Source organism: Streptomyces sp. Y2F8-2 (assembly GCF_014905555.1).
Lineage (GTDB): Bacteria > Actinomycetota > Actinomycetes > Streptomycetales > Streptomycetaceae > Streptomyces > Streptomyces cynarae.
Window position 1 is genome coordinate 56214 of the sequence record NZ_BNGS01000004.1, and the last position, 57671, is coordinate 113884.

General features: G+C 69.2%; 45 protein-coding genes and 2 pseudogenes (2 of these 47 cut by a window edge). 22 read left to right on the plus strand and 25 right to left on the minus strand.

The window, feature by feature from the left end; translation table 11 throughout:
* Together mptB and SY2F82_RS39695 are read left to right on the plus strand one after the other, a co-directional pair.
* Positions 1-555, plus strand: partial view of a polyprenol phosphomannose-dependent alpha 1,6 mannosyltransferase MptB gene (gene mptB / locus SY2F82_RS14680; protein WP_200419507.1) — the end only. The gene continues 834 nt to the left of window position 1, outside the view; only the last 555 of its 1389 coding nucleotides appear in the window; its start codon lies beyond the left edge, outside the window; the stop codon is at positions 553-555.
* Positions 552-1922 (plus strand): glycosyltransferase 87 family protein, encoded by a 1371-nt coding sequence (locus SY2F82_RS39695; protein WP_308437767.1) that lies wholly within the window; start codon positions 552-554, stop codon positions 1920-1922. The genes mptB and SY2F82_RS39695 overlap by 4 nt, the downstream gene beginning before the upstream one ends.
* A 35-nt stretch (positions 1923-1957) precedes the next feature.
* Here the strand turns inward: SY2F82_RS39695 and SY2F82_RS14685 are convergent.
* From SY2F82_RS14685 to SY2F82_RS14700, 4 genes and pseudogenes are all read right to left on the minus strand, one after another.
* Positions 1958-2830, minus strand: a pseudogene (locus SY2F82_RS14685) (D-alanyl-D-alanine carboxypeptidase family protein); the annotation flags it as partial.
* A gap of 108 nt (positions 2831-2938) precedes the next feature.
* Positions 2939-4075, minus strand: a complete 1137-nt coding sequence (gene rho, locus SY2F82_RS14690; RefSeq protein ID WP_200419509.1) for a transcription termination factor Rho — start codon at positions 4073-4075, stop codon at positions 2939-2941.
* A 294-nt stretch (positions 4076-4369) separates the two neighbouring features.
* Positions 4370-5032, minus strand: a complete 663-nt coding sequence (locus SY2F82_RS14695) for a protein-L-isoaspartate(D-aspartate) O-methyltransferase (RefSeq protein ID WP_200419510.1) — start codon at positions 5030-5032, stop codon at positions 4370-4372.
* 107 nt (positions 5033-5139) lie between these two features.
* Positions 5140-6723 (minus strand): alpha-amylase family glycosyl hydrolase, encoded by a 1584-nt coding sequence (locus SY2F82_RS14700; RefSeq protein WP_200419511.1) that lies wholly within the window; start codon positions 6721-6723, stop codon positions 5140-5142.
* A gap of 126 nt (positions 6724-6849) precedes the next feature.
* Here SY2F82_RS14700 and SY2F82_RS14705 point away from each other — a divergent pair, with 126 nt between their 5' ends.
* The gene (locus SY2F82_RS14705; RefSeq protein WP_200419512.1) at positions 6850-7587 is read left to right on the plus strand and encodes a class I SAM-dependent methyltransferase; all 738 of its coding nucleotides are present in this window, start codon (positions 6850-6852) and stop codon (positions 7585-7587) included.
* A gap of 39 nt (positions 7588-7626) precedes the next feature.
* On the opposite strand, the gene SY2F82_RS14710 is transcribed toward SY2F82_RS14705, so the two are convergent.
* Entirely contained in the window at positions 7627-8592 is a 966-nt protein-coding gene (locus SY2F82_RS14710; RefSeq protein ID WP_200419513.1) for an acetylxylan esterase, read from the minus strand.
* A gap of 88 nt (positions 8593-8680) precedes the next feature.
* Positions 8681-9265: a hypothetical protein gene (locus SY2F82_RS14715; protein WP_200419514.1), complete on the minus strand. Its 585-nt coding sequence runs from the start codon at positions 9263-9265 to the stop codon at positions 8681-8683.
* A gap of 414 nt (positions 9266-9679) precedes the next feature.
* Between SY2F82_RS14715 and SY2F82_RS14720 the strand changes: the two genes are divergently transcribed.
* Together SY2F82_RS14720 and SY2F82_RS14725 are read left to right on the plus strand one after the other, a co-directional pair.
* Positions 9680-10606: an NADP-dependent oxidoreductase gene (locus SY2F82_RS14720; protein WP_200419515.1), complete on the plus strand. Its 927-nt coding sequence runs from the start codon at positions 9680-9682 to the stop codon at positions 10604-10606.
* The gene (locus SY2F82_RS14725) at positions 10603-11313 is read left to right on the plus strand and encodes a GNAT family N-acetyltransferase (RefSeq protein WP_200419516.1); all 711 of its coding nucleotides are present in this window, start codon (positions 10603-10605) and stop codon (positions 11311-11313) included. Before SY2F82_RS14720 ends, SY2F82_RS14725 begins: the two co-directional genes overlap by 4 nt.
* A gap of 51 nt (positions 11314-11364) precedes the next feature.
* On the opposite strand, the gene SY2F82_RS14730 is transcribed toward SY2F82_RS14725, so the two are convergent.
* Complete coding sequence (locus tag SY2F82_RS14730) at positions 11365-11784, minus strand: MarR family winged helix-turn-helix transcriptional regulator (RefSeq protein ID WP_200420014.1); 420 nt, start codon at positions 11782-11784, stop codon at positions 11365-11367.
* A gap of 328 nt (positions 11785-12112) precedes the next feature.
* Between SY2F82_RS14730 and SY2F82_RS14735 the strand changes: the two genes are divergently transcribed.
* A complete protein-coding gene (locus tag SY2F82_RS14735; RefSeq protein ID WP_200419517.1) occupies positions 12113-12889 on the plus strand; it encodes a putative protein N(5)-glutamine methyltransferase in 777 nt (258 codons plus the stop codon).
* Here the strand turns inward: SY2F82_RS14735 and SY2F82_RS14740 are convergent.
* The gene (locus SY2F82_RS14740) at positions 12886-13716 is read right to left on the minus strand and encodes an alpha/beta fold hydrolase (RefSeq protein ID WP_200419518.1); all 831 of its coding nucleotides are present in this window, start codon (positions 13714-13716) and stop codon (positions 12886-12888) included. The genes SY2F82_RS14735 and SY2F82_RS14740 overlap by 4 nt on opposite strands.
* Before the next feature lie 109 nt (positions 13717-13825).
* Here SY2F82_RS14740 and SY2F82_RS14745 point away from each other — a divergent pair, with 109 nt between their 5' ends.
* The 3 genes from SY2F82_RS14745 (at position 13826) to SY2F82_RS14755 (ending at position 16962) form a co-directional block, all read left to right on the plus strand.
* Entirely contained in the window at positions 13826-14248 is a 423-nt protein-coding gene (locus SY2F82_RS14745; protein WP_374707167.1) for a MarR family winged helix-turn-helix transcriptional regulator, read from the plus strand.
* Positions 14249-14371: 123 nt separating this feature from the next.
* On the plus strand, positions 14372-16387 hold the full coding sequence (locus SY2F82_RS14750; protein ID WP_200419520.1) for an FAD-dependent oxidoreductase: 2016 nt from the start codon (positions 14372-14374) through the stop codon (positions 16385-16387).
* 29 nt (positions 16388-16416) lie between these two features.
* A complete protein-coding gene (locus SY2F82_RS14755; RefSeq protein WP_200419521.1) occupies positions 16417-16962 on the plus strand; it encodes a PadR family transcriptional regulator in 546 nt (181 codons plus the stop codon).
* 245 nt (positions 16963-17207) lie between these two features.
* Here SY2F82_RS14755 and SY2F82_RS14760 read toward each other — a convergent pair whose 3' ends face one another.
* The 3 genes from SY2F82_RS14760 to dhaK all read right to left on the minus strand — a co-directional run bounded on the left by SY2F82_RS14760 (position 17208) and on the right by dhaK (position 19280).
* The gene (locus SY2F82_RS14760; protein WP_374707168.1) at positions 17208-17603 is read right to left on the minus strand and encodes a PTS-dependent dihydroxyacetone kinase phosphotransferase subunit DhaM; all 396 of its coding nucleotides are present in this window, start codon (positions 17601-17603) and stop codon (positions 17208-17210) included.
* Between the two features lie 13 nt (positions 17604-17616).
* Complete coding sequence (dhaL, locus tag SY2F82_RS14765; RefSeq protein WP_200419523.1) at positions 17617-18216, minus strand: dihydroxyacetone kinase subunit DhaL; 600 nt, start codon at positions 18214-18216, stop codon at positions 17617-17619.
* Positions 18217-18287: 71 nt separating this feature from the next.
* Complete coding sequence (dhaK, locus tag SY2F82_RS14770) at positions 18288-19280, minus strand: dihydroxyacetone kinase subunit DhaK (RefSeq protein WP_200419524.1); 993 nt, start codon at positions 19278-19280, stop codon at positions 18288-18290.
* 340 nt (positions 19281-19620) lie between these two features.
* Here dhaK and SY2F82_RS14775 point away from each other — a divergent pair, with 340 nt between their 5' ends.
* A complete protein-coding gene (locus SY2F82_RS14775) occupies positions 19621-21258 on the plus strand; it encodes an APC family permease (RefSeq protein WP_200419525.1) in 1638 nt (545 codons plus the stop codon).
* A 104-nt stretch (positions 21259-21362) separates the two neighbouring features.
* Here SY2F82_RS14775 and SY2F82_RS14780 read toward each other — a convergent pair whose 3' ends face one another.
* The 6 genes from SY2F82_RS14780 to SY2F82_RS14805 form a co-directional block, all read right to left on the minus strand.
* Positions 21363-22994, minus strand: a complete 1632-nt coding sequence (locus tag SY2F82_RS14780) for a glycoside hydrolase family 43 protein (RefSeq protein WP_200419526.1) — start codon at positions 22992-22994, stop codon at positions 21363-21365.
* Positions 22991-23905 carry a carbohydrate ABC transporter permease gene (locus tag SY2F82_RS14785; RefSeq protein ID WP_200419527.1) on the minus strand — a complete coding sequence of 305 codons (915 nt, stop codon included), beginning with the start codon at positions 23903-23905 and terminating at the stop codon, positions 22991-22993. Before SY2F82_RS14785 ends, SY2F82_RS14780 begins: the two co-directional genes overlap by 4 nt.
* A complete protein-coding gene (locus SY2F82_RS14790; RefSeq protein WP_200419528.1) occupies positions 23905-24789 on the minus strand; it encodes a carbohydrate ABC transporter permease in 885 nt (294 codons plus the stop codon). The genes SY2F82_RS14785 and SY2F82_RS14790 overlap by 1 nt, the downstream gene beginning before the upstream one ends.
* 10 nt (positions 24790-24799) lie before the next feature.
* Positions 24800-26140 (minus strand): ABC transporter substrate-binding protein, encoded by a 1341-nt coding sequence (locus SY2F82_RS14795; protein WP_200419529.1) that lies wholly within the window; start codon positions 26138-26140, stop codon positions 24800-24802.
* Between the two features lie 379 nt (positions 26141-26519).
* Positions 26520-27608 (minus strand): LacI family DNA-binding transcriptional regulator, encoded by a 1089-nt coding sequence (locus tag SY2F82_RS14800; protein WP_200419530.1) that lies wholly within the window; start codon positions 27606-27608, stop codon positions 26520-26522.
* A 120-nt stretch (positions 27609-27728) separates the two neighbouring features.
* Entirely contained in the window at positions 27729-28742 is a 1014-nt protein-coding gene (locus SY2F82_RS14805; RefSeq protein WP_200419531.1) for a hydroxyacid dehydrogenase, read from the minus strand.
* A 623-nt stretch (positions 28743-29365) separates the two neighbouring features.
* On the opposite strand from SY2F82_RS14805, the gene SY2F82_RS14810 reads away from it, so the two are divergent.
* The 7 genes from SY2F82_RS14810 (at position 29366) to SY2F82_RS14840 (ending at position 40523) form a co-directional block, all read left to right on the plus strand.
* Positions 29366-30721, plus strand: coding sequence for an extracellular solute-binding protein (locus SY2F82_RS14810; RefSeq protein ID WP_200419532.1), 1356 nt, complete (start codon positions 29366-29368; stop codon positions 30719-30721).
* A complete protein-coding gene (locus tag SY2F82_RS14815; protein WP_200419533.1) occupies positions 30718-31713 on the plus strand; it encodes a carbohydrate ABC transporter permease in 996 nt (331 codons plus the stop codon). The genes SY2F82_RS14810 and SY2F82_RS14815 overlap by 4 nt, the downstream gene beginning before the upstream one ends.
* Positions 31710-32534 carry a carbohydrate ABC transporter permease gene (locus SY2F82_RS14820; RefSeq protein WP_200419534.1) on the plus strand — a complete coding sequence of 275 codons (825 nt, stop codon included), beginning with the start codon at positions 31710-31712 and terminating at the stop codon, positions 32532-32534. Before SY2F82_RS14815 ends, SY2F82_RS14820 begins: the two co-directional genes overlap by 4 nt.
* 55 nt (positions 32535-32589) lie before the next feature.
* Positions 32590-34374, plus strand: coding sequence for an Ig domain-containing protein (locus SY2F82_RS14825; protein ID WP_200419535.1), 1785 nt, complete (start codon positions 32590-32592; stop codon positions 34372-34374).
* Positions 34375-34413: 39 nt separating this feature from the next.
* On the plus strand, positions 34414-37743 hold the full coding sequence (locus SY2F82_RS14830) for an alginate lyase family protein (protein ID WP_200420015.1): 3330 nt from the start codon (positions 34414-34416) through the stop codon (positions 37741-37743).
* 27 nt (positions 37744-37770) lie between these two features.
* Positions 37771-39027: an alginate lyase family protein gene (locus SY2F82_RS14835; protein WP_200419536.1), complete on the plus strand. Its 1257-nt coding sequence runs from the start codon at positions 37771-37773 to the stop codon at positions 39025-39027.
* Positions 39028-39167: 140 nt separating this feature from the next.
* Complete coding sequence (locus tag SY2F82_RS14840; RefSeq protein ID WP_200419537.1) at positions 39168-40523, plus strand: NAD(P)/FAD-dependent oxidoreductase; 1356 nt, start codon at positions 39168-39170, stop codon at positions 40521-40523.
* A gap of 58 nt (positions 40524-40581) precedes the next feature.
* On the opposite strand, the gene SY2F82_RS14845 is transcribed toward SY2F82_RS14840, so the two are convergent.
* Together SY2F82_RS14845 and SY2F82_RS14850 are read right to left on the minus strand one after the other, a co-directional pair.
* On the minus strand, positions 40582-40932 hold the full coding sequence (locus SY2F82_RS14845; protein WP_200419538.1) for a hypothetical protein: 351 nt from the start codon (positions 40930-40932) through the stop codon (positions 40582-40584).
* 45 nt (positions 40933-40977) lie between these two features.
* Positions 40978-41382, minus strand: a complete 405-nt coding sequence (locus SY2F82_RS14850) for a ChaB family protein (protein ID WP_200419539.1) — start codon at positions 41380-41382, stop codon at positions 40978-40980.
* A 122-nt stretch (positions 41383-41504) separates the two neighbouring features.
* Here SY2F82_RS14850 and SY2F82_RS14855 point away from each other — a divergent pair, with 122 nt between their 5' ends.
* The 3 genes from SY2F82_RS14855 (at position 41505) to SY2F82_RS14865 (ending at position 44279) form a co-directional block, all read left to right on the plus strand.
* On the plus strand, positions 41505-41891 hold the full coding sequence (locus SY2F82_RS14855; protein WP_200419540.1) for a ferredoxin: 387 nt from the start codon (positions 41505-41507) through the stop codon (positions 41889-41891).
* Between the two features lie 128 nt (positions 41892-42019).
* Positions 42020-43198 carry an acyl-CoA dehydrogenase family protein gene (locus SY2F82_RS14860; RefSeq protein WP_200419541.1) on the plus strand — a complete coding sequence of 393 codons (1179 nt, stop codon included), beginning with the start codon at positions 42020-42022 and terminating at the stop codon, positions 43196-43198.
* A 223-nt stretch (positions 43199-43421) separates the two neighbouring features.
* The gene (locus SY2F82_RS14865) at positions 43422-44279 is read left to right on the plus strand and encodes a hypothetical protein (RefSeq protein ID WP_200419542.1); all 858 of its coding nucleotides are present in this window, start codon (positions 43422-43424) and stop codon (positions 44277-44279) included.
* Between the two features lie 510 nt (positions 44280-44789).
* Here SY2F82_RS14865 and SY2F82_RS14870 read toward each other — a convergent pair.
* The 3 genes from SY2F82_RS14870 to SY2F82_RS14880 form a co-directional block, all read right to left on the minus strand.
* Positions 44790-45719, minus strand: a complete 930-nt coding sequence (locus tag SY2F82_RS14870) for a hypothetical protein (protein WP_200419543.1) — start codon at positions 45717-45719, stop codon at positions 44790-44792.
* 541 nt (positions 45720-46260) lie between these two features.
* Positions 46261-47898: an ATP-dependent helicase gene (locus tag SY2F82_RS14875; RefSeq protein ID WP_200419544.1), complete on the minus strand. Its 1638-nt coding sequence runs from the start codon at positions 47896-47898 to the stop codon at positions 46261-46263.
* Positions 47886-49889, minus strand: a complete 2004-nt coding sequence (locus SY2F82_RS14880; protein WP_200419545.1) for an ATP-dependent endonuclease — start codon at positions 49887-49889, stop codon at positions 47886-47888. Before SY2F82_RS14880 ends, SY2F82_RS14875 begins: the two co-directional genes overlap by 13 nt.
* Positions 49890-50214: 325 nt before the next feature.
* Between SY2F82_RS14880 and SY2F82_RS14885 the strand changes: the two genes are divergently transcribed.
* A complete protein-coding gene (locus tag SY2F82_RS14885) occupies positions 50215-54003 on the plus strand; it encodes a hypothetical protein (RefSeq protein WP_200419546.1) in 3789 nt (1262 codons plus the stop codon).
* Between the two features lie 689 nt (positions 54004-54692).
* Here SY2F82_RS14885 and SY2F82_RS38830 read toward each other — a convergent pair.
* The gene (locus tag SY2F82_RS38830) at positions 54693-55190 is read right to left on the minus strand and encodes a hypothetical protein (RefSeq protein ID WP_236041467.1); all 498 of its coding nucleotides are present in this window, start codon (positions 55188-55190) and stop codon (positions 54693-54695) included.
* A 325-nt stretch (positions 55191-55515) separates the two neighbouring features.
* Complete coding sequence (locus SY2F82_RS14895; RefSeq protein ID WP_200419547.1) at positions 55516-56214, minus strand: type 1 glutamine amidotransferase domain-containing protein; 699 nt, start codon at positions 56212-56214, stop codon at positions 55516-55518.
* 210 nt (positions 56215-56424) lie between these two features.
* Between SY2F82_RS14895 and SY2F82_RS14900 the strand changes: the two are divergent.
* Positions 56425-56965, plus strand: a pseudogene (locus SY2F82_RS14900) (YbhB/YbcL family Raf kinase inhibitor-like protein).
* 63 nt (positions 56966-57028) lie between these two features.
* On the opposite strand, the gene SY2F82_RS14905 reads toward SY2F82_RS14900, so the two are convergent.
* Positions 57029-57671: the 3' portion of an alpha/beta fold hydrolase gene (locus SY2F82_RS14905; protein WP_200419548.1), read on the minus strand. 182 nt of this gene lie beyond the right edge of the window; only the last 643 of its 825 coding nucleotides appear in the window; its start codon lies off the right edge, out of view; its stop codon occupies positions 57029-57031.

The following is a 57671-nucleotide window of genomic DNA, read 5'->3' on the forward strand; positions in this document are numbered from 1 at the left end:
ACGACCACGGTGGTCGCGTTCGCCACCACCGCCGCGGCCACCGCCGTCGCCGGCACCGGGTACGGCTGGATAGCGGCCCTGAAGACACCCGTCTCCCCGCACAACTGGTCACCCACCAGCGTCCTCGGCCGGGTCACGGGCCGGATGCTCGACGGTCTCGGCAGCGACCTCGCGCCTCTCGCCGAACCGGCCTGGCACGCGGTCGGGGTCGCCGCGACCGCCATCACCGTGCTGGTCATCTGGGTGAAGCTGCGGCCCGCCCCGGTCTACGCGCTCGGGCTGAGCCTCGCCGTCGTCGCCGTCCTCGGCCCGGCCATCCGCCCCTGGTACGCCCTGTGGGGACTGTTCCTCATCGCCGCCGCGGCCCCCAGCACCTCGGTACGCCACCGGGTGGCCGCCGCCACCGCCGTCCTCGCGCTCGCCGTGCTGCCGAGCGGCGGCCCGCCCGACCTCGCCCAGGTGATGCTGGCCGTCTCCGGCGGCCTGCTCGCCGTGGTCGTGCTGTGGCAGGCGCACCAGGCGGCCCAAACAGCCGTGCTGGGACGGACCGCGTGAGACCGCCGCGCACCGAGAAGGGACGGCTCGCCCTCGTCCTCGGCCTCGCCGCCGCCGTGACCGTCTTCACCGCCACCGTGCCGCTGCTGCGCGGCTGGTTCGACCTGCGCGTCTACTACGGGGCCGTGGACGCCTGGATGCACCACGGGGGTCACCTCTACGACTACCGGGTGCCGGGCACGACGTACGGCTTCACCTATCCGCCGTTCGCCGCGCTGTGCATGCTGCCGATGGCGTTCGTCGGCCTGCACACGGCGATCGCGCTCGCCCTGCTGTTCAACCTGGCGGCCCTCGCCGCCGTGGTGGGGATCCTCATCGGCCGGGAGCTGGGCCGCCACGGCTGGTTCGGCTGGGGCCTGGCCGCCTGCGCGCTGGCCCTGTTCGAACCCGTCCGGGACACCTTCAGCTTCGGGCAGGTCAACCTCCTGCTGCTGGCACTCGTGCTCGCCGACGCCTGGCTGCTGTCCACCGGGCGCGGGCGCTGGGCGGGGGCCGGTATCGGGCTCGCGGCGGCCGTCAAGCTCACCCCGGCGGTGTTCATCGCGCTGCTGCTGCTCGCCCGCAGATGGCGGGCCGCCGCCGTCGCCACCGCCGTCGCCGGGGCCGCCACCCTGGTCGCGGTGTGGGCGGCGCCGGGCGCCTCCCGCTTCTACTGGACCAGCGCCGTCTGGGACACCACCCGCATCGGCCGCCTCGACTACGTCTCCAACCAGTCCCTGCAGGGCGTCCTCGCCCGGCTCGAGGCGCCGGACGACCCGAGCCGGGCCACGTGGGCGCTGGCCGTCGTCGTGGTCCTCGCGGTGTGGGCGTGGCGCACGCACCGGGCGCTGCGCGCCGGGGACTGGTGGGCCGCCTTCGCCCTCACCGGGCTCATCGCCTGCCTGGTCTCCCCGATCACCTGGGTGCACCACCTGGTATGGCTGCTGCCGTCGTTCGCGGTGCTGGCGCACGCACGCCGGCTGCGGACCGCGGCCGCCCTGTACGCGGTGCTGTGCACCAGCGTGGTGTGGCTGTGGTTCGACGACGCGTCCGGGATCGACGGCTTCCTCGGCAGCAACACCTACACATGGATCACCCTCGGCCTGCTGTTCGGGCTGCCGGTCGGTCAGTCCCGCTCCCGCCGTCTGCCCAGCAGCCGCAGCGCCAGCGCGACCGCCGCGCCCGTGCCCAGACCGACGGCGCCCGCCAGCGTCCCCGCCTCCGGCCAGTCGGACGGGTCTTCGTCCTCCTTGCGAGGGGCCGTCGTCGGCAGCGCGGTGGGACCGGAGCGCGCCACGCCGGAGCCCTCGGGCAGCAGCGAGCCGACCGGCGCGACCCGCCCGGCGGCGTCGAAGCCCCAGTCGAGCAGCGAGCGGGCCTCCTCGTAGACCGTGAGCCCGCCACCCTCCTGAGGGTTCATCACCGTCACCACGAGGGTGCGCCCGCCGTGGCGGGCCGCAGCGACGAGGGTGTTGCCCGCGTTGCTGGTGTAGCCGTTCTTGATGCCGATCAGCCCCGGGTAGCGTTCGACGCCGTCGGCGCCGGTCAGCAGCCGGTTGGTGTTGCGGATCCCGTACGACGCGCCGTCGCCGGGGAACGTCGACTCCGCCAGGGAGCAGTACCGGGCGAAGTCCGGATTGTGCAGCCCGGCCCTCCCGAACACCGCGAGGTCGTATGCCGACGACACCTGCCCGGGAGCGTCGTAGCCGTCCGGCGAGACCACCTGGGTGTCGAAGGCGCCCAGTTGCCGGGCCTTTGCCTGCATCCGTCGGACCGTGGTCTCCACGCCGCCGTTGAGCGCGGCCAGCACATGCACCGCGTCGTTGCCGGAGTGCAGGAAGACCCCCTTCCACAGGTCGCTCACCCGGTAGGTGAGGCCCTCCTTGATCCCGACGAGGCTGCTGCCGGGCCCGACGCCCGCCAGCTCTCGCTCCCTGACGGTGTGCCGGGTGCCCGCGGGCAGAGCCGGCAGCACGGTGAGCGCGAACAGGGTCTTGAGGGTGCTCGCGGGCGGCAGCGGACGGTGCGCGTCGTGCGCGGCGAGCACGTCACCGGTGTCGGCGTCGGCCACCAGCCACGAGAGCGCCGACACATACGGCACCTCGGGGGCTCCCGTGCGTGGCCGCACCTGAGTGCCGGGCCCGTACAGGAGCGGCGACTGCGACGAGGCGGGCCCGGGAGCGCCGGAGCCGGTGCCCGTCAGAGCGGCGGCGGGCAGCGGCGCGAGGGCCGACATGCCGACCGCTCCGAGAGCGCAGCAGGAGAGGAGGGCGCGAGAGGAGAATCCGATGCTCATACCGGACACCGTAGGAACGGTGAGCACGCGTCCGCCCGGTCGGCGTGGGCCGAGTGGGGGGATCGTGCACCCGGATGCCTGACGCCGGAGCGTGTCCGGCCGGACGGATCAGCCGGCCGGAAGTGTGGGCTGGACCTGGCGCAGGAACGCCGCGTTGTCGGGCGTCGCTCGCAACCGCTCCAGCAGGGTCTCCACGGCGGGCTGCCCCTGTGACTGCAGGGCGCGCCGCAGTCCTCTTACGGCCGCCAACTCGCTCCGGGCAAGCAGGAGTTCCTCGCGCCGGGTGCCGGACGCGGCGACGTCGACGGACGGGTGGATGCGGCGGGCGGCCAAGGCGCGGTCCAGGCGCAGCTCCATGTTGCCGGTGCTCTTCAGCTCCTCGAAGAAGAACTCGTCGGCCCGGGAGCCGGTCTCGACCAGGGCGGTGGCCAGGATGGTGAGTGAGCCGCCCTCCTCGGCCAGACGGGCGGCGCCGAAGAAGCGCTTCGGACCGTGCAGGGCGGACGCGTCGACGCCGCCGCTGAGAGTGCGGCCACCGGAGGAGGCCGCGTTGTTGTGGGCCCGGCACAGCCGGGTCAGAGAGTCCAGCAGGACGACGACGTCCTGACCCTGCTCGACCAGTCGCTTGGCGCGCTCGACGACCATGTCCGCGAGCGCGATGTGCTGCTTCGGCGTGCGGTCGAACGTGGAGGCGTACACCTCACCCCGCACCGAGCGCCGCATGTCGGTGACCTCCTCGGGCCGCTCGTCGAGCAGTACCACCATCAGATGGCACTCGGGGTGGTTGCCGGCGACGGCCGCGGCGATCTGCTGGAGCAGGACGGTCTTGCCGGTCTTGGGCGGGGCGACTATCAGCCCGCGCTGGCCCTTGCCGACGGGTGAGAGGAGGTCCATCACGCGTCCGCCCAGGCCCGACGCCGGGTGCTCGAGCCGCAGCCGCTCGCGCGGGTGCAGCGGGGTGAGGTCGGGGAAGTGCGGACGGCCGCGTAGTTCCTCCGGGGGCCGGCCGTTGACCAGCTCGACCTCGGTGAGGGAGCGCCCGGTACGGGTGCCGGTGAGGCTGTCGCCCTTGCGCAGCCCGTGACGGCGGATCAGTGCGGGGGGAACGGGGAGGTCGGCGGGTGAGGAGAGGCAGTTTTCGGCACGCAGATGCCCCTTCCCGCCGGCGTCGATGTCGAGGACTCCGGTGACGGTCTGAGGCGTTCGCTCCTGCTGGATCGGGGGGTGTTCGAGTGTGGTGGTCATGGACGGCCTTTCAGGAACGGGAGGAAGGGGGAAGGGAAGGGGAGAGGGGCCGGGAGGCGGCAGGATCACGCCTCGCAACGGCGAGGAACGGCACCTCGGGTACGCCGTACGGCGCACTGCCTGACGAGGTGGTGTCGGAAAGCCGATGCGCCGGTCGAAAACGACGGGCGGAACGGCGAACGGGGAGAAACAGGCACCGGCGCCCCGGACGGGGCGTACACAAGTGCTCACCGCACTGTAGCACTCGGCGGTTCCACCGGGGAGAACACGGACGGGACGCGATCTGTTCCGCGCTCAGGTGACGTCCGTGTCGTCCTGCGGAAAGCCGTACCGTCCGAGCAGCCGGACGAAGCAGGCCGCGGTCACGATCCGCCACTGCTCCAGCCCGGACGCGGTGCGCACGAAGCACACCACCTGTTCGTGGCCGCCCGGCCCGACCGGCTGCACGAGACGGCCGGAGGGCCGTAGCTGCGCGACCAGCGGCTCGGGCACCTCCGGGAACGCGGCCGAGACGATCACCGCGTCGTACGGGGCGCGGTCGGGCAGACCGCCGCTGCCGTCACCGACCCGCAACTCCACGTTCCGCACCCCCTGCCCGGCCAGGTTGCCGCGCGCCTGCCGGGCGATGTCCGGCCGCATCTCGACGCTGACCACGTCACCGGCCATCCGGGCGAGCAGCGCGGTCTGGAAGCCGAGTCCGGTGCCGACCTCGAGGACGTGCTCGCTTCCGCTCAGCTCAAGGCTCTCGATCATCGCGGCGGTCAGCGACGGCTGTGTGGTGACCTGCCCCTGCCCGATCGGAACGGGTGTGTCCCGGTAGGCGGCGGCCGCCTGAGCGGCGGGGACGAACCGGGCCCGGGGCGTCGTCCGCACGGCCTCCAGCAGCCGCTCGTCCCTGATCCCGGCGGATCGGAGAGCCCGCACGAGATCTTCGGGGCTGCCGGGTACGGAGTGCACGGGGGCTCACCTCACCCTCACTGCCAGCGTATACCTGCGCTCCGGACCCGATGCGCTGTTCCCGGCTCTGCGAGGCCCATCGCCGGGCGCGTGGGCGCCCGGCTCGCCTACCCGCCGAGTTCGAAGATGCCGTAGCCGAATCCCCGGGCCGTGATCGTCCCGCCCGCCGACTCCACCCCCGACACCTCCAGCGCACGACCGGTGGCGGAGTACCCGTAACTCGCCTCGCTTCTGCGCGGGTTGACGACCACGAGAAAGCGGTCGCCCCGGACGTACACGAACGGGTATCCGGTGTGCAGCACCTCCACCGCACCGCGCGGGCCGAACTCCGGTGTGGTCCTGCGCAGGGCGATCAGCCGGCGTACGAGATGCAGCAGCGAGGCTTCGTCGGCGCGCTGCGCGGCCACCGTCGGGCGGTCGGGGGAGGGGTCCGGAGGCAGGTAGAGGCGGTCCTCGGGCGCCGTGGAGAAGCCGGCGTTCGGGCCCTCGTCCCACTGCATCGGGGTGCGGGAGCCCGCCCGGTTGTAGCGGGGGCCGAGGACGCTGCCCTCCTTGTCGGGCAGGCCGGCGACGTAGCGCATGCCGATCTCGTCGCCGTAGTAGATCGCCGGCAGTGTCGGCCAGGTCAGCTGGAACGCGAAGGCCGCCGGGAGCTGCTCGGCCGTGCGCGGGCCGCAGTTCAGCCGGGAGAAGTCGTGGTTGGCGGTCGGCAGGGAGACGAAGCCGGAGCCCGCCAGCGCGGTCGTCGCCTTGTCGTACGCCTCCACGAACGGGCGCGCGGAGCCCCTGCCGCTCGGGTCGAAGAAGCAGTCCAGAGGGTCCCAGGCCGCGTTCACCGTGCCCTCGCCGTTGCTCCACAGGGACCGCAGCGGCAGACCGTTCGTGGGGCCGCCGAAGTGCAGGAAGAAGTCCGTGTGGAAGCCCGCCGGGACGGACACCTCCGGATCGCCCCACTCCGACAGCAGCACCGCCTCCGGGTGCGCCCGGTCCAGCCAGTGGCGCAACTCGGTCCAGATCGCGGCCGTCTCCGTCTTGTCCGGGTCGTCCTTGACGAGGGACGCGGCCATGTCGACGCGGAAACCGGAGATGCCGAACCGCAGCCAGTGGTCCATGATCTCGCGCAGTGCGGCGCGGTTGGCGCGCGGGCCCTCCGCGTCGACCGGCTGCCGCCAGGGCTCGGCCGGATTCTCCCGCGCGTAGCCGAAGTTGAGGGCGGGCTGGCTGTCGAAGAAGTTCGGCAGATAGGAGCCGGGGCGGGTGCCGGGGGAGGGGACGAAGCCCTCGGGACGGCCCTCGGGGGCCCAGATGTAGCGGTGGTCGTCCGGGTCGTCGGCCGAGGCCCGGAACCACGGGTGCGCGTCGGAGGTGTGTCCGGCGACGAGGTCGAGGAGGATGCGGATGCCGCGGCGGCCCGCCTCGTCGACGAGCGCGGCGAGATCGTCGGCGGAGCCGTAGCGGGGCGCGACCGTCAGGTAGTCCGCGACGTCGTACCCGGCGTCGCGGAACGGGGAGACGAAACAGGGGTTGAGCCACACGGTGTTCACGCCCAGCCACGCGAGGTGGTCCAGGCGCTCGGTGATCCCTTGGAAGTCACCGATGCCGTCGCCGTTCGAGTCGGCGAACGACTGCGGGTAGATCTGGTAGAAGACGGCGTCGGCCAGCCAGGCGGGGGCAGGACGGAACGAAGTCATGCACACGACCCTAGGTGAGCCGCGGGCGGCTCCGCAGGCATCGTCGGCCGTTGACCGAAGATGACGCGGATCGAACGGTCGTGGATGAGCCCCTCCTCGGGGCGGCGCTGTCCTAAGCTGATGCCGATGTTCTCCCCGCACGGTCCCACCCTCCGCGAGCTGACCGTCCAGGCGCTGTCGTCGGTCGAGCGCGGCTACGACCTGCTCGCGCCCAAGTTCGACCACACGCCCTTCCGGACTCCGGACGCCGTCCTCGACGCCGTCCAAGGGGAGCTGAAGGGGATGGGGCCCTTCGTGCACGGGCTCGACCTGTGCTGCGGTACGGGTGCGGGGACGGAGGTGCTGCGCACCGTCTGCCGCGAGAGCGTCACCGGCGTCGACTTCAGCGCGGCCATGCTGGCCGTCGCACGCGCACGCGCACGCGCACGGGTACGGTCCGACGGGCCGCCGCACGTCGCGTGGGTGCGCGGTGACGCCCGCGCCCTGCCGTTCGGCCCCGTCTTCGACCTGGCCGTGAGCTTCGGCGCGTTCGGCCACTTCCTGCCGCGCGAGCTGCCCGGCCTGTTCGCCGAGGTGCACTCCGTGCTGCGACCCGGCGGACGGTTCGTGTTCCCCGTCGGCGCCCCGCCGTCCCCGTCCTCGCCCTGGTACTGGGCGCTGCTCGGCTTCGACGCCGCGATGCGGGTGCGCAACGCCCTGTGGCGGCCGCCGTTCGTCATGTACTACCGGACGTTCCGCTTCGGTGACGTCCGGCGCGAGCTGACCCGCGCCGGATTCACCGTGGAGCACCGGGCACTGACGGCCTTCGGCCACCGGCCCGACGGCAGCCCGCGCTGCCGGCTGATCGTGGCCGCCCGGACCTGACCGGACCCGCGCGGGCCTCGGCCGGGCCTCCCCGGTTCGTCAGAAACGCGCCGGCAGCCAGCGCAGCTTGACCCCCTGCTGGTGGGCGCCGCCGCCCTCGTGGTCGTTGAAGTCGTAGACCTCGATCGTCTTCTCCTCGTGCGCCCACGCGTTGAACGTGGCGAACACCGTCGACGGCGGACACGTCTGGTCCTCCAGCGCCGCCGAGAACAGCGCGGGCGCCCGGCCGCGCGCGGCGAAGTGCACGCCGTCGAAGTACGACAGGGTCCGCATCACCTGCTCGGTACGGCCGCGGTGCGTCTTGAGGTAGCTGCCGATCTCCCGGTACGGGTGGCGGTCGGTGAGCGTCGTCGCGCGCGGGAAGTCGCACAGGAACGGCACGTCCGGCGCGACGGCCACCAGGTCCGGTACGAGACCGCCGACCGCGATCGTGATGCCGCCGCCCTGGCTGCCGCCGACGGCCGCGGTCCGGGAGGCGTCGGTCAGCGGATGCGCGCGGGCCGCCTCCACGGCGCGCACGCCGTCCGTGAACACCCGCCGGTAGTAGTAGCTTTCGGGGTCCTCGATCCCGCGCGTCATGAACCCGGGGAAGGACGGCGCGCTGCCCACCGGGTCCGGAGTCTCACCGCCGCCCCATCCGCTGCCCTGGCCCCGCGTGTCCATCACGAAGTGCGCGAAACCCGCCGACGCCCACAGCAGATGTTCGTGCGGAAGGGCGCGTCCACCGCCGTAGCCGACGAACTCCACGACCGTCGGCAGCGGACCCTCCACCGAGACCGGCACCGTCAGCCAGCCCTTCACCGGGTGCCCGCCGAACCCGGCGAACGTCACGTCGTACACCTGGACCGTCCTCAGTCCCGTCTCGACGGGTTCGAAACGGGCGTCCAGGTCGTGCTCGCGGGCATCCTGGAGCGTCTTCGTCCAGAACGCGTCGAAGTCCGCGGGTTCGACGGACGCGCTGCGGTACTCGCGGAGTTCGTCCAGCGGCAGGTCGAACAGGGCCATGGAGGACCACCTTTGGCGTCGGGTGATCACACCGTACGGTGGCCGTCACGGACCCGCCAGACCTTCATCGGCCTCCCTGTGAGCGCGGTCAGGCCGTCCGCCGCCCCCACTCGGGCCCGGTGCGGGCCCACTCGGCCTCCCATTCCGCCATGCGGTGCCGGTCGGCGACCCGCCTGGTCACGGCGCGGGCCAGGAGTACCGTCCCGGCCATGCCGCCCGCGGCCCACACACCGGCCGTCAGGGCGTGCTGCCACACCGCGCCGTCACTCGGTGGCGGGGCGACCCCGCGATCCCTGGAGTCCAGCCACACCGGGACCCGGTCGCCGCTGCGCGAACCCGCCGGGACCTCGGCGATCGTGGTCAGCGCGCCCCTGCCCGGCTCGCTCCAGCGCACCTTCGCCGGGTACAGGGGCTGCTTCCCGCCCTGAGTCGCGGGCGCGGCGGCCGGGGCGTCCTCGGCGAGCACCGCGGCCACCTGGTGGCGTTCGGCGCGCTGGGCCACCTGCGTGGCGCGCCCCTGCTCGTACGCCCGCCAGCCCACGGCCGTGCCGACGAGCGGCGCCCCGACGCACAGCAGCACGGCGACGATCAGCGCCGTCCACGCCTCGACGACATCGCAACGGCGGCGCAGCGGACTGCGCTTCCAGCGCCAGCCGCGCACCCGGGTTCGCATCTCGACCTCCTTGCCGCCATGCCCCGCCGACGGGTCGGTGCGAGGCGGGCGTCGCCACTCGGCGCACGGCCCGGGGTACCCCCGGGTCCGCGACGGGGCGTCCCCGACGGGACGTGTCCGACACGAAGCGCTTGTGAAGCGGCTTTTTGTGCCCATTCTCCCTCTCGGGCGGGGTTCCCGGACCCGTGGCCACGAAACCTTGGTCCGCCGCCGCGGCGGCACCCCGCTCCCGGTGTGCCGGGACGCTCGCCGGGGCCGGTCGTTGCAGGAGGCCGGGGCCGGTCATTGCAGGCGTATGAACTCTCCCGGCGCCCGGGAATAGCCGCCCCGTGATCTTCCTTGCGCTGTAGTGGCCGGGACCGGTGGCTCCTGCGACGGGTGGTCCGGTGACAGCGAAGGAGAGTGAGGCAGGACATGCCCAAGGCGTACGCGTACACCCGCTACGGCGGCCCCGAGACGGAGACGTACATCGACGCGGACCGGCCGGGCCCCGGCCCCGGACAGCTCCTCGTCGCGGTGCGCGCGGCGGGCGTCAACCCCGTCGACTGGAAGCTGCGCTCGGGCTTCCGGCGCCCCGGCGACACCGGCACGCCAGAGTTCCCGCTGGTGTTCGGCAGCGAGGCCGCCGGGATCGTCGAGGAGATCGGCGAGGGCGTGACCGGTTTCGCCGTCGGGGACGCGGTCTTCGGCAACACCGTGGCCGGCGGATACGCCGAATACGCGCTGCTGCCCGCGTCGGTGACCGCGCACGTCCCGGGCGGCCTGTCCCTCAGGGACGCAGCGGTCCTGCCGGTCGCCGCGGCCACCGCCTACGACGGCATCCGGCAGCTCGGCCTGCCCGCCGGTGCGACCCTGCTGGTCACCGGCGCGGGCGGGGGAGTCGGCGTCGCGGCCGTGCAGATCGCCCGTGCCTTCGGTCTGCGCGTCGTCGGCACGGCGAGCGAGGGCAAGAAGGACTTCGTCGAGCAGCTCGGCGCCGTCCACGTCGCTTCGGGCACGGATCTCGCCGCGCGGGTGCGGGCGGCCGCACCGGACGGCGTGGACGGCGTCTACGACCTGGTCGGCGGCGACGTGCTGGAGGAGACGGCGACCCTGCTGACCGACCGCTCGAAGCTGATCACCGCAGGGGCCGCCCCGGAGGACGTCGAGCGGCTGGGCGGCGCTCGGGTGGAGCGCGCCCGTACCGCCGCGGTGCTCGACGAGGTGGCGCGGCTGGTGGTGGCCGGCGACCTGAACCCGTATGTCACGCGGACCTTCCCGCTCGAACAGGCCGGGGAGGCCCTGCGCCTGGTGGAGGACGGGCACGCCCGCGGCAAGGTCGTGATCGAGGTCGCCGCATGAGCGACCACGTGCTCGACAACCCGGCGCTCGCCTCGCTGACCGGCCCGCACGCCCACTTCGCGCAGCGCCGGGGCCGCGTCCTGCGTTACCCCGTCGACGTGTCGCCCTGGGTGGGCCTGCCGGAGGATCCGGACGCCGACGACTGGGCCGACCTCGCGGCGCTGGCGGGCCCCGGTGCGGAGGCCCCGCTCCCCGGCTTCCGAGGAGAGGTCCCGGACGGCTGGGAGATCACCTTCGCCCTCGACGGCGTGCAACTCGTCGACGACGGGATCGCCGCCGCGCCCGACCCGGAGGCCGTACGCCTCACTGCGGCCGACGTGCCCGAGATGCTGGACCTGGTGGCGCGCACGCGGCCCGGCCCGTTCCTGCCGCGCACCATCGAACTGGGCACCTACCTGGGCATCCGCCGGGGCGGAGCCCTGGTCGCCATGGCGGGCGAACGGCTGCACCCGCCCGGCTGGACCGAGATCAGCGCCGTGTGCACCGATCCGGCGTTCCGCGGTCAGGGCCTGGCCACCCGGCTGGTCCTGGCGGTCGCGCACGTCGTCCGCGAGCGTGGCGAGACCCCGTTCCTGCACACCGGCGCGGGCAACACGGGCGCCATCCGTCTCTACGAGTCCCTGGGCTTCCGCCTGCGCCGCACGACGAAGTTCCTGTCGGCACGGGTCCCCGAGCGGCTGGGGGACGAGCAGGTGGTGGGGATCTGACGGCAGGACCAAGGGGCTCGCCGCAGGCGGGCCCCTTCCCGTCGCTCGCCGTCAGCCGTCAGCCGGGGCGGGCGGTCCGACCGGTGGGGCGACGGCCGCTGCGTTGTAGCGCAGCAGGTAGGCCGCGAAGCGTTCCAGGTCCTGCTCCGGCCAGCCCGCGAGCCGCTCCCGGAACGCCTCCCGGCGGCTCTCCGTGACCTGGGCGAGGATCCGCGTGCCCGCCCGGGTCAGCTGCAGCACCTGGACCCGGTGGTCGTCCGGATCCTGCCGCCGCTCGATCAGCCCGGCCCGCTCCAGCGCGGCCACCTGCCGGCTCACCGTGGACTTGTCCAGGGCGTAGTGCGCGGCCAGGTCGGTCGCCCGGCAGCCGCCGCTCTCCTCCAGGTGCCCGAGCAGCGTGTACGAGACCAGGGACAGCTCCGGGTGCATACGGCCGGCCGAGGCCCGGGCGCGCCGGGCGAACACCGTCATCTCGCGCTGAATGGTCTCGACGGCGGCTTCCGCCGCGGACCCGGCGGTGGCGCCCTCACTCTGCACGGGACCTCCCTCGTCGCTCAGTTGTAGAATACAACTTGAGCCGGCGCGGACGTCTTCGCGGCCGACGGGGGCTTCCGCGCACATCCCTCCTGCTAGGGTGTCCGTCCTGGCCGCGGACCGTCCCGGCCGGTGTGGCCGAGGAGGTGAGTCCCATTACCGCTGTGTCGGCTCGGGTGCTCTCCCACCTCAGGACGGCGCGGACCACCGCCGCCGGCTGACCGCGAGTGCGCCCTTCGGTCCACCGGAAGGCTTTCTCGGCTCCATGCCACCACTGTCACGTTCCCACGTCGTCTCCGCGCTGCGTTCCGCCGGCTGTGTCTTCGCCGAGGACGAGGCGGAGTTGATCCTGTCCACCGCCCGCACCCTCGACGAGGCCGCCCGCATGGTCGACCTGCGCGTCGCCGGGCTTCCCCTGGAACACGTCCTGGGCTGGGCCGAGTTCCACGGACTGCGCATCGCGATGGAGCCGGGCGTCTTCGTGCCCCGCCGCCGCACCGAGTTCCTCGTCGAACAGGCCCTCGCCGTCTCTCGCGGTGCCCGTCTCGTCGTGGACCTGTGCTGCGGCTCGGGGGCGGTCGGCGCGGCGCTGGCGGCCGGGCTCGACCGGCCCGAACTCCACGCCGCCGACATCGACCCGGCCGCCGTACGGTGCGCCCGCCGCAACGTCGCCGCGTACGGCGGCCGGGTCCATGAGGGCGACCTGTTCGCCGCCCTCCCGGACGAACTGCGCGGCCGTGTCGACGTCCTGACCGCCAACGTCCCCTACGTCCCCACGGACGAAGTCGCGCTGCTGCCGTCGGAGGCCCGCGACCACGAGCCCCTGAGCGCCCTGGACGGCGGCTACGACGGCCTGGAGGTGCTGCGCCGGGTCACCGCCGAGGCGTCCGCGTGGCTGGCACCCGGCGGCCGTCTGCTCGTCGAGACGAGCGAACGCCAAGTCCCCTCCGCGATCGAGGCGTTCACCCACGGCGGCCTCGACGTCCGGCTCGCCGTCTCGGAGGAGCTGTACGCCAACGTGCTGATCGGCACCACGCGCTAACGACTCACCTCGAGTGAGCGCAGGAAGTCCCCGACGATCGCGTTGAAGGCATCGGGCCGCTCCATGTTGGGGTAGTGCCCGGTGCCCTCCACGACCGTGGCCCGGCCGTGCGCGACGGTGCGGACCAGACGCTCGGCCATGCCGATGTGGTCGGGCGAGTCGACGCCGCCGTTGACGGCCAGCACGGGTACCTCGATCGTCGCGGCGCGGGCCCAGGTGTCGGTGACGGGGACCCGGTGGTCCGGCTCGTCGCGGGTGTGCTTGCCGATCGTCGACCGGGCCATCTCCCGTACACGCCGGTCGACTTCGGGGTCGACGTCCTCGACCGTGCGCTGCGGACCGTAGGTGAACTGTGCGAACGCGTCCAGGAAGGCGTCGATGTCGCCGACGCCGAGCGCGTGCCAGTACGCGGCGTTGAGGGCCTGCGTCCACGGGTCCCGGAATTCCGGCTCACTCGTGCCGACGCCGCTGACGACGAGGGCGCGGACGAGGTCGGGATGCTCCAGAGCGGTGTCCACGGCGACCGCTCCGCCCATCGACAGCCCGACCAGGACGGCGGGACCGGTGTCGAGGTGGCGCAGCAGCGCGGCGAGGTCGTCGGTGGGGCGGAACGGCCGGGTCGCGTTGGAGGACGCCCCGTGGCCGCGTGCGTCCGGGGCGATCACCCGGTGAGTGCGGGCGAACACGGGGATCTGGTCGTCCCACATGTGGTGGTCGACGAAGCCGCCGTGCAGCAGCACCAGTGGCGGCCCCGCGCCCTCGTCGCGATAGGCCAGCGGGCCGTCCTCGGTCTCGAACGTCTTCAGTGTCTCCATGCTCTCCGTCATGACAACCAAGGTGTCATTTTCTCGCATACTTGACAACCGGGGTGTCATAATCGCGAGTGTGACCGACCAGAACGCGCCACTCGCTCCGGATGTCCTCGCCCCCCGTCTCATGGAGGTCTTCGCCCTCGTGGGCCCGCTGTACCGGCGGGTGCAACGCAAGGTCGAACAGGCCGAGGCGATCGAGGGCGTCTCCGTCGGTGTGCGCGCCGTTCTCGCCCTGCTGTGCGGGAACGGGCCCATGACCGTCCCGCAGATGGGGCGCGCCCAGGCGCTCAGCAGGCAGTTCGTGCAGCGGATGGTCAACGAGGCGGCGGCGCGCGGGTTGGTGGAGAGCATGCCGAACCCCGCCCACAAGCGCTCCCCGCTGTTCCGGCTCACGGACGAGGGCCGAGCGGTGATCGACGCCGTCACCGCCCGCGAGTACACCCTGCTGCGGCAGGTGCGCGGCGACCTGACCGAGGCCGATCTGCAGGCGTGTCTGCGTGTGCTGACCCGGATGCTCGACCTCTTCGACGACGTCGACGTGGACTGAGGGCCGGCTCAGGGCTGCCACCGGAAACCGCCGGGAACTGCCCATGCCAGTTTGTGCAACTAGTTGCACAAACTGGCCGCCGTCGTCTACAACAGACCCACGACACGCCGCACGGAGGGCCCCATGAGCCGCTACCCGCACCTGCTGACCCCGCTCGACCTGGGCTTCACCACGCTGCCCAACCGCGTGCTCATGGGCTCGATGCACGTGGGCCTGGAGGAGGCCGAGCGCGGCTTCGAGCGCATGGCCGCGTTCTACGCCGAGCGGGCGCGCGGGGGAGTGGGGCTCATCGTCACCGGCGGTATCGCCCCCAACGAGGCCGGACGCCCGTACGAGGGCGGCGCCAAGCTCACCACCGACGCGGAGGCCGAACAGCACCGCGTCATCACCGACGCCGTGCACCGCGAGGGCGGGCGGATCGCGATGCAGATCCTCCACTTCGGCCGCTACGCCTACCACCGCGACCTCGTCGCGCCCAGCGCCCTCCAGGCGCCGATCAGCCCGTTCGTCCCGCACGCCCTCACGGACGCAGAGGTCGACCAGACCATCGACGACTACGCACGCGCCGCCCGCCTGGCCCGGCAGGCCGGGTACGACGGCGTGGAGATCATGGGCTCCGAGGGCTACCTCATCAACGAGTTCATCGCGGCGGGGACCAACCGGCGCACCGACCGCTGGGGCGGCTCGTACGAGAACCGGATGCGTTTCCCGGTGGAGATCGTGCGCCGCGTGCGCGAGGCGGTCGGCGAGGACTTCATCGTCGTCTACCGGCTCTCCATGCTGGACCTCGTCCCCGGCGGCTCGTCCCTGGAGGAGGTCGTCACCCTCGCCAAGGCGGTCGAGGCCGCCGGAGCCACGATCATCAACACGGGCATCGGCTGGCACGAGGCCCGCATCCCCACCATCGCCACCTCCGTGCCGCGCGGCGCGTACGCCTGGGTGACCAAGAAGGTCATGGGGGCCGTCTCGGTGCCGCTGGTGACGACCAACCGCATCAACACCCCCGAGCTGGCCGAGCAGTTGATCGCCGAGGGATACGCCGACATGGTGTCCCTGGCCCGCCCGATGCTCGCCGACCCGGACTTCGTCGCCAAGGCCGCGGCCGGGCGGCCCGAGACCATCAACACCTGCATCGGCTGCAACCAGGCCTGCCTCGACCACACCTTCAGCGGGCAGATCACCTCCTGCCTGGTCAACCCGCGCGCCTGCCACGAGACCGAACTCGTCCTCGCCCCGACCCGGCTGCGCAAGCGCGTCGCCGTCGTCGGCGCCGGTCCCGCCGGACTGGCCTGTGCCGTCTCCGCCGCCGAGCGCGGCCACGACGTCACGCTCTACGAGGCGGCGGGTGAGATCGGAGGCCAGCTCAACGTGGCCCGCAAGGTGCCGGGCAAGCAGGAGTTCGACGAGACCCTGCGCTACTTCCGCACCCAGCTCGACCTGCACGGCGTGGACGTCCGGTTGAACACCGTCGTCGCCGCAGATGACCTGTCCGGATACGACGAGATCGTCGCGGCGACGGGCGTCACCCCCCGCACCCCCGACATCCCCGGCGCCGACCACCCCCGCGTCCTCGGCTACCTCGACGTGCTGCGGGACGGCGCGCCCGTCGGCGACCGCGTGGCGATCCTCGGCGCGGGCGGCATCGGGTTCGACGTCGCCGAGTACCTCACCGACAGCGGTGACAAGGCGAGCGAGGACCCGGCGACGTACTTCCGCCACTGGGGCGTCGACATGGACTACCGCGCCCCCGGCGGCCTCGCCGCCCCCGAGCGGCCCGCCCCGCCGCGCACCGTCCACCTCCTCCAGCGCAAGACCTCCAAGGTCGGCGCCGGGCTCGGCAAGACCACCGGCTGGATCCACCGCACCGAGCTGAAGCACCGGGGCGTGACCATGGTGCCGGGCGTCGGATACGACCGGATCGACGACGCCGGGCTGCACATCACCGTGGACGGGGAGAGCCGCGTCCTGGAGGTCGACACGATCGTCCTGTGCACCGGGCAGGAGCCGCGCCGCGACCTGTACGAGGAGCTTCTCGCCGCGGGCCGCACCCCGCACCTCATCGGCGGCGCCGACGTGGCGGCCGAGCTGGATGCCAAGCGTGCGATCAAGCAGGGCACGGAGCTGGCAGCGGCACTGTAGGAGCCGGAGCCGGTCCTTAGGATGAGGCCATGTCCCTCCCGCACGCGATCCTGACCGCCCTGCTGGAGAAGCCGTCGTCGGGGCTCGAACTGACCCGTCGGTTCGACCGCTCGATCGGCTACTTCTGGTCGGCCACCCACCAGCAGATCTACCGCGAGCTGGGACGCCTCGAGAGCGACGGCCTCATCCGCGCCCTGCCCGCCGAGCAGCCGGCCCGCGGGCAGAAGAAGTCGTACGAGGTCCTGCCGGCCGGCCGCGTCGAACTCGCCCGCTGGACGGCCGCCTCCCAGGACCCCAAGCCGCACCGGGACGTGCTCCTGCTGCGGCTGCGCGCCGCCGCCGTCGTCGGCACCGAGGGGATGGAGGCGGACCTGCGCCGCCATCTCGACCTGCACCGGCGTCAGTTGGCCGAGTACCGCGAGATCGAGGAACGCGACTTCGGGCCCGGCCGTGACTCGGTGCGGGACCGCCTCCAGCACCTCGTGCTGCGGGCCGGCATCGACCTGGAGACCTTCTGGATCCAGTGGCTCACCCACGCCCTGGAGGAGTTCCAGGAGCTGCCCGCACCCGAATAGCGGATCCGCCCGCACCCGGACAGCCCAACCGGGCCCCGCGGACGGGGGCGGTGTTGGCCCGGGCGCGTCCGGGCTACGTATGCTGGTGCCCCATGCGGCGTGAACTCGCTTGCCTTCCAGGGCAGTTCGTGCCGACGGCGCGGTCCGCTGTCGTCGCTGATCCCGCGCCGGCGAACGCGGCCGAGGGCCGGGGCCCCGATCCGCCCCAGCCCTCGGCTGCACCATCCCGACGCTTCGGGTGCCCGTCACTCCTTCCGGTAGGAGTACGCCTCCCCGGCCGCCGCCTCCACCGCCGCCAGGTCCGCGCCCGTCGACGCCGTGACCATCGCGGCGACCGCGCCCTCGACGAACGGGGCGTCGACGGCCCGGGTGTTCGGCGGGAGCTCGTCGCCCTCCGCGAGCAGCGCCTTCACGGTGAGGACCGCGCTGCCCAGGTCCATCAGGATCGCGACTCCCGCACCCCGGTCGACGGAGGCCGCCGCGGCGGACACCAGCTCGGAACTCGTACCGAACCCGCCGTCCACCGTGCCGCCCGCCGCGGCGATGGGCGCGGTGGCCCCGCCGCCCGACAGCGCCTTCGCCAGCGTCGCCACCGACTCGGCGACCGCCGGGCTGTGCGAGACGAGCACGATCCCGACCATCTTCTCCGTGCCGTCACTCACCGGAGGCCTCCACGAGCGCGGCGATCAGCAGGGCGGAGGAGGTGGCGCCGGGATCCTGGTGCCCGATGCTGCGCTCACCCAGATAGCTCGCCCGGCCCTTGCGGGCCTGCAAAGGGGTCGTCGCCACGGCACCCTCCTCGGCGGCGGCCGCCGCCGCCCGGAAGGAGGTGGCGAGCGCGTCCACCGCGGGTACCAGGGCGTCGATCATGGTCTTGTCGCCGGGCGCGGCCCCGCCGAGCGTCATCACCGCGTCCACACCCGCCCGTACGGCGTCCGTCAGCTGTTGCTCGGTCACCTCGGTGGCGTCCCCGAGGGCCTTGCCGGTGCGGCGCAGCAGCGTCCCGTACAGCGGGCCGGAGGCACCGCCGACCGTCGAGATCAACTGACGGCCCGCGAGCTGGAGAATCGCACCGGGCGTGTCCGGCGCCTCCTTCTCCAGCGTGGCCGTGACCGCGCGGAAGCCGCGCTGCAGGTTGCTGCCGTGGTCGGCGTCGCCGATCGGCGAGTCGAGCGCGGTCAGCCGCTCGGCCTCGCGGTCGACGGACGCGGCGGCCGCCGTCATCCAACGGCGGAAGAAGTCGGCGTCGAGCACTGCATCTCCTTGCCTGATACGAACGTTGACCTCACCCGTCTGCCCCGCGAGCGTCCCGGGGGACAGGTCGCTCACAGGCCCCAGCGCAGCGCCGGCGTGCTCACCGGTGCGTCCCACAGCCGCAGCAGCTCCTCGTCGATCTGGCACAGGGTGACCGAGGCGCCGGCCATGTCGAGGGAGGTGACATAGTTGCCGACCAGCGTGCGGGCCACCGGGACGCCACGCTCGGACAGCACCCGCTGCACCTCCGCGTTGTAGCCGTACAGCTCCAGCAGTGGGGTGGCGCCCATGCCGTTGACCAGGACCAGCACCGGATTGCGGGGCTCCAGGTCGTCCAGGACGGCGTTCACCGAGAAGTCCGCGATCTCCCGGGCGGTCATCATCGGGCGCCGCTCACGGCCCGGCTCGCCGTGGATGCCGATACCCAACTCCAGCTCGCCGGGCGGCAGGTCGAAGGTGGGGGTCCCCTTGGCGGGCGTGGTGCAGGCGCTGAGGGCGACACCGAAGCTCCGGGAGTTCTCGTTGACCTGCCGGGCGATGGACTGCACCCGCTCCAGCGGCTGCCCCTCGTCGGCCGCCGCCCCCGCGATCTTCTCCACGAACAAGGTGGCGCCGGTGCCGCGCCGGCCCGCCGTATAGAGGCTGTCGGTGACGGCGACGTCATCGTTGACCAGGACCTTCGCGACCTGGATGCCCTCGTCCTCGGCGAGCTCGGCCGCCATGTCGAAGTTCAGCACGTCGCCGGTGTAGTTCTTCACGATGAACAGGACACCGGCGCCGCTGTCCACGGCGGCCGCCGCACGTACCATCTGGTCGGGCACCGGAGAGGTGAACACCTCGCCGGGGCAGGCCGCCGACAGCATGCCGGGGCCCACGAAGCCGCCGTGCAGCGGCTCGTGGCCCGAACCGCCGCCGGAGACGAGCGCGACCTTTCCGGCGACCGGGGCGTCACGCCGTACGATCACCCGGTTCTCCACATCGACGGACAGCTCGGGGTGCGCGGCCGCCATGCCCCGCAGCGCGTCGGCGACCACCGTCTCCGAGACATTGATCAACATCTTCATGGGAGCCTCCTGCGTCCACTCGCTGTCGGCAGTATCGATGTTCGGGAGGCGGCGGTCACGTGTGCGGACGTTCTTCAGCGCGTCCGGCTTGCTCGGACCGCTCGGCATGGGCAGGTCGAATACCTCCGCCGGTGTGACCTGTCTTACTCTCTTCTCATATTCCTCGACTGAATACGGACATTCCGGAAACCCAGCTGACCTGCGCAAAGCGCGAGTAAAAGAAATCCCCTTGGAATAGTCAAATTTCAGGTGACGACCTTCTGTCGAACGGGCCTCGGTTCCTACCCTGAGCCGCCAATTGTGCGTTAATTCCCTGCTCAGATAGTGAGAGGCCCTTGACATGGTGAACCTGGACCATGCAGCCCCTGACGCCACCCGCGACCGGACCGGTCTGCGGCGGGACGTCGGGTTGATCGGACTCATGTGGGCCTCGGTCGGTTCCATCATCGGCTCCGGCTGGCTCTACGGAGCCGAGAAGGCCGTCGTCATGGCGGGTCCCGCGGCGATCATCTCGTGGGTGATCGGCGCGGTGGCGATCGTCCTGCTGGCGCTGGTGCACGCCGAACTGGGCGGTATGTTCCCGGTGGCAGGCGGCACGGCCCGCTACCCGCACTACGCCTTCGGTGGTCTGGCCGGTATGTCGTTCGGCTGGTTCTCCTGGCTGCAGGCGGCGACCGTGGCACCGATCGAGGTCGAGGCGATGATCGGCTACGCCGGTCACTGGCACTTCGCCCAAGGCTTCCAGCACGCCGACGGCACCCTGACGACCAGTGGGTTCATCGTCGCGGTCGTCCTGATGGCCGTCTTCGTCCTGGTCAACTTCCTCGGTGTGCGTGTCCTGGCCCACACGAACAGCGCGGCCACCTGGTGGAAGATCGCAGTGCCGCTGGCCACGATCTTCATCATCGCGGTGGGCAACTTCCACCCGCACAACTTCACCGCCCACGGCTTCGCCCCGTTCGGCGCCAAGGGCGTGCTGAGCGCGATCTCCTCCAGCGGCATCATCTTCGCCCTGCTCGGCTTCGAGCAGGCGATCCAGCTGGCGGGCGAGAGCCGGGACCCGAAGCGCGACCTGCCGCGCGCCACGCTCGGCTCGGTGGCGATCGGCGCCGTCATCTACGTACTGCTCCAGGTCGTGTTCATCGGTGCGCTGCCGGTCAGCTCCTTCGCGCACGGCTGGGCCAAGCTGGACTTCCCGGGCATCAGCGGCCCTTGGGCGGGCCTGGCGACGCTGGTCGGCCTCGGCTGGCTCGGCGTGGTGCTGTACATCGACGCCGTGATCTCCCCCGGAGGCACTGGCCTGATCTACACCACGGCCACCTCGCGCGTCTCCTACGGTCTGTCCAAGAACGGCTACGCGCCGAAGCTCTTCGAGAAGACCGACGCCCGCGGTGTGCCGTGGTTCGGCCTGGCCATCTCCTTCCTGACCGGCATCATCTGCTTCCTGCCCTTCCCGAGCTGGCAGGAGCTGGTCGGCTTCATCACCTCCGCGAGCGTCCTGATGTACGCCGGCGCGCCGCTGGCCTACGGTGTCTTCACCGACCGCCTCCCGGGCCGTGAGCGCCCCTATCGCCTGCCTGCGGGCAAGGTGATCGCGCCGCTGTCCTTCGTGGTCGCCAACCTCATCATCTACTGGGCCGGCTGGGACACGCTGTGGCGGCTCGGCGTGGCGATCATCCTCGGGTATGTGCTCCTCGGCGCCTACGCCTGGTACGCCACGAGCAAGAACCTGCCGGACGCGCCCCGTCTGGACTGGAAGGCCGCCCAGTGGCTGCCGGTCTACCTGGTGGGCATCGGCCTGATCTCCTGGCAGGGCGGCTTCGGCGGCCAGGGCCACATCGGCCTGTGGTGGGACATCCTGGTCGTCGCCGCGTTCTCCCTGGTCGTCTACTACTGGGCGAGGGCCACCGCGTCGCAGCCCGAGGAGATCGAGCGGAGCATCGAGGAAGTCGTGGTCACCGACGCCCCGGCTCACTGATCCGGCTCACCGACCCGGCCCCGACGTGTCCCGTCGGCCGCAGCCACCCGGCTGTGGCCGACGGGACACCGTCTTTTCCCACAGGGAAGAGCGGCTGGGGCTTTTCACCCGTGATGACGCGTCAGCTCCGCTCCCCCCAGGACCGTCACCCGGGGCGTGCAGGTGAGACGGAAGCCGGTGAAGTCGGCCGTGAACGCGGCGTCGACCAGGTCGCGGGCGTGGATGCCCACGAAGGCGCCCGTGAACCGCAGCCGGGAGCCGTGGTCGTCGGACAGTCGGCTGAAGTCGAGCGGCGGCCCGACCGGCGTGCGCGCGCCCGCCCGTACATACCAGAACCGGGCCTCGGCGCCGTCGACGGTGACGCCCAGCGTGACCGGGCCGCGCGCGTCCACGTCGACCAGGACGACCTGCCGGAGGTCCTGCTCGTCCCGCTCCACCAGGCTGAGCACGGTACGGCCGGCCACCCGCCACTGCTGGCCCCGCTGCGGTTCGCCGTCGGGCTCCGCCCAGGTCAGGTCGAGCGTCAGGTAGGAGCGGGTGTCGTACCAGAGGACGAGGCCGGCGGCCTGGGTGAAGGTGCGTGGCGCCGCCTCCACCGTGACCTCGGCCTCCGCGCGGTGCTCGCTGACGCGCTGGGCGAGCAGGCTCTGCCCCCACAGCGACTCGGGCCCCTGACGGCCACGCAGCCGGATCCAGCCCGGACGGCTGGTGGTGTCGGCCCAGGACGGGTCCGGGTATCCGCGCAGGGTGCTCCAGGGCCAGGACAGCGGCTCGGGCCGCTCGACCGGCGGCGCCGGGTCGGGGTGCGTGGGGACGTCGACCTCGACCAGGGGGTGCCAACCTCCCTGCCGCAGCCGGGGCCAGCCGTCCGTGTCCCAGGTCACGGCCTGGATCGCTGTCTCGCGGCCGAGGGTGCACCGGGGACCGTCCGGGGTCCGCAGCGGACGGGCCGTCAGATGGCTCATGACCCACGCCCCGTCCGGCGTCTCGACCAGCTCCGCGTGCCCCGCCTTCTGCAACGGCAGCGAGGGATCGTCCCGGCTCGTCAGCAGGGGAGCGTCGTCCAGTTCGTACGGGCCGGTGATGGTCCGCCCGCGCGCCACTCGCACCCCGTGCTGGAAGCCCGTTCCTCCCTCCGCGAGGACCAGGTAGTACCAGCCGTCGCGTCGCAGGAGCTTCGGACCCTCGATGAGCCGTTCGTGCTGAAGCAGCAGGTGCGTGTCACCGAGCGGGGCGAGGGTGGCTCGGTCCAGCTCCGTCAGGACGATCCCCGCGAAACGGTCCCCGCCGGGACGGTGGTCGTTCTGGAGGTTGAGCAGCCACAGCCGGCCCCCGTCGTGGAAGAGCGCCGGGTCGAAGCCATGGCTCGCGACCCTGCGCGGCGCACTCCACTTCCCGTCCACCTCGGTCGCCGTGGTGACGTACGTGTCCAGGTCGAAGTACGCCGTGCCGACCGAGCGGACGATCGTGTAGACCATCCAGAACCGTTCGCCGTCCCAGCTCAGCGACGGCGCCCAGATGCCCCCCGAGTCGGGGACCCCGGCCAGTGAGTCCCCGGGGACCGCGCCCCGCACATGACCCGCGTACTCCCAGTGCGCCAGATCGCGCGACCGGTGGATCGGGATCGTCGGGAACCACTCGAACGAACTCGTGGCCACGTAGTACCGGTCGCCGACCCGGACCAGCGAGGGGTCCGGGGCGAAACCGCGGATCACGGGATTGCGCAGCACGGTCACTTGAGGGCTCCCAGAGTGACGCCGGTCCGCCAGTAGCGGCGCATCGCCACCATCATGATCGCCATCGGCACGATGGACAGCAGTGCACCGGTCAGCACGAGCCCCGTCAGGTCGATGCCGGACTCCATCCGCGTGCCCGACCAGTTGTACAGGCCGAGGTTCAGGGTCCAGTTCTCCTTGCCGCGCAGCACGGTCAGCGGGAGGAAGAAGGCGTTCCAGGTGTTGACGAAGGCGAGCAGGAACACCGTCGCGCCGCCCGTCGTCATCATCCGCAGCACGATGCTGAAGAAGATCCGCAGCTCACCGGCGCCGTCGATGCGGGCCGCCTCCAGCAGCTCGTAGGGGATCGTGGCTTCCGTGTACACCTTGGCCAGGTACACGCTGAACGGGTTGATCAGGCAGGGGATCAGCATCGCCCAAGGGGTGTCCACCAGGCCGATCGCCGAGAACAGCAGGTAGAGGGGGAGCGTGAGAAGCGCGATCGGGATCAGGAACGAGCCCACGACGCACGCGAAGACCACGTTCCGGCCGGGGAAGTCGAAGCGCGCCAGGCCGTAGCCCGTGGCGAGCGCGACCAGCGTGCCGCCGAGGGAGCCGACGCCCGCGTACAGGAACGAGTTCGCCGTCCAGCGCAGGAAGATGCCGTCCTGGTAGGTGAACACCTCGTGCAGGTTGTCCCACAGGTGCCATCCGGAGAACCACAGGCCGTTGCTCTGGTACAGCTCGGTGCGGTTCTTGGTCGCGGCGACCAGCAGCCACCACACCGGGAACAGGCTGTAGACGCCGGCCAGGATCAGCCCGAGGAGCAGGAAGCGCTGACCGCCCCGCCCGCGGGAGGCCGCGTCCGGGCGCGTCAGGCGCCGGACGCTGCGAGCGGGGGGCCGCTTGGTGGGCGTGTCCGTCAGCACCATCAGTCGGCCTCCTTCGAGGTGAACCGGTAGAAGAGGAAGGAGGCGACGCCGAGGATCAGGGCGAGCAGCACCGACAGGGCCGCGGCGTAGTGATAGTTGTTGGAGTTGAATGCCTGGTTGTAGATGATCATGATCGGGGTGAAGCTGTCGCTGACCGTCTGCGGGGTGACGTTCCGGAACAGCGCGGGCTCGTTGAAGATCTGCAGCATCTGGATGATCGAGAGCAGACCGGTCAGAACCAGGGCCCCGCGCACGTACGGGATCTTGATGCTGCGCGCGATGCGGATCTCGGAGGCGCCGTCGAGCCGGGCCGCCTCGAACAGTTCGCGGGGAACGCCCTGCAGCGCCGCGTAGATGATCACCATGTTGTAGCCGATGCCGTGCCAGGTGAGCAGGTTGCCGATGGACGGCCACACCATCGACGGCGCGAAGAAGTTCCAGTGGAAGCCGAAGAACTCGCCGAGCGGGGTGAGGGGGCCGACGTCCGGGCTGTAGAGGTTGACCCACATGATCGCGGCGACCACACCGGGGATCATGTAGGGCACCAGCAGCAGGATCCGGAAGCGGCCGGCCACCCGCGCGGTGACCGCGTCCAGGAGCAGCGCCAGTACCAGGCTGATGAACAGCATCACCGGGATCTGGACGCAGGCGAACAGCACCACCCGCAGGATGGAGCCCATGAACGCCGAGTCCGTCAGGCCCTTGGTGTAGTTGTCGAGCCCGGTGAACTCAGTGGTGGAGCCTCCGAGTCCGAGGCCGGACTGCTGCTCGCGGAACAGCGACTCGTAGACGGCGTACCCGATGGGGAGCAGGTACAGGAAGACGAAGCCGAGCTGGAAGGGCACCGTGAAAGCGGCACCCTTCCAGCGCATGGAGCGAATCATCGAGACTGCCTCAGCCCTTGACGCTGATACCGCGGGACTTCAGGTCATTGACGGTCCACTGCTGCATGTGCGCGAGCAGATCGGTGACCTTCTCCTGCTTGTTGACCACCTTGGCCCAGCCCGCCTGCATCTCCGTGAACATCGCGGTCCAGTCCGGGCCGAAGGTCCAGTCGGTGGTGACGGTCTTCAGGCTGTCCTTCACGACCTGTTGAGCCGCCTCGTAGTTCTTGCCGAGCAGCTTCTGGGAGGTCGCCTCGGCGACGTACGAGTCACTGTCCGCCAGCGCCGGGAACACGCCGTTGCCGGTCTCCGGGCTCGCCATCGTCTTGACGGCGGTCTGGTCCGTGGACATCCACAGTGCCGCCTGGGCGGCCTGCTCCTGGTTCTTGCACTGCTTGGCCACCAGGGTCACGCTGCCGGTCAGGTTGGTGCCGGCCGGGGTCTTGGGCGCCTCGCCCTTGAACGTCGGCCAGGGGGCCAGCGCCCACTTGCCGAAGGACTTGGTGAAGTTCGCGACCATGCCGGACTGCTGCCAGGTGGAGATCTGCCGGGTCGCGGAGCCGCCGTTGTCGTAGTTGCGCTGCACGGCCGCGTAGTCGGCGAACGACAGCTTGGAGTTCAGGTCGCTGTCGATGATGTCCTGGATCACCTGCGCGGCCTTCAGGCTCCCCGGGTCCTGGAAGTTCACCTTCCAGGAGTTGCCGTCGATGGAGTACCAGTGTGCCCCGGCCTGCATCGCGAGAACCTCGAGCGTGCTCGGGTCCTCACCGGCGAAGTTGGTGATCTTGATGCCGTGCTTCTTCAGTTCCTTGCCCGCAGCGATGAAGTCGTCCCAGGTCGCCGGGGGCTTCAGGCCGTACTTCTGGAAGATGTCGGTGCGGTAGATCGTGAAGTTCGGCGCCGAGCTGGTGGGAACGCCGTACATCTTGCCCTGCACCTGTGCGCTCGCCCAGGAGCCCGGGTTGAACTTGTCCTTGCTGGACTCGACGTACTGGGTGATGTCGGCGAGGGCGCCCTGAGACACCCAGCTGGTCACGTACTCGGCCGTGTTCTGCACCAGGCAGGGCGCGTTGCCCGCCTTCACCGCGTTGGTCAGCTGCTTCTGCATGGTCAGCTGGTCGGTGACCTTGGTGTACTTCAGCTTGATGTCCTTGTGCGAGGCGTTGAACGCCTTCACGACGGCCTCCTGGCCGTTGGCCCAGCCCCAGAAGTCGAGGGTGACGGGGCCGGAGGACTTCGACTTCGCGTCGTCGCCCGAGTCGGATCCGCCGCAGGCGGTGAGGAGACCTGTCAGCGCGATGCCCGCGACGGCGGCGTGGGCGAACCTTCTCCGGGAGCTGGTGAAGTTCATCTGACCGTGATCCTTCGGAATGTAGGCGTTCTCAGAACGAGAGGACGGCGGCTCGGTGTTGGCCAGGAACAGCGGCCGGGAAACCGTCGGCTCGCGGTTGCGGGGGTCGGCCAAGCTGAAGCGGTAGTAAGCGGTTGCCGTGGACCGTAGGACGATTCCACGTCTCTAGCAAGAGGGCTGGCGGAAATAGTTACGGCCCGTTGTCCGGCGCGTAAGCCGGGAGGATGGGGTGGCCGTTGTGGGGCTTCAGGGATTTGCGCAGGTCAACGCAGTACAAGGGCGCTTGCGTTGGCTCTTCTGCTACGCGGTAAGCGTTCTCAGGGACGGTCGGCCCCCGAGCTGAAACCGTTTACGAAACTTCGAACTTACCGATGCGATGTCACGGCCGTCGCCGCGGCGGCTGCACGGAGGCGCGTACGACGACGTGCGTGCCCAGCACCATGTGGTCGCCGTCGCTTCCCCTGCGGCGGCTCGCGCCGCTCTCGCGCCGGTCCGCCACCGCGCGCAGCGCGACGCGGCCCATCTCCTCGTACGGGACGTGCACGGTGGTCAGTTGGGGAGTGAGCTGGGAGGCGAGCGGGATGTCGTCGTAGCCGACGATGGAGACGTCCTCGGGCACACGGAGGCCCGCCGCGCGCAGCGCCTGCATGGCGCCCGCGGCCACCACATCGGTACCGGCGAGAACGGCGGTGAAGTCCGGCGTTTCGTGCAGGGCGGCCTCGACGGCCGTGTACCCGTGCTCGTCGTCGTACGGCCCGTGCCGCACCAGGCCCGGGTCGAACGGCACCCCGTACGCCTCGAAGGCCCGCTGCGCGCCCTTCAAGCGGCCCTGCGCGGTGGTGAGTTCGGCGGGTCCCGGCAGCACCAGGACGCGGCGGTGCCCGGCGGACAGCAGATGGCTCGCCATCGCGTAGGCCCCGCCCTCGTTGTCGTAGTCCACCGTCGTCGCCGGTACGTCGCCCTCCAGGGGCGGCCTGCCGACCAGCACCAGGTGCGAGCCGGCCGCGTCCAGGGAGCGGGCGAAGCGGGCCATCCTCAGCTGGTACTCGTCGAAGTCGTACGCCCCGCCGAGCAGCACCACCGCGGCGACGCCCTGCTGGCGCATGAGGTTGACCAGCGCGAGTTCCCGCTCGGGGTCGTCCCCGGTGGTGCCCACCAGTGACAGCCAGCCGCGCAGCGAGGCGGCGCCCTCGACGCCCTTGGCGACGTGGGCGAACGCGGCGCCCGTGATGTTGTTCAGCAGGATCGCCACGGTCGGTGTGCCACCGCCGGCCAGGGAGCGGGCGTGGGCGTTGGTGACGTAGTCCAGGTCCCGTACGACCTTCATCACCCGGCGGCGCAGCTCGTCGGAGACGGGGTAGTTGCCCGACAGGACGCGCGACACGCTGGCGACCGACACGCCCGCCCGTTCCGCCACGTCGCGGATGGTGGCCCGTCCGGCCTCGGCCGGCGCCTTGCGCTGACTCACCGTAGCGACTCCTTCACGGTAGGGACCTTCTCGTCGAGGAGCCGGGGTCCCGCCCTCCCCCCGGTGTCGAAACCGTATCCCATCGTTACTCCCCGGCGGACCGGGTTGTGGACGGGCCGTTCACGCGACACGGGCCAGATCGGCACGGCGCACCTCATGGGCCAGCGGCAGGCCCGCGACCAGGCGCTCGACCTCCGCCACGACCACGAGGCCGAGGCGTTCCAGCTCGTTGCCGAGCGAGCCCGCGATGTGCGGGGTGAGGAAGACGTTGGGGAGCTCGTACAACGGGGAGCCGGCGGGCAGCGGCTCGGGCTCCGTGACGTCCAGGACCGCGCTCAGACGGCCGCAGACCAGCTCGTCGGTCAGGGCGTCCTGGTCGACCAGGGCGCCCCGGGAGGTGTTGATCAGCACACCGCCGTCCCGGATGAGGGCGAGCCGGTCGCGGCTGAGCATGCGCTGGGTCTCGGGGATGTCGGGGGCGTGCAGGCTGACGATGTCGCTGCGACGCAGCAGTTCGTCCAGCGGCAGGGACTCGGCGCCGAGCGCCTGCGCCTCGTCGGCCGTCACGTAGGGGTCGTAGAGGAAGGTCCTGAAGTCGAACGGGCGCAGCAGTTCCAGGAGCCGGCGCCCCACCCGCGATGCGCCGATGACGCCGATCCGGCGGCCGAGGTTCCCGATGCCCGAGGTCTCGGCGGGGGAGGGGTAGGCGTGCGTGTGCCGGAACCGCTCCCGGTGCCCGAAGGCGTCCTTGCCCGCGAGCAGGATCATCGCGAGCGTGTACTCCGCGACCGGCAGCGCGTTGCCGGTCACCGCGCTGGACACGGTGACACCCCGCCGCCACAGCGCTTCGCCGACCAGCGAGCGGACCGAGCCGGCGGCATGCAGCACCGCGCGCAGCTCTGGCGCCGCCGTCAGGGTGCGAGCGTCCAGACGGGGGCAGCCCCAGCCGGTGACCAGTACCTCGGCCCGGGCCAGCGCGGATGCGGCCGCCGGGTCGGTGAAGTCCCGTACGACGAGTGCGCTGTCGATGTCGACCGCCTTCTGCAACCGGGCCATGAGCGGCGGGGGGAACAGCAGGGGCAGGTGCACCGGATCCATGGCGAACACGGCCATGGGGGGCTGGGCGCTGGGCATGTCTCTCCCGAAGCGTGTCGGTAACGTTTTCTGAAAGCGCCTTCTACCGTAATTCTGCTGCGGAGTCCCGGTCAATCGGTACGACCGGGGTGCCGGGATGGACGGTTTTCGGCCGCTTCCGCAGGCAAATGCCCACGTCGCAGCAGGTCAGGGCGGTGTCCGTCGGCGTGGTGTGAGCCGGCATGGAGGGGTACGGGCGGGCCCGCAGGGGTGGGCCGTAACGGTTTCCGCCGCTCACCGGGGGTGTGGCGGTCGGTTGTCACCATCAGTCGCCGACGATCCGGCGATCCGGCGATGGCTCGTGCCGGCTGCCCGGATCGGGAGTGTCCGCTTCCGGATGGCCTCCACTCCGGGTAACAGGATCAGCGGACTTCGCAATTGCCCAGCTCATCGGCCTTGCGGGGCCCGAGGCGCGGCGGTCCCCACCTCTGTTCGTGCACGTCTCGGCTGTTACACAGACTTTTCGAAAATCTGCGAAGCCCCTTGACGCGCCATCGGTCCCGGAAGAAGCTCTGCCCACTTGGTCGTAGCAACCGGTTGCTACCTGTTACTCCGGCGGGACCCGCCTGCGTTCCCGTGGCAGAGCCCGTACCGCGTTCCCCGAAGCAGAAGGTGAGGCGTTCATGCGCTCCCACGCCGGTGCTCCCCCCAGTCGCCGTCGCTTCCTCGCCCTGTCGGCCGGCGGCGCCGTGGCCGGTGCGGCGGCCCTCAGCGGATGTGCGCTGCAGGTGGCGGGCGCCGCGGACAGCGGGGGCGGCGGCGACTCGATCACGGTGATGGTCAATGAGGGCGACATCACCGATGACCAGATCAAGCAGGCGCAGAAGGAGCTCGGCATCAGGATCGTCCGGGTCAAGTACGACGTCACCCGCCTGATCGCGATGCTCACCGCGGGCAAACCTCCGGAGCTGGTGCGCGGCGTCGGTGCCACGGACGCGCCGTACTTCGCCGCACGCGGTGTCGCCGAGAATCTGGACCCGTACTTCGCGGGGAGCACGGTCCTCAAGGTCGACGACCTCGACCCGGTGAACGACCTGTGGCGCTGGGACGGCAAGGCCCAGGGCAAAGGTCCCCGCTACGGCATGGCGAAGGACTTCTCCCAGGACTCCATGTACTGGTACAACACCGCACTGTTCGACCAGAAGGGCGTCGCGTACCCGTCCGCCACGGAGCCGATCACCTACGAGGAGTGGCTGGAGAAGGCCGAACGGCTCACCCAGCGCAAGGGCGGCCAGACCAGGGTGTTCGGCGGCAGTTACAACGGCGTCGGCCTGACCGTCAACCTCGCGGCCCTCACGGCCGCCGCCGGCGGCAACCTGTTCACCGACGACTACGCCGCCATCGACTTCTCCAGCCCGGAGGCCCGCAAGGCGCTCACCTGGTACGTGGACTACGCGAAGACGGGGGTCGGACCGAGCCTCATCAACCCGAACCCCGACACCTGGGACGGCCCCACCTACATGGCGAACCGCATGGCCATGACCAACTCGGGCTACTGGCTCGGCGGCATGATCAACGGAGACGAGACGGTGGCGAAGGCGTCCCGCCTCGCCCCCGCGCCCCGATTCGCCGGCGGCCCCCGCATCAGCGCCTGCCAGGCCGGTACCGGCTTCTGGGTGCCGAAGAAGGCGCACAACAAGCAGGCGGCCTGGCGCGTCTTCGAATGGTTCTTCGGCCAGGGCCCCGCCAAGGACCGCGCGACCGGCGGCTGGGGCATCCCCACCCTGAAGTCCCTCCGCCCCTTGATGCCCCGTCAGAAGGACTACCAGAAACAGGTCGTCGCGGTGCAGGAGGCCGACCTGAAGCACTTCTCGGTCGTCTCCTTCACGCCCTACGCCAAGGTCGAGGCCCTGGACGCGGTCATCAACCTGATCATCCCCGCCGCGATGAGGGGCCAGATGTCCATCGGCACGCTGATCGACCGGCTCAACGACAAGACGAACGAAGAGATGAAGCGCGGAAGGGAGCTGGTGTCATGACGGCCGACCAACTGGCCACCGTCGCCGGGCGGCCCGGCCACGCCCGGGGCGCCGACCGCGCTCAGACCGCGCGGCGGCGCACCTCCGTCGCAACGCGACAGCACCGCGCGTTCTACATGTTCACCGCGCCCTGGATCGCGGGATTCCTGCTGCTGACCATCGGCCCGATGGCGTTCGCGCTGTGGCTGAGCCTCACCACGTTCGACGGGATCTCCCCGAACTGGCACTGGATCGGCCTCGCCAACTACCGCGAGCTGCTGAGCGACTCGGTCACCTGGGGCGCCCTGGGCCGGACCGGGCTGTTCGCGGTGACCTCCGTGCCCCTGTCGATCGTCGCGGGCCTCGCCCTCGCGGTCCTCGTCAACCGGCCCATCAAGGCCCGCGGCATCTTCCGCACCCTGCTGTACCTGCCGGCCGTCGTACCGCCGGTCGGGGCGGGCCTCATCTTCAAGCAGCTCTTCGACACGAACTCCGGCGCCACCAACGGTGTCCTCGACATCTTCGGCATCAACGCCGTCGCCTGGCTCAGCGACCCGTACGCCCGCTACGTGCTGCTGATGACCGTGCTGTGGGGCGCGGGCAACGTCATGATCATCTCGCTGGCCGGCCTCCAGGACATCCCCCGCGAACTCCACGAGGCCGCCCGGGTCGACGGTGCGAGCGCCTGGCGCACCTTCCGCAGCGTCACCGTGCCGCTGCTGTCGCCGGTGCTGCTCTTCCAGGCCGTGACGGGCGTGATCGCCTCCGTGCAGACCGTGATGCCGCTGCTGCTGGCGTCCCAGCCCCCGCCCGGGGGCGTCACGTCCGTCCCGCAGTCCAACTACCTGTACATGATGCACGTGTTCGCGGAGTACTTCGCCTACGGCCGTTTCGGCTACGCCTCCGCCCTGCTGTGGGTCCTGTTCGTGCTGATCCTGATCGTCACGGGACTCATCTTCAAGACCACGTCCGGCGTGGTGTTCTACAACGTCGACCCGGAGGCGAAGAAGTGACCGCCCGGCTGCCCCGCCTCGCCCTGTACGCGGCGCTCGTCATCATCACCGGCCTGTTCCTCGGCCCGTTCGGCTGGCTGGTGATCACCGCCCTGAAGTCCACCTCGGAACTCGCGGCCTCGCCCGTGCACTGGTGGCCCCACGACCTCAAGTGGGGGAACTTCGCCGACGCGTTCACCAACATCGACTTCCTCGGCTACGCCCGCAACTCCCTCATCATCGCAACGATCTACGCGACGCTCGTCACGCTCAGCTCGGCATGGGTCGGCTTCGGCTTCGCACGCCTGTCCGCGCCCGGCAAGAAGCAGATGTTCGGCGTGCTGCTCGGCACGATGATGCTGCCGCAGATGATCACGCTCTTCCCGACCTACCTGATCTTCGCGAAGCTCGGCATGGTCGACACGTACTGGCCGTGGGCGCTGTGGGGCCTGTCCGGCGCACCTTTCCTCATCTTCCTGTTCCGGCAGTTCTTCGCCGGCATGCCCCGCGAACTGGAGGAGGCCGCGATCGTCGACGGCTGCGGCTGGAGCGGGATCTTCTGGCGGATCTTCCTGCCGCAGTCCTGGCCGGCGCTCGCGACCAGCTTCGTCATCGCCTTCACCTGGAGCTGGGGCGACTACATCGCTCCGATGCTGCTGCTGTCCAACGACCGTTCCACGCTCGCCGTCGCCATCTCCACGTCGTACGTCAACGCCCAGGGCCTGCCGGTCAACAACTGGATCGCGGCGGGCACCGTGATGTACGTCGTCCCCATCCTGCTGATCTTCCTGGTCGCCCAGCGCGGTTTCGTCACCGGGATGTCCACATCCGGACTCAAGTGACCGCCGTTTCTCCCTGTCTGTCTCTCATCTCCCCGCTCAGTTAAGGAACTTCTCCATGAACGACACCCAGGGCACCGGCATGACCCGGCGCACCGTTCTCCAGGCCGCGGGTGCCGCTGCCGCCGCGTACTCCCTGATCGGCGCCGCGGCCGGCACCGCGAGCGCCGATGACACGCCCGCATCGACCGACAAGCTGGTGATCTACCCCATCCCGAGCGGGGTCCCGACCAACCTGAGCTACTCCGTCAAGGCCCGTACCCCGGGCGGCGACTGGCAGACGGTGCCCGTCTACCGCGCGAGAGCGAAGCAGATCGACGCGAACACGGGCAGTGGTCCGGTGTTCAACTCCTCCGTCGCCATGTTCGACTTCCAGGGAACCGTGGAGGTCGCCGTCACGTCCGCCAAGGGCACGATCGGCACCGCGCGGATCCGTCCGCTGTCGTACGGCACCCGGTTCACGGTGGACGGCGCGACGATCAGCTTCACCCTCACCGAGCCGCGCAACCTCTCCATCGAGGTCGACGGGGACGTCTTCAACAACCTGCAGCTGCACGCCCACCCGATCGAGACGCACGTCCCCGACCCCGGCGACGAAGACGTCATCTACTTCGGCCCCGGCCTGCACAAGACCACCAACAACGTACTGACCGTGCCCAGCGGCAAGACGGTCTACCTGGCCGGCGGTGCGGTGCTGACGTCGCAGGTGGCGTTCCAGAACGTGGAGAACGCCCGGCTGCGAGGCCGCGGCGTGCTGTACAACTCGCCGAGCGGCGTGCTGGTCGAGTACTCGAAGAACATCGAGATCGACGGCGTGACGGTGCTCAACCCCAGCAGCGGCTACGCGATCACCGTGGGCCAGTCCCAGCAGGTCACCATCCACAACTTCCACGCCTACAGCCACGGCCAGTGGGGCGACGGCATCGACGTCTTCTCCAGCGAGGACGTCCTCATCGACAACGTCTACATGCGCAACGCGGACGACTGCATCGCGATCTACGCCCACCGCTGGAACTACTACGGCGACTGCCGCAACATCACCGTCCGCAACTCCACCCTCTGGGCGGACGTCGCGCACCCGATCAACGTCGGCACGCACGGCAACACCGACAACCCGGAGACCATCGAGAACCTCGTCTTGAGCAACATCGACATCCTCGACCACCGCGAACCGCAGATGAACTACCAGGGCTGTATCGCGCTCAACCCGGGCGACAGCAACCTGGTGCACAACGTCCGCGCCCAGGACATCCGGGTGGAGGACTTCCGCTGGGGCCAGCTGATCAACATGCGGGTCATGTTCAACACGTCGTACAACACCTCCGTCGGCCGGGGCATCGACGGCGTGTACATCAAGAACCTCTCGTACAACGGCACGCATGCCAACCCGGCGATCATGGTCGGCTACGACGCGGACCACGCCATCAAGAACGTCACGTTCCAGAACCTCGTCATCAACGGCAAGTTCATCGGCAACGGGATGAAGAAGCCCGGCTGGTACACGTTCTGGGACATGATGCCGGCGTACGCCAACGAGCACGTCCTGAACACGCGGTTCCTGAACTCCACCGACGCCACGTCCACCAACGCGCCCCAGATCACCAGCCCGGTCCAGGCCGCGGGCACGAAGAACCAGGTCTTCAACTACCTGATCACGGCCGGCGAGCTGCCGACGTCGTTCAGCGCGGACGGGCTGCCGAAGGGGCTGGACATCGACCCCGGCACCGGTCTGATCTCCGGCGTCATGAGGGACAACGTCGGCTCCTTCGACGTCACCGTGTCGGCCACCAACAGCGTGGGCACCGCGACCCAGACCGTCACGCTCACCGTGCAGCACGCGTGATGCGGCACCACTGATCCAGGAGATACTCCAGTGACCCCCGTGCTTCCCCTCAGCAGACGCTCGTTCTTCGGCGCTGCGGGGCTCGTGGTCGCCGCCGGAGGCGGACTGCTGTCCGCCTCCACCGCGGCGGCCTGGGCCCAGGACGACACCACCACGCTCCGGACCTTCACCCACCCCGGACTGCTGCACAGCGCCGGCGACCTGGCCCGTATGAAGGCCGCGGTCGCCGCCAAGGAATCCCCGATCTACGACGGCTTCCTCGCGCTCGCGGCCCACTCGCGCTCGAAGCCGACGTACACGATCCAGAACACCGGACAGATCACTTCCTGGGGCCGCGGCCCCGCCAACTTCCAGAACCAGGCCGTCGCCGACTCGGCCGCCGCCTACCAGCTCGCCCTCATGTGGCGCATCACCGGCAACCGCGCGTACGCCGACAAGGCCCGCGACATCCTCAATGTGTGGTCGGCCTCCCTGACGGCCATCACCGGGGCCGACGGTCCGCTCGGCGCGGGTCTGCAGGCCTTCAAGTTCGTCAACGCGGCCGAGCTGCTGCGGCACAGCGACTACGACGGCTGGGCGGACTCCGACATCGCCCGCTGCGAGGAGTCCTTCCTCACCGTCTGGTATCCCGCCGTCTCCGGCTACATGCTGTACGCCAACGGCAACTGGGACCTGACGTCGATTCAGTCCATCATGGCCATCGGAGTGTTCTGCGAGGAGCGCACGCTCTTCGAGGACGCCTTGAGGTTCGCAGCCGCCGGCGCGGGCAACGGCAGCGTCCTGCACCGTGTCGTCACCGACGCCGGCCAGGGCCAGGAGTCGGGCCGCGACCAGGGCCACGAGCAGCTCGCGGTCGGCCTCATGGGCGACGCGGCCCAGGTCGCCTGGAACCAGGGCGTCGACCTGTGGGGCTTCGACGACAACCGCATCCTGGCGAACGCCGAGTACGACGCCCGCTACAACCTCGGCGGCGACGTCCCCTTCGCCGACGACCTGGACCGCACCGGCAAGTACATCAAGACGGCCGTCTCGGCCATCTCGCGCGGCACCCTGCCACCGATCTACGAGATGTACTACGCCCATTACGCCGGCGTCCGCGGCCTGGACACCCCGTACGTCAAGGCGGCCGTCTTCCGCGGCGCAGGCGGCGCCCGAGTGGTCGAGGGCAGCAACGACGATCTGCCCAGCTGGGGCACCCTCACCTACGCCGGTACGACCGCGCCCGATCCCACCGTCCCGGCCGCCCCGGCGGGCGTCACGGCGGTCGGCGGCGGCAAGTTGGTCACCGTGACCTGGCTGCCGTCCGTATGGGCCGACACGTACACGGTCCTGCGGGCCACCGACCCCGACGGCCCGTACGAGCAGATCGCCACCGGTGTCGACAAGACGACGTACACCGACAGCGACGCGCGCGGAGGACGCACCCACTACTACACCGTCACCGCCACCAACTCCCAGGGCAGCAGCGCGAGCTCCGCCTGGGCGGCGGCCGCCGCCGCGCTCCCCGAGTCCTGGGCGACGCAGGACGTCGGAGAGGTGAAGATTCCCGGTTCGGCCGTCTTCGACGGCGAGCGGTTCGTGCTCGAGGCGTCGGGCACCTCCGGCACCTACCGCGTGGCCTGCCTGCCGCTGGCCGGCGACGGCACGATCACCGCGCGGATCGTGTTCCCCCTCAGCTCCCAGTACTCCAAGATCGGCGTCACCCTGCGCGCCTCCCTGGACGTGGACGCGGCACACGCCTCGATGCTGATCCAGGGCCTGCCGCTGCACACCTGGAGCGGTGTGTGGACCGTGCGCACCCAGGACGGGGCCGGCATCTCCGCCACCGGCAGCACGCCCGTGCCGCCCTCCCAGCGGCAGGCGATCACCTCCGGGGCCGGCTTCCCGATCTCCGCTCTAGGCACGCTGCCGGAGTCGGCGACCCCGCTCGAGGCCCCGTACGTCGAGGGCGCGGGCGACGGCTACCGGATGCGCATGCCCTACTGGGTACGGGTGACCCGCCGGGGCGACCGCTGCACCGGCGCGATCTCCCCGGACGGCATCCACTGGACCGAAGTCGGCTCCACCAAGGTCGAGTTGGGGCACGCCGCGTACGCGGGCCTGGCCCTCACCTCCTGCCTCGGCGTCGACCACGACTACGCCGAGACCGGCACCGGCGCCTTCGACAACGTCAGCGTCACCTCCCGCACCCGCGGCGAGGTCTGGTCGGTGCCGCGCCCCGCCCGCACCGCCACCGATCTGCGGGCCACCGCGGGGGCCGACGCCGTCGAGCTGGCCTGGACCGACCCGGACCTCGCGGGCCGCTACAAGGTACTGCGGTCGACGCAGGCCGACGGACCGTACGAGACGATCTCGGCCTGCGTCGGGCCGGTCGGCTTCGGCACCCGTATCCGGTACGCGGACGCCACCGGCACGCCCGGCACGACGTACCACTACGTCGTCACCAAGACGAACTGCGCCGGACGCGGCCCTCTGTCGGACCCGGTCATCGCGACGATGCCCACACCGTCGGTACCCCAACTCAGCTCCGCCATAACGGCGTTCGCCAACAAGGGCGTTCCCTTCCAGTTCCTGCTGCGGGCGTCGCACGAGCCCGTCCGGTTCACGGCGGACGGCCTGCCCGACGGGCTGAGCATCGACAAGCGCACCGGTCTGATCTCCGGAACGCCGAACGAGACCGGCGATTTCACCGTCACCACCACCGCGGGCAACGCCGCCGGTGACGCCACCGGCACCCTCACCCTCACCGTGGGCACCCCGCCGCCCGCGCCCTGGACGTACGGCGACCTCGGTGACGTCGTCCTCGACGACCGCGCCTTCGGGACCTTCGGCGTGGTCGCCATCCAGACCCCCGGCAGCACCGCCTACGAGGACGGGACCTTCGTGGTGCGGGGCGCCGGGACCGACCTCAACGCCAACGGCCAGGGCATGACAGGCCAGTTCGTACGACGGCCCGTCACCGGCGACTGCGCGTTCACCGCCCGGCTCGTCTCCCGCAGCGGAGCCACCGGCGACCGGGTCGGCCTGCTCATGGCCAAGTCCCTGTCGCCGTTCGACCAGGCGGCCGGGGCCATCGTCACCGGCGGCACCAGCGCGCAGCTCATGCTGCGCACGACCGTCGCCGGAAAGTCCACCTTCACGGGCAACGCGGCGGTCACCGCGCCCTGCCTGCTGCGGCTGAAGCGCACCGGGACGAGCTTCACCGCGTCCGCCTCCACCGATGACGGCGCCACCTGGACCCCCATCGCCGCGGGAGACATCCCCGGCTTCGGTGACGCCCCCTACTACGTGGGCCTCGTGGTCTGCTCACGCAACCCCCTGGCCCTCGGCACCTCCCAGTTCGGCGAGGTGAGCATCACCACGACATAGATCCCCCCACGGATCGGAGATGCACGAATGAGCCGCAGAGATCTCCACCCCGCACCGGATTCCCCCCACACCGGGCCCAGCCGGCGGGGCGTGCTGCGCGCCGCCGGCGGGCTCGCCGCCGCCGGCCTGATCAGCGCCGCCACCATGCAGTCGGCGGGAGCCGCCCCGACCACCTGGGCCCACCCCGGCGCCCTGCACAACGCGGGCGACCTCAACCGCGCCAAGGTCAGGGTCGCCGCCGGCACGGACCCCTGGTACTCCGGCTGGCAGCGCCTGATCGACAACTCCCACTCCGCGTCCACCTGGACGCCCAACCCCCAGTCCGTCGTCTACCGGGGTTCGGGATACCCCGAGAACTACGGGACCCTCTACAACGACATCGCCGCCGCCTACCAGAACGCGCTGCGCTGGTGGGTCGCCGGCACCAGCGCCAACGCCGACTGCGCCGTCAGGATCTGCAACGCCTGGTCGAAGACCCTGACCTCGATCCAGGGCAACGCGGACCGGTTCCTCGCCGCCGGCATCTACGGCTGGCAGTTCGCCAACGTCGGCGAGCTGATGCGCGACTATCCGGGCTTCGACCTCGCCGGGTTCAAGAAGATGATGCTCAACGTCTTCTACCCGATGAACAACGACTTCCTGGTCCACCACAACGGCGCCTGCATCACCAACTACTGGGCCAACTGGGACCTGTGCAACATGGCGTCCATCCTCGCCATCGCGATCCTGTGCGAGGACGGCGCCAAGTACGACCAGGCCGTCAACTACTTCTACAACGGCGCGGGCAACGGCTCCATCAAGCACGCCGTCCCGTACCTGTACACGGACTCGGCCGGCTACGCCCTCGGCCAGTGGCAGGAGTCGGGCCGCGACCAGGGCCACACCATGATGGGCATGGGTCAGATGGGCGCCCTCTGCGAGATGGCCTGGAACCAGGGCACGGACCTGTACAGCTACGACAGCAGGAGGTTCTTCAAGGCGGCCCAGTACGTCGCCAAGTACAACATCGGCCAGGGCGTGCCGTACACCACCTACACCTGGGGCAGCGGCACGAACTGCAGCCGGCAGTCGCAGACGGTGATCAGCTCCGGGTCCCGCGGCCAGATCCGCCCGGTGTGGGCGATGCTCCACTTCCACTACAACCGGCGCCTGTACCTCGACGACAAGTACATCTCGGCGATGTACTACAACCTCGTCGCCCCCGAGGGCGGCGGCGGTGACTACGGCTCCACCAGCGGCGGCTACGACCAGCTCGGCTTCGGCACGCTGACGTACGCCAAGTAGCGCACCGCAGGGCCGCGCGGGCCCGCCGGCATCGGACCGGCCGACGGGCCAGCTGGGAAAACAGGGCGGCTGGGGGTGCGGATGCGGGCCCTGTTCCCTAGCGTGGCAGGGGTCGAAGTCTCCCGCTGGAGGGATCTGTCATGGCCGTGCCCCGGATCGTGATCGTCGGCGGCGGGTTCGCCGGCATGGAGACCGCGCGGCGACTCGAGCGGATTCTGGGGCCCGCCGAGGCGCGCCTCAGGCTCGTCGCGCCCTACAGCCACCAGCTCTATCTGCCCCTGCTGCCGCACGTCGCGTCGGGAATCCTCACCCCGCAGTCGGTCGCGGTCCCGCTGCGCCGGCTGCTGCACCGTACGCTGCTCGTGCCCGGCCAGGCAGTCGGCGTCGATCCCTCCGCCAAGGCCGTGGTCGTGCGCAAGATCAACGGCGAGACGACCGTCGAGCACTACGACTATCTGGTGCTGACCCCCGGCAGCGTCACACGGCAGTTCGACATCCCCGGCGTGAACCAGCACGCGGTGGGCATGAAGACGCTCGCGGAGGCGGCCTGGGTACGGGACCACGTCATCTCCCAGCTCGACCTCGCCGCGGCCAGTTCCGACCCGGTCGAGCGCGAGACCCGGCTGCAGTTCGTGGTCGTCGGCGGCGGCTACGCCGGCACCGAGACCGCCGCCTATCTGCACCACCTCACCACCGCCGCCGTGAAGCGCTATCCGGGCCTGGACCCGTCCTTGGTGAAGTGGCACCTCGTCGACATCGCGCCCAAGCTCATGCCGGAACTCGGCGACCGGCTCGGCGCGAAGGCGCTCGCCATCCTGGAACGGCGCGGCCTGCACGTCTCACTCGGCGTCTCGGTCGCCGAGGCCACGGCGGACACCGTCACCCTCACCGACGGCCGCAAACTGCGCTGCCACACCCTGATCTGGACCGCCGGAGTCGCCCCCAGCCCGCTGATCGCCACGCTGGACGCCGAGACCGACCGCGGCCGGCTGGTCGTCCGCGACGACCTGGCCGTGCCGGGCCTCGACGGCGTTTTCGCCCTCGGTGACGCCGCGGCGGTGCCCGACCTCGCCAAGGGCCCCGACGCCATCTGCCCGCCGACCGCCCAGCACGCCATGCGTCAGGGCTGGAGGGCCGCGAAGAACGTCGCGGCGGCGCTGCGCGGCGCGCCGCTGACCCCCTACCGCCACCGCGACCTGGGGCTCGTCGTCGACCTCGGCGGCGTCCAGGCCGTGTCCAAACCGCTCGGCGTGGAGCTGACCGGCCTGCCGGCACAGGTCGTCGCGCGCGGCTACCACCTGGGCGCCCTGCGCACGGTCCCGGCCCGCCTGCGCACGCTGACGAACTGGACGCTGAACGCGATGGCGGGCTACGACTTCGTCCGCACCGGCTTCCAGGCCGGGCGCCCGGCCACGCTCAAGGACTTCGAGCGGACCGACGCCTATCTCACGCCCGACCTGATCGCCTCGCACACGGCACCGAAGGCGGTCGACTGACGTCGACTGACAGGGGTCATGTGCCGGTCGACGCGGGTCAGGTGCCGACCGGCATGGGTCAGGTGCGGTCGCCCTTCGGCTTGCCCCGCTGATCGGGTGTCCCGTGCGGCGGCGGGCTCATGGGCTCCGGTGAGGTCGCCGGGGACACCGGCGATCCCCCACTGCTCCGGCTCGTCTCGGGACGCAGGCCCGCTGTGTCACCGGACGTCGGCTCGGCGCCCGCGCGCAACTGCTCCAGCCGGGCCGTGAGCAGCTCGGTCACCGGGACACGGCCCGCGTGCTCACGCTCGTACGCGAGCAGCTGCTCCACCTCGTCCGCGTTGAGCGCGCGGATGCGGCTCTCCAGGCTGCCGAGCGGCAGCTCGTCGTAGTCGGGCAGCGGCACGGTGCCGCGGCCGGGCTCAGCCATGGATCTTCACTCCCCTCTGTGCGACGGCCTGACGTGGGACGCGGCTCAGCGCGACCGGGCGGCCCGGGTACGCGAGCGGTTCTCCTTGCGGATCGCGTCCAGCAGCTCCGCCTTCGACATCCGGGACCGCCCGTCGATGCCCAGGCGCTGCGCGACGTGGTAGAGGTGCTCCTTCGAGGCGTTCTCGTCGACGCCCTCGCCGCTGCGCCCGCCCTGCTGCCGGGGCCGCGCCGAACGGGGGTCCGAGGGGCCCTTTCGGCCGCCCTCCTTGCGCTCCCAGTGGTCGCCGACCTTCTCGAAGGTGTGCTTGAGCGCGCCGTACGCCACCCGGTGCGCCCGCTCGCCCTCGCCGTAACTCTCGACCGCCGAGTCGTGCGCCTTGATCCAGGTGCGCTGCGCGTCCTGGGAGGAGCGCTCCAGCGTCGACGGCAGTTCCTGTCGTCCTGGCACGGATCCACCTCCTCGTCTCGTCGCTCTCTGCGCCCCCCGAGTGCCCTGGGGCCCGACGGGAAAACGGGTGCAACCCCCGCGAACGCCGGTTTGACGGGGTCACCACCGGCTACCCGCGCGGTGTGACAGCCACGACTTCGCACACGACTTCGCAGCAGGATCCCATTCGGTTTCTGGAGGATCGCTTCGCGTGCGCACAGGCCTGCACGGAGTGCGCGCGGGCGTGCGCCTTGCGCGCGAGCCTCGCCGAACCGGGCGGTACTCAGGGCCAGGAACGTCTGCGGCGCAAGGGCATCATGTGCGCGGAGGTCTGCGACGCGACCTGCCGCGTGCTGTCCGCGTACGGCAGTCAGGACGAGGACCACATCCGCGGCCAGGTGACCTGGTGCCGGGCGGTCTGCCTGGACACCGCGCACGTCTTCGACGCGGACCCGGGTGGCGAGGAGGCGGCGCGGGCCTGTCGCACGGCCGCCCGGGCCTGTTCCGACTTCCTCCAGACCCTGGGCTGATCCGGACACCGGGCTCGTCGACGCTCTGGACGCCGCGCAGGCATTCCCCTTCCTCGGCATTCCCAATTTCTGGAACAGGTTCTACGGTGTGCGCCGTCAGGACCGGCCACGGGGAGCCTGGAGGCGCCGTGCATCTCGACTACACGCCCGAGCAACAGCGGCTGCGCAACGAGCTGCGCGGGTACTTCGCGCGGCTCGTGCCCGAGGGCGCCTACGCCCGGCACACCGACCCGGCGGCACAGAAGCGGTTCTACCGCGACACCATCCGCCGCCTGGGCAGTGACGGCTGGCTGGGCGTGGGCTGGCCGAAGGAGTACGGCGGGCGCGGGATGACCGCCATGGAGCAGTTCATCTTCTTCGACGAGGCCGCCCAGGCGGGTGTGCCGCTGCCGTTGATGGCGCTCAACACGGTCGGTCCGACGCTGATGCGGTTCGGCACGGACGAGCAGAAGGAGTACTTCCTGCCGAGGATCCTCTCCGGGGAGATCGACTTCGCGATCGGCTACAGCGAGCCCGGCGCCGGGACCGACCTCGCGTCCCTGAAGACCCGCGCGGTCCGCGAGGGCGACGGGTACGTCGTCAACGGGCAGAAGATCTGGACCACCAACGGCGACACCGCCGACTGGGTGTGGCTCGCCGTGCGCACCGACCCCGAGGCCCCGCCGCACAAGGGCATCACCATGCTGCTCGTGCCGACCGGCGACCCCGGCTACTCCTGCACCCTCATCCGCACGCTCGCGGGGCACGACACCACCGCGAGCTACTACGAGAACGTCCGTGTACCCGTGTCTCGTCGGGTGGGCGAGGAGAACCACGGCTGGCGGCTGATCACCAACCAGCTCAACCACGAGCGCGTCACCCTCGCCGCCCACGGCACCATGGCCATCCGCGCCCTGCACGACGTGCAGCGCTGGGCCATGGAGACCAAGCTCACCGACGGCCGCCGGGTGATCGACCTGCCCTGGGTGCGTCGCCGCCTGGCCCTGACGCACACGAAGCTGGACGCGATGAAGCTGCTGAACTGGCAGATGGTCAGCGCGGTCGAGGAGGGCACGCTCACCCCGCAGGACGCCTCCGCGGTCAAGGTCTACGGCTCCGAGGCCCGCCGTGACGCCTACGCCTGGCTGATGGAGGTCGTGGCGGCCGCGGGGCCACTGAAGGAGGGCTCGGCGGGCACCGCGCTCCACGGCGAACTGGAGCGCGGCTACCGCTCGGCGGTGATCTTCACCTTCGGCGGCGGGAACAACGAGATCCAGCGCGAGATCATCTCCTGGATCGGCCTCGGCATGCCCCGGGTGCGCAGGTGACTGCGTTGTTGTGACGAGGATTTTTAGTTGGCACAAAAGAGGGATGGTTGGCACTGAGCGGAGCGCTTGGGCTGACGGGGGATGGGCTTGGCCTGTTGGCGTCCTGGGTCCGCTGACCTGCTAATTCCTCAGGGCCAGCGCAACTATGCCGTGCGGGGCTGAGGCGGCGGCCGTTACTGAGGTCGCCGGCGTCCGGGATGTTGAACGGCGCCAGCGCGATCCCGTGGGCGCCCTCGCCGCCCATCTGTGTCAAGCGGCGGTGGCCGACGTCCTCGGCCCGGGCGAGATCGCGATCCTGCTGTCCCTGCTCTTCATCGCCGTATGGCACTGCCGGCCGCTGTGGGCCGTAGTGTGCGGCACGCTGAACGGCGTTGCCCTGCTGTTCACACCGGTCCGCTACTCGCACTCGCTCAAGGACGGCGGCACCCTCGGCTCCATGGTCGGCGGCCTGGTCTTCATCGGCCTGGTGGCCGGCCTTGCGGCCTACCTGTGCTTCCTCGACTACCGCCGTACCGCCGCCGTCAGCGAGAACCGCCGCGAGCAGCGCCTGGCGATCGCCGCCGACCTGCACGACTTCGTCGCCCACCACGCTACCTGGTCCCCAGGCGGCACCCCGGCAACCGGCATCACCATCACCGACCGGGCCAGCGGCTCCTGCTTCGGGCCCGCCGAATCCACCATGCGCACTGACGCCTGGCGCTGCACCGTCGGCGACCGGATCCTCGACGCCTGTTTCTCCCCGGACTCCAATCTCTCGGACACCATCGCGCTATGCCAGGACGGAGCCCCCGACCGCATGGTCGAACTATCGGTCCCCGAGGGCTTTCCCGGCAACAACGACCACATGGCGGGCGGGCCCGACATCGAACCGACCATCTTCGTCCTGGCCAACGGCGCCCGCTGCTCGTTCGCCGGTGGCGGCACCGCGACGCTCGCGGGACAGCGCCTGAACTACGGCTGCGACAACGGCGGCTACCACTACGGCTATCCGAACAAGACAGCCGCCGTGTGGACTATCTCCTACGCCGCCCCCGGCAGTGGAGCCAGCGTCTCCACGCCGATCACCACCGTCTACCAGTAGCGTGCTGACGGCCTTGGCCGCTGAGGCCCCCTGCCAGAACGGCTGTTGAAAGACGCTGGCCTATGCACGGCGTCTGAGCTACTCCTGGGTTGGCTGCTGGCGAGGGTCGCTGAGGCTCTGGCCGGCTCTGCAGGAGCCCGGCTCGCCTGACGGATGCGGATGCCGGCGTCGGAGGACACGCTGCTACGGCTTCTTCGGGCCGCTGCAATCGAAGAAGCTTGTGAGGTGAGGGCCTGGGAGTAGACGAACTCACCCTCTGGCCCCCGTCCGGCTTCGCAGGAGGTGGTCGAGGAGTAGGCGGATGCACCTCCCGGGCGGCGAGCTCACAGTCAGGAGGCCGTACTTGTCAGCGTGTGGCCACCTCTCGCCTGGTAGATCGTCGCGAATCGGATATCACGCGACTACGTCGAAGCAAATACAGCGAGAGCCGGGGCATTAGGCCAGTTACCCTGCGTTACGACTCTCGCGCACCTTGTGCCAGACCCCGACTGTAGCGGTCGAGTCGATGGTTCAGTCGTACCCGTACTCGTGGGCGTCTGCTTCGGCGTGGCGTGCGTCCTCTTCAGCTTGTCGGAGCAGGGAAATGAGCAGCATGATCGCGATGATGCTGTGGCCCTTGTTGAGGTGCTCCAGCGGCAGTCGATGCAGGACAGCATGCCGGGACAAGTTCTCCGGTATCGGATCGTTGCGCTCTGGAAAGTAGCTGGTGAACAGCGGCTCGATCGGTGTCAGAACGATCTGCTCATCTACCAGCCAGGAGTTGCCGCGAACTGGTCGAGAAGCCGCCCGTGTAAGCCCGGGGTATTTCTTCTTCCGTTCCACGCGAGCGACGCTGAACATGACGTCCTCGGCGGCGGCTAGGGCGAGACAGGCGCCAGCCTGAAGATGCCCGTCATCCCAGGCGGCCAGGACATGGGTGGCGGCTTCCGTATCGACCTTCAACCAGGAGGAAGTGCATTCGCGCAGCATCGAGTGGCACAGGCTCCGAATTTCGTCTTCGGCAGCCTCCAAGACCCCCAACTTCGCGCCGTGTTCAGCGTCAGCACGGACGAGGTCCTGAAGCACATCTGCTGGCGGAGTCCATGCAACGGGGATGCCGTGGTTCTGGGCAAGGGTATGGAGTTCCTGCATGTGTACTCCGCTGCCCCACCAGTTCTCGTAGCGAACGGACGGGTAGAAGAAAGGCATAGGTGCCGGACCGTCGAGCCGCGCATCGTAGGCGTCCCAGACCTCTGCCGCTTTGGTGATTTCCTTCACGGAAGCAACGCTTTTGCCAGCCAAAGGATCAAAGAAGGTCATGGCTGTCATCATGCCTGGTCCCGGCTCCTCGCGCGCTCGTGTTTTCAGCAGCCTTGCGGTTACTTCTTCGAGGGTCTTGGGACTCCTCTCACGCCACTCGACCAGCGTGCTGCGCACCATGTCCATCTCGTCGCCGTCCATGGCATCGACCTCAACAACCCGGCCCACCTCACCGCCGGTGACATCGCCGCCTACACCCGGGCCCTCCTCGACGACACCCAGGCCCCCCAACTCCCGCTCCCCGTACCCGGATCACGCAGCGTGCCAGTTCTTCCTTCTTGCCGGCACGGATGACTGCGCGCGTTCTCGTCCACGGTCAGATCCACATCGACACCAGTCGGCCTGGCTGTCGCGAACGCCTGGCCAGCGACGCCTAGGAGGTATTCACCGCCTACCGCGACCGCTTCGACACCGACCGCCCCAAGCTCGAACGGCTCATGCGCCCCCTCGCCTACACCCAGGGCGGAGACCTGTCCTGATCCACCCTCGGCACCGCTTCGCCGAAGCCCTGGTCTGCGTCGCACCCTCGCTCGGCATCCACCTCAACACCGACGCCACGGTCTCCGCCGCAGCGGAGTCCGCTCGCACCTACTTCGAGCCCGACACCCCCTTCGGCACGCGGCACGAGGCCGTCTTGGCACCCCTCGACTGTGCTGACATGGGCCTTATGTCGGATTATGCTTCACGAATGGATGGTGCCTGAAACAAACCAATCCTGGAGTGTGGATTCTGCCCCTTCGGGGAGATCGTTGATGAACACCACGGCCAAGCCGCGCTGGGCTCGCGAGCAGCACACGTAGAACAGATTGCGCGAGCGCTCGGTACGGTCGGGTTTGTCGGTGCCTGCGAGCATCTTGCCGATGCTGTACCTGTTCCAGGCGCTGTCGTCGACCACTACCACGACGTTCTCGAATTCGTCGCCCTTGACGCCGTGCTGGGTGGAGAACGGAGTCAGTTCGTCGATGAAGCGAGCGACGCTGATGACTTCCCGGTACGGCACGTTGCGGAGGTTGTTTGAGAAGTCCGCTCGTCGCTGGTCGCGCTCATCGAGACCCGTTGCAGTCCTGCGGCGTTCGAGGTCTTTGAGCTTCCCTGGTGTGGCGAGGAGGTGGCCCTCGCCCATCATGTCGAGCACGTCGCCGATGGTGCCGCTCGTTCGTACGGCGTCGAGTGCACGGATGGCCTGACTGATAGTGCGTTTGTCGGCGTGACGGGTAATCCGTGTCCGCCCCTCATCCAACAGGCTGGTCAGCTCCGCGAAGTCGTTGTTGCGGAAGGCCGTGCTTACGGCCTCGATGCGCGTCAGGTACTGGATGTAGGGCTCATTGCGTGCCATGAGATCGTCGGGGCCGTACCGGCTCAGCTTTCTGTACTGTTCGAGGAGGTTGGCGTACTCCAAAGTGCCGGCGATCTTGCGGTGAGTGAGCAGGAGATATTTGCTGTTCTCCCGAGTCCAGCCGTTCTGGGCAAGCGTCGATTCAGCGGCGGTCAGTCGCTCAGGGCCCGCCGGGATGCCGGTGTTGAGGAACAGATGGACCTCACCTGTCTGTTGCTCGCCGACGGCGTCCTGGATGAGGTCGGGACGCATCCGGTTGAGTATCTCGACGACGGGAGGTGAGCACCGGTAGTTCTCGTGCTTGGTGATCTCCGTGAGGAGGCCGGGGCGTTTCACCGCTCCGACGCCGGATTCGTAGATCTTCTGCATGGAGTCGCCGAAGAGGCCGACCACGCAGTTCTCGTGGCCAGCGCCGGCCAAGTGGTCCAGCAGGAGCTGGATCGTCTTGGGTGAGGTGTCCTGGTACTCGTCGACGAAGATGACGGGGTACTTGCTGGCGATGATGCGTATGAGCTTGGGGTGTGCTGCGACGAGGCGGAGCGAAAGCGCGATGACGTCGTCGTGGGAGATGCGCCCCTCGCTCAGTCTGCGCCCGCGGTCGGAGTACTCGATGACCGGGGGAGCGGTGACGTCATCGAGGTCTTCGGGCTTGGTCAGTTCCTCGTTGTAGGCGAGGATCTGCAGCCAGAGCTCACGCTGGTAGGGCTGGATGGCACTCCAGAGGAATTCGTGGATGGTGCCGACGTCGACGAGGGGGTCCGCGGCGATGCGTTCGTGGATCTTCTTCTTGGCGACGTTCGTATATGTGATGCAGGCGATCCGCCGACCGTGTGCCTCCAGGTCTGTGCGGTGGTGGTTCAGGAGGTGCTGCAGTGTGTGAACCAGGGTGGTCGTCTTGCCGGCGCCGGCCCCTGCTTCCACGAGGAAGCTGCGCCGGGCTTCCAGCTCCGTGACGACGGCTTCGAGAGTGCTTAGGCGAGCCACTGCAGTCCTTCGACGATGTAGCGGGGAACAGCCCAGTCCTCCAGGAGCATGACGTCGAAGGCAAAGTCGGTCTTGTGGTCGCTGAGTTGCTGTGCGATGTCGTAGGCCTTGGCTTCGATGTCGTCGGCTGTGGGGTCGGCCCCGACCTCCTTGACGAAGGCCGCCTTGAGGGCGAGCTGGCGGAAGTCACGTGCGAGCGGTTTTGCGTTGGCGATGATGAAGGCGTCCTCGAAGCTCCGCGCGCAGGCTCCCGAATCTCTTTCGGGGATCTGGTAAGTGACGCGGACGTGTCCCTGTTCCTTGCTGGCCGGATCGCTGGCGAGCAGTTGGGCGATGCTGGACTTTGCCGGCAGCCAGTTCTTGAGGGTCTGGTTCGAGGTGACCGTCTGCCCCTGGCCAGGTGGGCAGGCCTTGCGGTGCTTTGGGCACACGGAGTCGATGTCGGTGATGACAAGTGTCTTGACGTTCAGGAAGGCGAGCAGTTCCCGGAAGCGGACGGCATAGGCGTCACCGACCTCGATGACCGATACGTACTGGTGCAGCAGCTCCTTGGCGCACCGCCGGACCATCTCGGGCAGGAGCAGGCGTTCTGCGGTGCCCTCGATAAGGATCACCTTGTCGGCGAAGAACATGTCGCACCGGTGCAAAACCATGTACTGGCGCAGGAAGCGCAGGGTCTCGTCACCTTGCGGGGTGGCCTTGACGTTGGCTTGGAAGGTCGAGAGGTCCTTGACCGTGAGCTGCGGTTCGGAACGGTCGAAGTAGCGCACGGTGTGGAAGCCGCTGCTGGCGACGATGTGGGAGGAGTGCGTGGTGATGACCACCTGCACCTTCCAGCCCGTCTTGCGGTCGATGAAGTCCTGGATGTTCTTGATGAACGTCTCCTGCATTTGGGGATGCAGATGAGCTTCGGGCTCCTCGATGAACAGCACCTGCAGCGCCGGCTTGGGCGTGGTGCGTTCGTAGGTCTGGTGAAAGCTGATGACCTGCAGGATCGTAAAGATCAGCTTGCTGTAGCCCAGCCCGTTGTGGCCTTCGGGAAGGTGGAAGTCGTCATCCCCGGACGGGTATTGGATGCGGGTGCTGCCGCGGAGGATTCCTGAGGCCTCAAAGAGGGAGACGATACGGGGCTTCTGAACCGGAGTGATGGTGCCGACCCCAAAGGTGCGCAGGTCTTCGAAGATGGGGTCGAACAGGGTGGCGTAGTTGTCGTCGAGCTGCTTCGAGGTAGATGCCAGGGCAGTCTCGATCTGCTCGATGCTCTGGTGGCGGTCCTCTTGCCCGCTGTTGACCTTGTAGTAGGCCTCGAACGTCTTCGACAGGGTGCGGGCCTTGTCTCCCGGGGTGTCGTCCACCTTGGTCTGCGCGTAGATGAACTTGACCGATAGGATGGACTCCGCGGCGCCCCGTTTGATGTCCTTGCGGACTTTCTCGTTCAAGGGGCTGACCGCTCGATAGGCCGGGGCGAAGTAGTCCGAGAAGTTCTTGCGGAGCCACTTGAAGCGATCGAACGGCTCCCGCTGGCTGGCCAACCAAAAGTCCTTCAGGAAGCCGTGAGGACGCGCCACCTCCAGCGCCGCCTCGATCTGGACCTCAAAGCAGGTGTCGTCCAGGTCGAGGATCACTCCGGTGAGCGGAGCGAGGTCGTCCTCCTCCGCATACTCGATCGTGAGGACCAGCCGGATAGCGGGGACGAGGTCGTAGGCCTTGGCCAGCAGGTCTTCGCTCGTCTCGGTGTCGCCTTGGGCAGCGTGCGTCTGTGACTCGCCGAAGATCTGCCGCGCCTGTTCGATGTCGGCGATGCGGCAGGTGGAGAAGTCCTCCAGGACGAACCTCGTGTCTTCCTCACCGAAGAACTTCTCGAAGAGGTTGACGAAAGACGTCTTGCCGCTGTTGTTGCGCCCGACGATGAGGGTGGCCTTGGGATCAACCCGGACGTCCACCCTCTCCAGGGCGCGAAAGTTGATCACTTCGGCATGGGTCAGCTGCATCGCACTCCTGACATCGTTCCCAACCCCAGCTCCCGGGGCGACATACGCGTGCGACTACCGAGAGTCAAAGCAGTATCTGACGCGGAAGGGACGTTAGACGCCCACTTGGCTCAAAGTGATCAGTGACGCGACAGATTGCATCCATTTCGGTCTTTATTGATCGATTTCGATCGTTGGTAACGTGCTGTGCCTTCACGCGTCGGTGAGGGCGAGAGTGCTCATCCAGCGCGGACCCCGCTCTGTGGAGGAGGGCGAGGCTGACGGTGATGGCGCCGGCGGAGTTGCATCTGAAAGGAGTGTCAGTGGGTGGCAGTACCGTCGGGGCATGACTGCATGGCCGCCAATCGATCGTGATGATCTTCGCAAGGCACGTGGTGACGCGGGCTTCGATACCGTGCTCCCGGTGCTGATCAGGCGTTTGATAGCCGAGACCGCAAGTGGGTTGGAATCCTTGGACATGCCGGGAGGTTCCGGCACCGCGGTGGGAGGTTTCGACGGCATCGCCACAGCGTCGGAACCGTCGGCGTTCGTGCCCGAGGGAACCTCAGTGTGGGAGTTGTCTGTTGGCGGCGGCAACAGCAAGGCTGAGGGGGACTACGAGAAGAGGGCCAAGGGACCGAACGGGCTCGCGACCCAAGACGTCACCTACGTGGAAGTCGTCCTCGACGCATGGAGAGATGCCCGAACCTGGGCCGCGCGCCACACCGAGGAAGGCCGGTGGCGGGAGGTACGTGGGTACAACCTCGACGGGATCGACCTCTGGCTGGAACAAGCGCCCGCCACCACGGCATGGCTTGCTGCCCGACTGGGGAAAGCACAGCCGGGCGTGCGGCCTCTGGAATCGTGGTGGACCGACAGTTGGCTCCGGTCGACGCGCATCCCACTGGACCGGACGGTAGTGCTGGCAGGAAGAGAGAAGGCAGCCGCCGACTTCAGTGCCCTACTCGCCATCGGCCGGTCGGTGATCACGCTAGGCGGCGATCTGCGCCCCGACGAGGTCTGCGCCTTCGTTGCCGCTGCCCTAGAACAGGAAGGCATCCTGGGGGCCACTCAGGTGGGGGCGCGCGCCCTGTTCGTTTCCGACAAGCACGGTGTCGAGCAACTGGTCACGCAGCGTCAGCCCTTGATCTTGGTCCTCGCGGACCCCGCGCTCGCACGGGACATTCCGCAGCAGCATCCTCACCAGCTGGTGTGGGCGGCGATGCCCGGCGTCCCGTGCGACGTGCACGTGCCCAGGCTCCACAGCCAGGTCATCGAGTCCCTGCTGCTATCCGACGGCATGCCGAGCGAGCGCGCGGCCCGACTCGGCGCGCTCGGTCGCCGCAGCCTGCCCGCGCTTCGGCGAACCCTGGCCCACCACCCGGAGCCACTCACACCGGAACGGGCCACGACGCTCGATGTGGTCCGCCGACGGCTGCTACTGCTGAATTCCTGGAACGGGGATAATCGGGAAGACCGCCGTGTGGTTGGACAGTGCTCGGGACTTGAATACGAAGAGTTGCAGGAGCGGGCCCGGGAGCTCGCCGCTGGATCCGACATCCCTTTCCTCGGCCACCAGGAAGGGATCTGGCACGTGCTCGCTGCCGAGGATGCCTGGACCTTGCTCGGTACATCCCTCACCAGCGACGATCTCCGATTCTTCCGAACGGCAGTCTTGGAGGTACTGACTGAAACGGACCCGACCCTCGACCTGGAGCCTGGCGAGCGGTGGAAGGCCGGGGTGATGGGCGTAAGGCGCTGCTTCTCACACACCCTGCGCGCAGGACTCGCCCAGTCGCTCGCCCTCCTGGGCACCCTGGGCGCGGACCTACGGGGCCCCGGAGGTGTCACGGGGGATCGATGGGCACGGCTGCTGGTTCGTGATCTGCTGAAGCAGGCCAACGCTGATGACACGTATAGCCTGTGGCGTTCCCTGGGCGATGTGCTCACCTTGCTGGCTGAGGCCGCTCCGGAGGAGTTCATTGAGGCGATGCATGAGGGCCTCAGTGGCACCAGGCCTCTTCACGTTGCCATGTTCACCGACAACCAGCCCGACGCCATGGGGCTTGGATCCAGCTCTCCTCATACAGAGTTTCTGTGGTCCTTGGCGATCCTGGCATGGTCTCCGGAGCATCTCGATGACGCAGTCGACGTACTGACCGCGCTGGCTGTCGTGGACCCGGGCGGCCGGCTCTCGAATCGTCCCCTCGAGAGTCTGGTGGGGATTCTCAGCGCGTGGGCTCCCAACACGACCGCCTACGCCGAAGACCGCATCAGAGTGATCCGACGCCTGGTGCGGAGGCAGCCGGCACTCGGCCGCAAGTTGCTCCTCCAACTCATTCCTGACACTCACGCTATGCAGATGAGCCATCCTGGTCCGCGTTTCCGTGACTGGAAAAGGGACACTGTCGTCACCCCGCATGATCGATGGAGTGTTATCACCGCCGTAGTCGACTTGCTCCTTGACGAACTCAACGCCGCCCCTGAGCTGTATGCCGACCTGATCGGTAAAATCAATGTTCTCCCTCCCAAGCACCGCGCTGAGGTCGCGCGACGGCTGACCGAGCTGGCTCGCGACCTGGAAGATGACGATCAGCGTGCGGTTCTCCACCGCGCACTGCGCGATCAGGTCGCCCGGCACCAGGAGTATGCGGACACCGCGTGGGCCCTTCCCGCGGACGAGCTTCGCCCCCTCCAAGCTGCGTGCGAAGCGCTGGAGCCTCGGAATCCGGTGAAGCGGTATACATGGTTGTTCCAATCCGGCTGGATCACGCTTGGCGACATCAGGCGCCGTGACAACTTCGCCGCCTACGACGCGGAACTCCTCGCCCGGCGGGCCGCAGCGGTCGGGGACACAGTCGCGAACGGAGGGCTGGCGGCTCTCGTCGAGCTGGCTTCCGCAACCGAGTTCGCCGACCTGGTGGGCATTGCTCTCGCAGAGCACTGCGAGGACCATGACGAAGAGCTGCTGTCCTGGCTTGAGGAGGACACCTCGCCAGCCAAGGATGTCGCGGCTGGTTACCTGCGGCGGCGCATGTGGGCCCAGGGGGATGATCTCCGCGACAAGCTTCTTTCCCTCACGGAGGTTCCGCAGGCTCAGGCAACTGTCCTGCGGCTCGCCCCGGATCCAGCCAGCGCGTGGTCGAAGCTTGCTGAACTCGGTCCGGAAGCAGCAGGACATTATTGGCGTGAGTTCTCCTACTTCGGGCTCGGCTCCGACTTCCCGCGAGCGCTTGATGCGGCCCGATCGCTGTTGGGTGCAGGCCGTCCCGCAGCGGCGCTGGACCTGATCCTCCTATATGACAGGGAAGGGGACAGCGCAGAGGCCGCTGAGGTCGTCGTTACCGGGCTTGAAGACCTCATCGCAGGTAGGTTGAGCGATCCTGAGATCGGGCGACTCGGTTCACGTTTCCAGGACCTATTTGCGCTGCTGGCCCGGCATCACGAGCAGGTCGGCCGTCAACGCATCCTCAGTCTGGAGTGGCAACTCTTGCCTGCGCTCGGGTTCGACGCGAAGGCTCCAATCCTCCACAAGACGCTGGTTGAGGACCCTGAGGCGTTCGCGGATTTGGTGACGTGGTCCTTCCGTCCCAGCGCCACTTCCGAGGAGGACACGGCAGATGCCGTCGAGCAGGAGAACGGACGCAACATCGCTAACCACGCGTACAGAGCCCTTCATGCTTTGCGCACATGTCCAGGACTCACGGCCGAAGGGACCCTCGACCCAGTTGCACTGCGCACGTGGGTCATGACGGCACGGGCAGAACTGGCTGCCAGAGACCGTGCCGCGGTAGGTGACGTGCAGATCGGTCAGGTACTTGCTTTCGCCCCGCGCGACCAGGACGACTTCCAGATTCCGGAAGCTGTCCGAGACCTACTTGAAGAGATCAACAGCAGCGATCTCGAACGAGGTCTCAGTATTGGTATCTACAACAAACGAGGTGTGACCACTCGGGGACTCCTGGATGGCGGAGTTCAAGAGTCGGAGCTGGCTCGGTCCTTCCGGGAGCAGGCCGAACGCGCACGCGCGTGGCCGCGAACCAGGAAGTTGCTCAAAGGGCTTGCGGAGTCATACGAAGCTGACGCCCGCCGGGAGGACCAGGAGGCAGAGCGACGGCATCAAGGCCTGGAGTAGGTCCCCGCCAGGGCCCATTGCGGAAGCGCAGGCCATAGCCACTCATTGGTGGCGAGTGATGCCTCACTCAACCGCGTGCCGCCGCTTGTAGTCGTCGGCGGCGGAGCGTACAGATTCTGATCCGCGACTCCGTCACGACGCTACGACCCGACTCCGGCAATGACCAGCCGCGCACCGCACTGGAGGACCTGGTCGACCGCCCGTTCAGTGCCCTGGGCATGATGAGCGTCGCCCCGACCGTGTCGTCCACCTGAGCACCTCGGCCAGCGGCAGTGGTGGCGTATGCCTGCCTGGAGCACGCCTCACGGTCCACCCCCAGCCCGGGCAGTATCTCCGTCAGCCGCCTTCTGTACGACGACGCCGGACCTGGGCGAGTGCTGCGGCTGCAGCCGCCAGCCTTCGGCACGCGCTGCAGACCGCCGCGACGCGGCACCCCCAGCTGGGCGTGACCGACGCCGGCGACGGCACCGAAGTGCTCACGTTCAGCCATCCCCTCTGGCCCTGGCCTGGGACGTCCTCGACGAAAGCTACGGGCGCGTCCGGCAGCGCCTCAGTCTCCACCCCGAGCAAGACACCCACGGACCCCTGCCAGGAGGCGCCCGCCCATTCGAACAGCCGGCATTCGACGAACCGACATCAAAACACAGCCGCTGACCTGACCCGCCACCGCACCAGCAGCGCGCCGGACATCACGGTCCCCACCACAGCGTCTCTATCTCGGACCGACTGTGCGCGGCCGCTTCTCGCTGCCACGCCTCACGGAGGACCACCATGACCAACCTCTCTGCGCCCGGGCTGACGCCCCCGAGACCCATGACGGCGGTACCGTGTTCTGCCCCGACCTGATCATCGGCAGACATCCCGTCCACGGCGTCCTGGCCGACGGCCTCGTCGACGACGTCACCGTCCTCCTGCCGGAACAAGCCGGATTCATCTACGACGAAGACCTCGGGGTGCACCGGATGGCTCTCTGTGACCGGCGGCGGAACCGCTTCCGTCGTGGATGCTGGAACATCCCCGGTGGAGACGTGTTCCTTTCGCCACGGCAGGCTCGCCATGCACAGCAGGCCGGCGATGAACAGCGCGCCGCGTACTCCCGCTGCGGCGGCGATGAGGCCAACGGCGATCATGAAGGCGGCCTGGCATGTCTTCGAGCCGACGGACCAGGAAGTGCCGACGCGGGACATGAACGCGTCCGGTGTGGTCAACCCCCGGACCTGGCAGGCCACTTGGCTCGAAAATCCGGCGGCCCGCCACCCGTTACGACGTGGGTAAAACCGTGAAACGACCAGAAAGCATCACCGAACGAAACCGACTCAAACCATAAAGGACAAGCTGAGGCGTCAGCGATCCGCTCGCCTGCCGTCGGCAGCAGTCACCCCGGGGGCGGCGAGCACGCTTCCGCATCCGGGAATCAAGCGCCCGCCGACGCCCCTCATCAGAACGGTCAGCCCCGCCGGGCCTCAACCCGGGGGGACCCCGGCTCCTGTGTCGGAGAGTCAGCAGATGCCTTCAGGAGGATAGAGTCTTGACGAGTTCCTCGGCGAGAGGCCCCGAGGACGCCGGGTTCTGGCCCGTGATGAGGTTGCGGTCCGCGACCGTGTAGGGCTCCCAGGCAGGGCCCCGCGAATAGTCGGTGGGCAGCTTTTTCAGCTCGTCCTCCAGCAGCCACTTTGCCTTGTCGGCAAAACCGACACCGGCCTCCTCCTCGTTGCAGAAACCCGTTACCCGGTAGTTCGCGAAGGGCGTGTCGCCGTTCGCGTCACGGGTCGCAAGGAAAGCAGCCGGGGCATGACACACGACGCCGAGGGGTTTGCCGGAGGCAAGTGCCTCCCGCAGGAGCGCCCCAGAATCCGGGTCGGCCGAAAGGTCTTCCATCGGGCCGTGGCCTCCGGGGTAGTAGACCGCGTCGTAGTCCTCGAGACGCACGTCCTTGAGGGAGATGGGGTGCCGCAGCTCCTCGGCCTTCTCGATGACGGCCTCTTCCCGGAGGGAGTTTTCCTCGCCACCCGCCATACCGGGCCTCAGGCTCATCGTGTCCACAACGGGAATGACGCCCCCTGGAGTTGCCACGGTGACCTCGTGTCCGGCATCGGTGAACACGGTGTAAGGCGCCACGAACTCCTCGGCCCAGTAGCCGGTGGGGTGTCGATGCCCGTCCTTCAAGGTCCAATAGCTTGCGCCGGTCATCACGCACAGGATCTTGGCCATGGGATGCTCCTCTAAAAGACGTTCACCCGGGGAGAGCGCAGCAGTTTGAGACCTGCATAACAAGGATGAGTGGACATCTCGAAACCGGCAACTTGCGACTGATCGGTGCACGCGTATCGTATGTGAACGTCAAGAAACGGTAATGGAATTCTTGCGCCGAAAAATAGGAGGTGCGCGGGCCCCGGCAGCAGAATATTTCGGAGGATTGCCATGATCAAACCCTATGGCCCCTACGATTTCATGCCGCCGATCAGGACCTTCCCGTTGACCTCCGATTCCGTGGCCAATGGCGAGCAACTGGCCCGCGAGCAGGTGAGCGGCATCCTGGGAGCAGGCGGATCGGACATCTCACGGCAGCTGAGCTGCTCCGGCTTTCCCGAGGAGACCCGGAGTTTCGCGGTGGCGATGTTCGACCCCGATGTGCCTACCGCTTCGGGCTTCTGGCACTGGGCTGTGGCCAATCTGCCCGCCTCCGTGACCGACCTTCCGGCCGGGGCGGGGGAACGGCAGGGATCTGCCCGGTGGCGCGGTGACACTGGCCAACGACGCCGGCTACAGAAGGTACCTCGGTCCGGCAACGCCTCCAGGCAACGGTCCGGACCGCTACTTCCTTGTGGTGCACGCCGTCGACGTGGAAGAAGTGGAAGAACTGGAGGTGTCCGGGACAACGACCCCTGCCTATCTGGAGTTCCTCCTGTTCGGCCACGGACTTGCGAGAGCGACGTTGTACGGCACCTTTGAGCGGGCCTAGCCTGAAGGCGCATGAGGGTCCGTCAGCAAGCCGACGGACCCTCCGTGCAACCACCTCATTTCACTACTTCTTCCGCATGTAATCCTCGGCGGCGTCGACAATCAGGTTCTTGACCGCCTGCGGGTGGGAAACGAGGGGCACGTGCGAGGAGTTGATCTCCACTGTCTTACGGGCGTTCGCGCGCTTCGCCTCGAACAGCTCCAGGGCCGGGTTGATCGCCTGGTCCTGCCTGCCGACGAGGACGTACACGGGCTTGTTCCGCCAGGCCGCGCCAGTGAGCTTGTCCGCGAACGCCGACAGCGCGATCGGACGCTGGGTGGTTCCCATGAGGTTGGTCTGGCTGGTGGGCAGGTCGGCGGCGAAGACCTGGTGCAGTTTGTCCGGCTGCACGTAGACGTCCGTGCCGGTGGTGCCGTCACCGTTGCTGAAGGGCACCTGCTTCAGGGCCTTGGTGAGCGGGGCGGCCGGGAACTTCGCGGACAGGCTGGAGAAGGACTCTCCCGCGTCCGGCATGATCGCGTTGATGTAGACGAGCGCCTTGACGTTGTCGTTTCCGGCGGCGGCCTGGGAAATCACCTCTCCGCCGTAGGAGTGGCCGACCAGGACGATCGGTCCCTTGACGGACTTCAGGAAACTTGCGAGATAGGCCGAGTCCTGGGGAATGCCGCGGAGCGGGTTGGCCGGCGCGTCCACCGTGTAGCCGTTC

Bases quoted from the DNA above. Each gene is read 5' to 3' on its own strand.
- rho (WP_200419509.1), bottom strand. From the start codon at position 4,075: ATGACCACCACACTCGAACACCCCCCGATCCAGCAGGAGCGAACGCCT.
- SY2F82_RS14700 (WP_200419511.1), bottom strand. From the start codon at position 6,723: ATGACTTCGTTCCGTCCTGCCCCCGCCTGGCTGGCCGACGCCGTCTTC.
- SY2F82_RS14705 (WP_200419512.1), top strand. From the start codon at position 6,850: ATGTTCTCCCCGCACGGTCCCACCCTCCGCGAGCTGACCGTCCAGGCG.
- SY2F82_RS14710 (WP_200419513.1), bottom strand. From the start codon at position 8,592: ATGGCCCTGTTCGACCTGCCGCTGGACGAACTCCGCGAGTACCGCAGC.
- SY2F82_RS14715 (WP_200419514.1), bottom strand. From the start codon at position 9,265: ATGCGAACCCGGGTGCGCGGCTGGCGCTGGAAGCGCAGTCCGCTGCGC.
- SY2F82_RS14720 (WP_200419515.1), top strand. From the start codon at position 9,680: ATGCCCAAGGCGTACGCGTACACCCGCTACGGCGGCCCCGAGACGGAG.
- SY2F82_RS14725 (WP_200419516.1), top strand. From the start codon at position 10,603: ATGAGCGACCACGTGCTCGACAACCCGGCGCTCGCCTCGCTGACCGGC.
- SY2F82_RS14730 (WP_200420014.1), bottom strand. From the start codon at position 11,784: ATGACGGTGTTCGCCCGGCGCGCCCGGGCCTCGGCCGGCCGTATGCAC.
- SY2F82_RS14735 (WP_200419517.1), top strand. From the start codon at position 12,113: ATGCCACCACTGTCACGTTCCCACGTCGTCTCCGCGCTGCGTTCCGCC.
- SY2F82_RS14740 (WP_200419518.1), bottom strand. From the start codon at position 13,716: ATGACGGAGAGCATGGAGACACTGAAGACGTTCGAGACCGAGGACGGC.
- SY2F82_RS14745 (WP_374707167.1), top strand. From the start codon at position 13,826: ATGGAGGTCTTCGCCCTCGTGGGCCCGCTGTACCGGCGGGTGCAACGC.
- SY2F82_RS14750 (WP_200419520.1), top strand. From the start codon at position 14,372: ATGAGCCGCTACCCGCACCTGCTGACCCCGCTCGACCTGGGCTTCACC.
- SY2F82_RS14755 (WP_200419521.1), top strand. From the start codon at position 16,417: ATGTCCCTCCCGCACGCGATCCTGACCGCCCTGCTGGAGAAGCCGTCG.
- SY2F82_RS14760 (WP_374707168.1), bottom strand. From the start codon at position 17,603: ATGGTCGGGATCGTGCTCGTCTCGCACAGCCCGGCGGTCGCCGAGTCG.
- dhaK (WP_200419524.1), bottom strand. From the start codon at position 19,280: ATGAAGATGTTGATCAATGTCTCGGAGACGGTGGTCGCCGACGCGCTG.
- SY2F82_RS14775 (WP_200419525.1), top strand. From the start codon at position 19,621: ATGGTGAACCTGGACCATGCAGCCCCTGACGCCACCCGCGACCGGACC.
- SY2F82_RS14785 (WP_200419527.1), bottom strand. From the start codon at position 23,905: ATGGTGCTGACGGACACGCCCACCAAGCGGCCCCCCGCTCGCAGCGTC.
- SY2F82_RS14790 (WP_200419528.1), bottom strand. From the start codon at position 24,789: ATGATTCGCTCCATGCGCTGGAAGGGTGCCGCTTTCACGGTGCCCTTC.
- SY2F82_RS14795 (WP_200419529.1), bottom strand. From the start codon at position 26,140: ATGAACTTCACCAGCTCCCGGAGAAGGTTCGCCCACGCCGCCGTCGCG.
- SY2F82_RS14805 (WP_200419531.1), bottom strand. From the start codon at position 28,742: ATGCCCAGCGCCCAGCCCCCCATGGCCGTGTTCGCCATGGATCCGGTG.
- SY2F82_RS14810 (WP_200419532.1), top strand. From the start codon at position 29,366: ATGCGCTCCCACGCCGGTGCTCCCCCCAGTCGCCGTCGCTTCCTCGCC.
- SY2F82_RS14815 (WP_200419533.1), top strand. From the start codon at position 30,718: ATGACGGCCGACCAACTGGCCACCGTCGCCGGGCGGCCCGGCCACGCC.
- SY2F82_RS14825 (WP_200419535.1), top strand. From the start codon at position 32,590: ATGAACGACACCCAGGGCACCGGCATGACCCGGCGCACCGTTCTCCAG.
- SY2F82_RS14835 (WP_200419536.1), top strand. From the start codon at position 37,771: ATGAGCCGCAGAGATCTCCACCCCGCACCGGATTCCCCCCACACCGGG.
- SY2F82_RS14840 (WP_200419537.1), top strand. From the start codon at position 39,168: ATGGCCGTGCCCCGGATCGTGATCGTCGGCGGCGGGTTCGCCGGCATG.
- SY2F82_RS14845 (WP_200419538.1), bottom strand. From the start codon at position 40,932: ATGGCTGAGCCCGGCCGCGGCACCGTGCCGCTGCCCGACTACGACGAG.
- SY2F82_RS14870 (WP_200419543.1), bottom strand. From the start codon at position 45,719: ATGGACGGCGACGAGATGGACATGGTGCGCAGCACGCTGGTCGAGTGG.
- SY2F82_RS14880 (WP_200419545.1), bottom strand. From the start codon at position 49,889: ATGCAGCTGACCCATGCCGAAGTGATCAACTTTCGCGCCCTGGAGAGG.
- SY2F82_RS14885 (WP_200419546.1), top strand. From the start codon at position 50,215: ATGACTGCATGGCCGCCAATCGATCGTGATGATCTTCGCAAGGCACGT.
- SY2F82_RS38830 (WP_236041467.1), bottom strand. From the start codon at position 55,190: ATGTCCCGCGTCGGCACTTCCTGGTCCGTCGGCTCGAAGACATGCCAG.
- SY2F82_RS14895 (WP_200419547.1), bottom strand. From the start codon at position 56,214: ATGGCCAAGATCCTGTGCGTGATGACCGGCGCAAGCTATTGGACCTTG.